The organism is Baekduia sp. (assembly GCF_035685985.1).
Taxonomy (GTDB): Bacteria; Actinomycetota; Thermoleophilia; order Solirubrobacterales; family Solirubrobacteraceae; genus Baekduia.
The window spans coordinates 54,580-110,449 of sequence record NZ_DASRZV010000022.1; the positions used below are offsets into that span (position 1 = coordinate 54,580).

The following is a 55,870-nucleotide window of genomic DNA, read 5'->3' on the forward strand; positions in this document are numbered from 1 at the left end:
GTGGAGGACGACGACCCCGCGCTGGCGATCGTCGGCGCGGTCGTCACCTACCTGCGCTTCCGCACCAACCAGGCCGACGACGACCCCGATCGGCTCATCGAGCTGGCGGTCGACGCTGAGTACCACGGGTCTCCCCCGCCGCGCGTCGCGGCGTGGCTGGCCGCCGAGGCCTAGGACATGGACGACGACGTTCGCGCGATGCTCACGTCCACCAAGGCGTGGGCGGTCGTCGGCTGCTCGCCGGACCCGTCACGGGACTCGCACCGGATCGCGGCGCTGCTGCGGCGGGAGGGCTTCACGGTCATCCCGGTCAACCCGCGCGAGACGTCGATCCTCGGCGAGCGCTGCTACCCGAGCGTCACCGACATCCCCGACGACGTCGACGTGGACGTCGTCGACGTCTTCCGCCGCGCCGACCAGGCCGGCGTCCACGTCGACGAGGCGATCGCCCGGCCGGGCGTCAAGGGCGTCTGGCTGCAGCTGGGCGTGATCGACGAGGCGGCCGCGGAGCGGGCGCGCAAGGCCGGGCTGCACGTCGCGATGGACCGCTGCCCGGCGATCGAGCTGCCGCGGCTGCGGGCGGCGACGAGCTGAGGACGCGGGCGCGCCGACGGCGCGTCAGCTGTCGACCTTGGCCACGGCGCGCTCCAGCTCGCCGGCCGAGAACGCGCCCTCGAAGCGCGTCGAGATCACGCCGTTGCGGTCGATGACGAACGTCCACGGCTCGGTCTGCAGCTTGTAGGTCTTGAGCTGCGACCGCAGGCCCTTGTTGACCTCGTTGTCCTGGTAGACCTCTTGGTGGATGAACGACACCTTGTCGCCGACCTTGGCGGACACCTCGTCGACCACGTCCACCACCGGGCCGCACACGCGCGACTGGCAGAGCTGCGGCGTCGCGAACGTCAGCACGACCGGCTTCTTGCCGACGACGTCGGCGAAGTCGTCCTTGAGCAGGTTCGCGGCCGGAGGCAGGCGCGTGTCGATCTTGGCCAGGTTGCCCGAGACGTCGGCCGGCGTCAGCGTGTGGATCACCGGCGCCTTGTCGCCCACGCCCGGCGGCGTGACCTTCTGCACGCCGACCTCGACGCCGATCGGCGACGTCGCGACCATCCGGCCGTCCAGCCGCGCGATCGCGAGCATCGCGTACTTGCCGTTCTTCTTGAACGGCACGTCGGCGACGTAGACGGCCCGCGCGCTGTTGGGGTCGGTCGCGGTCTGCTTGCTCTCGAACTGCGGCGAGACCTTCAGCGACTCGCTGCGCGCCGGGAACGGCCCGCGCGCCGAGGCGCCGGACGTCGACCCGACGTAGAGCGCCACCTGCGCGCCGGTCAGCTGCTTGCCGGCGGTGTCGAAGAGCGCGAAGCCGACGCGGTTGCTGCCCTTCTCCAGCAGCGACACGCTCGGCGCGAGCACCGGCCCGGACGGCAGGTTCCCGATCACGTCGGGCAGCGTCTTGCCCGCGGTCGGCGGGAACTCCTCGGCCTTGGCGGTCGCCGGCTGGGCGGGCGCCGCGGCGTTGCCGGCTCCTCCGTCGCCTCCCCCGCCGCACGCGGCGACGACCAGCGAGCAGGCGGACAGCAGCAGGACCGGGAACAGGCGAGAGCGACGCATGGGCAGCGGGAAAGGCTAGTGGCCTGATTGGATACCGCGCGCCGGTGACGTGTTAAGCGGAGATGGAGGAGACGACGTGAGCGAGCGGCGGCGTGCGGCGATCGTGACGGGCGCATCGAGCGGGATCGGCCTGGCGGTCGCCGACATGCTCGGCGAGGAGGGCTTCGGGCTGACCGTCGCCGCCCGGCGGCCGGAGAAGCTGGAGCGGGCCGCGGCGGGCCTGCGGGACAAGGGCTACGAGGTCGAGCTCGTGGCCGGCGCGCTCGGCGACGAGGACGGCGTCAAGGCCGTCGTCGACGCCCACCGCGCCCGCTTCGGCCGGCTGGACGTCCTGGTCAACAACGCCGGCGTCGGCATCGGCGCGTCGGTCGCGGACATCGAGACCAAGCGCCTGGACATGCAGCTCGGCGTCAACCTGCGCTCGATCATCCTGTTCTACCGCGAGACGGTGGACCTGCTGCGGGCGGCGGCGGCCGAGACCGGCACGGCCCAGGTCGTCAACACCGCGTCGATCGCCGCCAAGCGCGGCCAGGCGTGGCTGTCGGTCTACAGCGCGACCAAGGGCGCGGTCGTCAACTTCACCGAGGCCATGCACAAGGAGCTGTCGCCCGAGGGCATCAAGTCGACCGCGCTCTGCCCCGGGTGGGTCGACACGCCGATGACCGAGTTCGTCAAGGAGTCGGTCCCCGCCGAGGAGATGATCACGCCCCAGGACATCGCCGAGGCGGTCCGGCTGTTGTTGAAGGTCTCGCCCGCGTGCATCATCCCGGAGATCCAGTTCATCCGGCCCGGGGAGTGAGCGCGGGGCGCTAGCGCTCGACGAGGTGGCGGCGGCGCTCGACCTGCGCGAGCGCGCCTTCCGCGGCGGCGTCGTCGCGCCGCTCGCGCAGCCAGCCGAGGCCGACGCGCCGGGCCTCGGCCTCCTTGCGCCGGCGGGCGATGCGCTGGTGGTCGGCGATCGCGCCGCCGAGGTCGGCCTCGTGGAGGATCGAGTCGGTCAGCTGCGACTCGAGGATCGCCAGCTCGCGCGCGGTCGCGCGGCGGGCGCGCTTGCCGCCCGCGAAGCGGTCCCAGGCGTGCGCGAAGGAGACGAACGAGGTGCGCCCGCCGTGGCGGTGGGCGGCGAGCATCGGGCAGACGCCGCCGCTGCGGTCGCTGTAGGCGCCGACGATGATGTCGTTGGCGCGGATGCCCTGGAGCATCGCCTCGCGCGTGCGCAGCGGGAGGCAGTCGATCGCGAGCCGGAGGTCGTTCAGCGGCGTGTCGCGGCGTCCTCGCATAGGGTCCCCGACAGCGTACGCCGCCGGGCTCGCCGTGGGAAGGCGGGTTCCTCCTCCTGAAAGGTTCGTTGCAACATGAAGCTGGGTGTCCACATCGGCTACTGGGGCCTCGGCCTGACGAGCGCCGATCAGCTGTCGATCGTCCAGGAGGCCGAGCGGCTCGGCTACGACAGCGTCTGGACCGCCGAGGCCTACGGCTCCGACGCGGCGACGATCCTCGCCTGGCTGGCCGGGCAGACGACGACGATCAAGCTCGGCTCGGGGATCTTCCAGATGCCGGGCCGCAGCGCGACGATGACCGCGATGACCGCGGCGACGATCGACCAGCTGTCCGACGGCCGGATGCTGCTGGGGATCGGGTCGTCCGGGCCGCAGGTGTCGGAGGGCTGGCACGGCGTGCGGTTCGGCAAGCAGATCCAGCGCACGCGCGAGTACATCGAGGTCGTCCGGATGGCGCTGGCGCGCGAGCGGGTGGTCTACGACGGCCAGGCGATCACGCTGCCGCTGCCCGACGGGCCGGGCAAGGCGCTGAAGCTGACGATCGCGCCGGTGCAGGAGCGGATGCCGATCTACCTGGCGGCGATCGGGCCGCGCAACACGGCGCTGGCCGGCGAGATCGCCGACGGCTGGATGCCGACGCTGCTGTCCCCCGAGCACCTGCCGATGTTGAAGGAGTCGCTGGAGGAGGGCGCGGCATCGGTGGGCCGGACGTTGGACTATGAGAACGGCTTCGACATCGCGCCGACCGTCAACGTGAACATCACCGAGGACGACGTGGCGGGCGCGCGCGACGCGATGCGCCCGTTCCTGGCGCTGTACGTCGGCGGCATGGGGTCGCGCGAGAAGAACTTCTACAACACGCTCGTGCGGCGGTACGGGTTCGAGGACGCGGCGCGCGAGGTCCAGGACCTGTACCTGGCGGGTCGCAAGGAAGAGGCGGGCGCCGCGCTGCCCGACGAGCTGATCGACCTGGTGTCCCTGGTCGGCCCGCGCGACCGGGTGCGCGAGCGGCTGCGCGCGTACGCGGACGCGGGCGTCGGGACGCTCGGCGTCTCCCCGATGGCGTGGACGCGCGACGAGCGGATCGCCCAGCTGCGCGCGGTGGCCGAGTTGATGGAGGAGATCTGAGGGTCCTCCTGGGCGCGTTCGGGGACGCGGGCCACGCGTTCCCGATCATCGCCCTCGGCCGGGCGCTGCGGGCGCGAGGCCATGATGTGGTGGTCGAGACGTGGACGCGGTGGCGCGAGGACGTCGAGCGCGAGGGGATGCGGTTCGCGCCCGCGCCGGAGTACCACGTGTTCCCCACGCGGGAGCGGCCGCTGAAGCCCTACGAGGCGGTGCGGCGGGCGACGGGCGTGACGCGGGAGCTGGTCGCGCGCGAGCGACCCGACGTCGTGGTGAGCGACATCCTGACGTTGGCCCCCGCGTTGGCCGCGGAGCTGGAGGGCGTGCCGTGGGCGACGCTGATCCCGCACGTGGACCCACGCGGCGACGCGGGGTTCCCGCCCTACTCGGTCGGCGCGCGGCTGCCGCGGACCGCGATCGGCCGCCGCTGGTGGCGCACGTTCGACCCGCTGGTCGGGCGCGGGCTGTCGCTCGGGCGCGACGAGCTGAACGAGACGCGGGCGCGGCTGGGCCTGCCGCCGCTCGACCACGTCCACGGCGGGATCTCGCGGTCGCTGGCGCTGGTCGCGACGTTCCCGCAGCTCGAGTACCCGCGCCGCGCGCCGCTGCCCAACACGCACGTGGTCGGGCCGCTGCAGTGGGAGCCGCCGTTCGGCGACGTCGAGCCGCCGCCCGGGACCGACCCCTTGGTGTTGGTCGCGCCCTCGACCGCGCAGGACCGCGACGGCCGCATGCTGCGCGCCGCGCTCGCGGGCCTGGCCGATCTCCCCGTGCGCGTGCTGGCGTCGACCAACCGCCGCGGCGAGACCGACGGCTTCGACGTCCCGGCCAACGCGCGCCTGGTCGACTGGGTGTCCTACTCGCGCGCGATGCCGCGGTGCGACCTCGTCGTCTGCCACGTCGGCCACGGGACGCTCATGCGCGCGCTGGCCGCCGGCGTCCCGGTCGTCGCCTGCCCCGCCGCGGGCGACATGAACGAGAACGCGGCGCGCGCGGACTGGGCGGGCGTCGGCGTCCGGCTCCCCCGCCGCCTCGTCACCCGGACCGGCCTGCGGCTGGCGGTGACGCGCGCGCTGGCGACGCCGTCGCTGGGCGCGCGAGCGCGGGAGCTGGCCGCCTGGGCGGCCACGCACGACCCGGGCAGGCGGGCGGTCGAGCTGGTCGAGCGGCTGGCGGCCGCCGGCTGATCGCGCCGGGCTCGCCGCGCGTTCGCCACCTTCGGCGGCCGTTCCGGCACACCGGCGCACGTAGCGTCTTCGCCCATGCCCACCGCACCCGCTACACATCCCGTGCTCTTTCGTGTACCATCCAAAATCGTGGAGCGCCTCAACATCACCCTTGACGACGACCAGGCCGAGAAGCTCGCCCGCCTCGCCGAGCGCATGCACATGCAGCCCGGGTCCCTCGCGCGCTCCCTGCTGTCCACCGCGATCGACGAGGCCGATCCGGACGCGCGCAACGTCGTCGCGGTGCTCGACAGCATCGATGGCGCCTGGGACCGCATCCAGCTCGGCGCCGCGCAGGCGCGCTCGGGCCAGACGATCCCGCTCGACGCCCTGTAGGCCCGCATGGCCACCGTCGAACTGGCCCTCGCCGCCGTCGAGGACCTCGACGCGCTCGTCCGCAGCCATTCGCTCCCGGCCGACACGCGTGCCCGTGTGGCACGTTCGCTGCGGTCGCTGGAGCGCTTCCCGCTCTTGGGCCCGGAGCTGACCGGTCGTCTCGCCGGGCACCGCTTCCTGCTGGGCCCGTGGCGCTGGATGGTGATGGTCTACGTCTACCTGCCCGACGAGGATCGCGTGGTCGTCGAGTCCATCCAGGACGCCCGCGCCTCGCGCCTTGCGCGCTGACCGTGCGTCCTGCCCGCTCGCGACCGGCTCGCCGCGCGCGAGCAGGCGCGCAAAGCGCGTGGTCTCGTGTGCGAACGGCCATGCTGAAGTGGAGAGCGGCCTGGCCGATCTTCCCGTAAGATCGGAAGCGTCCGCCGCGGCGGACCAGCCGTGCCCGATCCGGGGTAGCTCAATGGCAGAGCATTCGACTGTTAATCGAAGGGTTGTGGGTTCGAGTCCCACCCCCGGAGCTGAGTGACCGAAGCCCGCCCACCGAGGCGGGCTTCGTCGTCGGTGAGGTCAGGAGGCGGAGGCCTGCTCGTCGATGGCCTGCGCGATGAGGGCGTCGCGGCGGGTCGCGAGCTGGTCGCGGCGCTGGCGCAGGGCGGCGACGCCGCCGGTGCCGGAGGCGAGGGCCTCGGCGATCTGGCCGGTGAGGCGCAGGACCTCGATGTTGGCGAGCTGGCCCTGGAGCGCCGCGCGCGACGGCGCGAGGTCGGCGGCCTTGGTCACGAGCTTGGCGACCGAGCGGCTGAGCATCGCGTCGTCCTCGGGCAGGCCGTCCTGCGGCGCGCGCAGGTGGTCGCGCACGTGGACGAGGACGCGGCGCATCGCGTCGCTGCTGAAGCTGTCGAGGTCGAGGCCGGCCAGGACCTCGGCGGCCACGTCGGGCGTCGCGATGCATTGGGCCAGGAAGTCGCCCTCGGCCTGCGCCAGCGGGCTGACGCGCGGCGTGAGCACCGCGGAGGACGACCCGAACCGCTCGTCGTCACGAAAGCCGCCGCCCCCGCCGCCGCCGAAGCCGCCACCGCCGCCGTTCCGGCGACCGCCGTTCTGTCCGCCGCCGCCCGGCCCCCCGCCACGCGGCGGCGCCGGCGCCGCCGCCCGCTCCCCGGCCACCGGCAGCCACGACGACACCAGCGCCTCGTCCAGCCCGACCTGCCCGGCCACGTGCGCCAGCAGCTCCTGGCGCAGCGCGCTGGGCGGCAGCGTGGCGAAGACCGGCCGCAGCGCGGCGATCGCCGCGTCCTTGCCCTCGGCGTGCGACAGGTCGGCGCGGTCCAGCTCGCGCTCGACCTGGAAGCGCACGAACGGCACCGACCGCCCGACCATCTCCCGCGCCGCGTCGGCGCCCTCCTGCTGGACCACGTCGGCCGGGTCCAGCCCGTCGGGCATCGGCACCACGCGCAGGTTGAGCTTCGACTTCGCCGCCACGCGCGAGGCCTTCATCATGGCCTCCTGCCCCGCGCTGTCGGCGTCCAAGGCCAACAACACGGTCTTGCCGAGCTTGGCCAGCTCCCCGACCTGGCGCTCGGTCAGCGACGTGCCCATGATGCAGACCGCGTTCTCGATCCCCGCCTGGTGCAGCGCCAGGACGTCCATGTAGCCCTCGGTGGCGATCACCTCGTCGGCCTTGGTCGCCGCCGAGCGCGCCAGGTGCGACCCGTAGACGATGTCGCCCTTGTGGAAGATGTCGCCGTCGGGCGAGTTGAGGTACTTGGGTTGCTGGTCCTTGCCCAGCGCCCGCGCGCCGAAGCCCAGCACGCGCCCGCGCTGGTCGCACAGCGGGAACGTGATCCGCCGGCGAAAGCGGTCGTAGAGCCGCCCCTCGCCCTTGCTGCGCAGCCCGAGCCCGGCGTCGAACAGCTCGCGCGCCCCGTAGCCCTGCCGGCGCGACGCCATGAACAGCTTGTCCCACGCGCTGGGCGCGTAGCCGACGCGGAACGTCCGCAGCGTCTCCTCCGTGAAGCCGCGGTCGCGCAGGTAGGCGCGCGCGGGCTCGGCCTCGGCCGACTCCCACAGGAAGCGCTCGTAGAACGACGCCGCGCGGTCCAGCAGCTCCATCAGCCGCTCGCGCGCCCGGCGCCGCTCGGCCGCCGCCGGGTCCTCGTCGGCGACCGTCAGCTCGATCCCGTAGCGCTGCGCCAGCGACTCCAGCGCGCCGACGAAGTCCAGCCCCTCGGTCTCCTGGACGAACCGGAACGCGTCGCCGCCCGCCCCGCACCCGAAGCAGTAGTACATGCCCTTGTCGGGCGTGACGTGGAACGACGGCGTGCGCTCGTCGTGGAACGGGCACAGGCCCTTGTACTCGCCCGGCCCGGAGCGACGCAGCTCGGTGCGCGTCGAGATCAGGTCGACGAGGTCGACCGCGTCGCGAACCTTGTCCTTGTCGGTGTCCTCGTAGCGCGGCATCGGGCGGAGGCCCTAGCTTAGGCCTCCGCCCGCGCGCGGGCTCAGTTGACGTCGAGCCGGAACGAGGTCAGGAAGCGCCACGTCCGGACCGTCGAGCTGAACGCGCTGAACGAGCTCTCCCCCGGCCAGCCGTGCTGGGCGTCGAGGACGCGGTCGTGCACGACCATGCGGTCGTCGGGGCACGTCCAGCGCAGCTCCTGCACGTCGCCCGCCGGCGCCGAGCGCCGCGCGGCGCCGGTGCAGTGGTCGCGGGCCAGCCAGGCGCGCAGCCAGTTGCCGACCGCGTCGGCGTGGTCGGCGCGCTTGCCGTTGTAGGGCACGACCTGGTCCTTGACGCCGTGGATCTCCAGGATCGGCAGCGGCCGCATCGGGTGGCAGTCGGGCAGCGTCGAGTAGCCGCCCGCGACCGGCGCGGCGGCGGCCAGCAGGTCGGCGGCGTCGCAGGCCATGCGCGCGGTCATGCCGCCGCCGTTGGAGACGCCGGTCATGCCGACGCGGTGCTTGTCGGCGCAGGACACCTTGGTGAGCGTCGTGATGACCTTGCGCAGGTAGGCGACGTCGTCGGGCTTGCCGGGCACGCTGCCCGACACGTTCCAGAACGGGCGCGAGCCGGTGGCGGTCGGGTAGGCCACCAGGAAGCCCTTCTGGTCGGCCAGGTGCGAGTAGCCGGTGTAGTTGGCGATGTCGGACGCGGTCTGCCCGGCCCCGGGCATCACGATGATCAACGGGCGGCCGGGCTTCTGGGCCCCGGGCGGCACGTGCAGCGCGACCGGTGGATGGGCGCTGTCGACGACGATCCGGTGGGTGCCGGGTCCGGGCCCGACGCAGCCGGGCACGGACGCCGCGGAGGCCGTCGAGCCGCTCTTGCGGGTGTCGGCGCGGCTGTGGACGAACGCGCCGCCGGCGACGAGGAGGGCGAGCAGCGCGGTGGACGCCGCCCAGAGAGAACGCTTCATGCGGTGAGGAACAGGTGTCGGGTCAACATGTAGGTCATGGCGGTCGCGACGGGCAACGCGGAGATCTCCGCGGCGATGCGGGCGACCGCCAGCAGGTCCGCCAGGGCGGCGGCCCCGCCTGCGCTGATCGCAGCGCCGAGGGCCTGGATCGCCACGTAGCGCACGACGACCGAGGTGCCGTGCACGCCGGTGGCATGAAACGTCCAGGCGCGATTCAGACGGTAGCCGTTGGCGGCGCCCGCGGCGAAGCCCGAGGCGGCGGCTATCGGAATGGGAACACCCGCGCGTGTCAGCAGGATGTCCACGATCAGCGTCACGAGCGTGTTGGAGACGCCGACGACGCCGAAGCGGACGATCCTCATCAGCTCGATCCTGGTCACCGGACGAGCTCCGTCTCGAGGTCGTGGTTCTGCAGCCCGGTGACGGTCCGCGTCGGGTAGTAGTTCACGGCGTGCAGCACCTTGGGCAGCTGCGGCGCGGCGCCGACGGCCAGCCAGACGGTCAGCAGCACGACCACCGGCATGATCCGCGCGCGCGGCACGAGCGCCAGGAACGGCAGCGACCAGGCCAGGTACCACGGCATCACCCACGCGACGGTGAGCAGCGCGGCCAGCAGGGTCAGCCCGATGACCGCGGGCGCCAGGCGCCGCCGGTAGGCGACCGCGACGATCCCGGCGAGCGTCACGACGGCCAGCAGGTCGCGGGCGGCCGCGCGCACGCCGGCGTCCGCCCCGCCGTGGCCCGCCCCCAAGCCCCCGAGGTTCGGCAGCGACAGCGGCGTGACCAGCCGGTCCTGGATCGACAGCGCGGGCAGCGCGCCGCCGAAGACGAGCGTGATCACCGCCAGCGTCGCGGCGCCCGCGGCGGCGGCGCCCGCGAACGCGGCGGGGCGATCGCGCGCGCCGAGGACGATCAGCGGCACGACGACCGCGAACGACGGCTTCAGGCCCGCGGCGGCGACGACGAGCGCGCCGGCGATCGCGTCGCCCTTCGGCGTGCTCTCGCGCCGCGTGATCAGGACCGTCGCGCCCAGCAGCGCGACGATCGACGGCCCGTCGTTGTGCAGGCCGCCGATCCCGTAGATCAACGTGACCGGGCACAGCCCGACGCAGGCGATCGCGCGCTGCGGCGAGCGGTCGTAGCGCCGGGCCAGCGACGCCGTGAGCGCGAGCGTGCCGAGGGCGCAACCGAGCACGACGGCCTTCCAGACCACGAGCGCGGCCTGGGCCGAGATCAGGCCCAGCGGCGCCGAGGCGAGCGTGAACAGCGGGCCGTACGGGCTCGGCAGGTGGTGCCAGTTCGACAGCGCGTAGGCCACGTCGCGGTGGGCGCTCGTGGCCGGGACGTGGGTGTAGGGGTTGCTGCCGTCCAGCGCCATGCGCCCGTAGACGACGTAGTTGAAGACGTCGGTCAGCGGCTGCGGCGGCCCGAGGACGATCAGCGCCTGCGCCGCGCCGACCGCCCCGAAGACGACCTTGTAGGGCAGCGCGTCGGCGGCCGCCCACGCGATCAGCCACGCGAGGCCGAGCACGCCGAGCCCGACCGCGATCCCGGTCTGCAGGTGGATGACGTGGATCGAGGTCTCGCTGTCGAGGATCCCCCGCAGCGGCCCGAGCAGCCACGGCGCGTGCGTGCGCAGCGTCGGCGGCGAGAGCACCGACGGCCGGGCGGCCGCGGCCAGCGCGAACCACGCGGTGGTCGCCAGCGCCAGCGCCAGGCCCACCGAGGCGACGACCGCCAACGGGCGGGGCCGCGCGGTCAGGATCCCCCGACGGCGGCGTGCGGCGGCGGGTGCGACGGCCTCAACCGCCATGCCCCACCCCCAGCCGGTAGACCACGCCGCCGTACGGCTGGCCCGCCGCGCGGCTGACGTCCGTCCCGTGCGCGCGGATCCACCGCGCGTCGGGCGAGCAGGCGTCGGAGGCCACCACCACGCGACAGGAGCCTCCCGACACGGCGTAGCGCACCTCGCCGCGCGCCACGGCGCGGGCGAGCGCCGACGGCGGCACCAGCGTCTGGCCGCGGTCGGCGTCGAGGATCAGCTGCGGCTCGCCGGAGCGGGTGATCAGCGCGGCGGCCTTGGTCACCGCGACGTCGGCGGCCTCGTAGCGCGCGCCCGCCTGGTGGGCGCGCAGGTAGTCGTCCAGCGAGGCCAGCCGGGCGGGCGGCATCGCGCCGAGCGTCCCGGAGTCCTCGACGTGGTCGCCGACCGCCGCGGCCGCCACGCCCGCCGACGCGGCGAGCACCACGACGGTCGCGATCAGCACGCCGCGACCGCCGAGCCGCGCGGCGGCGATCCCGATCACGCCCGCGATCGCCCCGACGAAGGCCTCCGCGTAGCGCGGCCGGAAGCCGGCCTGGACGCTGAAGAGCACGGTCCCGACCAGCAGCCACGCGCCGAGCGCCAGGAGGCCCGGGCTCAGCCCCGGCCCGAAGCGGTCCCGCCGCCGCGCGAGCAGGACCAGCACCAGGCCCCAGGCCAGGGCCAGCTCCAGCCCGAGGCGGCCGAGCATCCCGTCCTGGCCCGACAGCAGCCGCAGCGGGCCGGGCGGCGCCGGGACCGTGCCGTGCCCAACGGCCCCGGACGCCGTCGGCAGCGCGGCTCCGGTCAAGCGCTGCCACCCGTCGTAGACGAACGTCGCCGACCACGCCGAGCCGTCGCTGGACCCGAAGGCCCACGGCCGCTGCGACGCCGGGACCGCCAGCGTCAGCGTGACCAGCCATGCCAACCCGACCGCGACGAACGCCGCGCCCGCACCCCCGAGCGCGAGCACGCGGCGCCGCCACGGCACGTCGTGCGCGCCCGCCAGCCACAGCACGGCCAGCGGGATGAACCCCAACAACGCCTCGAACAGCTTCACCTCGAACGCGAGCCCCATCAGCGCGCCGCCGATGACCACCCGCGACGGCCTGCCGTCCCGCGCGCCGCGCGCGGTCACCGCCAGCGCGCCGAGGATCAGCGCGCTCATCACGCCGTCCATCGTGTCGCTGCGCGCGGTGATGACGTCGATCGGCAGGACGGCCAGCGCGGCCGCCGCGATCAGCGCCGCCCGCGGCCCCGCGAGCGTCCGGACCAGGTCATACAACAACAGCACCGCGACCACGCCGCCGATCACGCTCGGCAAAAGCAGGCCGACGGTGTTGAAGCCCACCACCTTGGTCGACGCCACCTGCAGCCACAGGTCGACCGGCGGCTTGTCGACCGACACCTGCCCGCTCGGGTCGATCGCCCCGGTCAGGAACGCGTGCCACGATCCGCCCATGGTCCGGACGGCCGCGTCGTAGAACGGGTCCAGCGGCGTCGCCCCGAGCGCCACGGCGCGCAGGGCGGCCGCCACGACGAGCACGCCGCCGAGCGCGACCCGGCCGGGCGTCACGGCCGCCGGGAGACGACGGGGCCGGAGAACGCCCGTTCCAGGGACCCGGATCGCGCCCGCGGTGCTCACGACAGCGCCGCGCGCGCCGCCGGCGTCCCAGCCGGCGACGCGTCGCGGGCCGCCTGCTCGCGCAGCCGCCGCCTGAGCGCGCGTCGTTCCCCGAACGCGCGCAGGATCACCCGCGGGTCGCCGCCCGTGGGCGACCCGGCGGTACGGGGACGGTGGGTGACGCCGACCTCGGCGAGCCGCCAGCTCGCCAGTCGCGCGCGCACGAGCAACTCGGTGGAGATCATCGCCCCGTCGCTCTCCAGCGGCAGCTCGCGGACGGCGTCGCCGCGCACGAGCTTGAACGCGCAGTCGACGTCGCGCACCCCGACGCCGAACGACGCGCGCATCAGCCGGTTCCACGCGGCGGCCGACAGGCGCCGGAACGCCGGGTCAGCGCGCGCGATGCGGTAGCCGACCACGAGGTCGGCACCGCCCGCGCGCGCCCCGGCGGCAACGAGGCGCGGCAGTTCGTTCAGGTCGAACTGCCGGTCACCGTCGGTCAACAGCACCCAGTCACCGGTCGACGCGTCGATCCCCGTCCGCACCGCGGCGCCGTAGCCGCGGTTGCGATCGTGGCGCACCAGCCGGACCTCCGGGAACGTCGCGGCCAGCATCGCGGCGATCGTGGCGGTCTGGTCGGTGGATCCGTCGTCGACGACGATGACCTCGTGCCGCAAGGCTGAGGCGCCCGCCGCGATCCGCGCGTCGTAGACGGCGGCCGCGACGTTCGGCGCCTCGTCGTAGCAAGGGAGGACGACCGACAGGGAGGGCAGGAGATGGGTCATGGCTTCCTCTACTCTCCACCGCCGCCTCAGCCGTGCCTGAGCGCAGTGTTGGGACCATGTTGGGAATCGGTGGACGACCGCCGGGCAAGAGGTAGCGTCCTGCGTCATGGACGCGCGGATCCTCCTCGTCGAAGACGATCGGGACCTCCGCACGACGATGGCCGCGGCGCTCGCCGCCGACGGCCACGCGGTCGACGAGGCGCCGGACGGGACCGACGCGCTGGGCCGCCTGGCCGAGCGCGAGTACGACGTGGTGCTGCTCGACGTCGGGCTCGGCGCGCCGCCCGACGGCGTCGAGGTCTGCCGCCGGCTGCGCGGCGCCGACACCGACGTCTACATCATGATGCTGACCGCGCGCGACGCCGAGGCCGACGTCGTCCTGGCCCTGGAGGCGGGCGCCGACGACTACGTCACCAAGCCGGTCGGGATCGCCGAACTGCGCAGCCGCGCGCGGGCGGCGCTGCGCCGGGTTCGGCGCGCCCCCGACGGCGTCGCGGGCGCGAGCGGCGGCGCGGCGCGCGACGGCGTCCTGCGCCACGACTCGCTCGTCCTGGATCCCGCGGCGCGCACGGCCCGCGTCGGCGACGAGCCGCTGCACCTGACGCCGTCGGAGCTGGCGGTGCTGGAGGCGCTGATGACCGCGGGCGGCGCGGTCCTCTCGCGCCCGCAGCTGGTGCTGGCGATCTACGGCGACGACGCCTTCCGCGACCCACGGGCGGTCGACTTCCACGTCCACCACCTGCGCGACAAGCTGGCGGCGGCGGGCGGCCGCGCCGAGTGGGTGGTGACCGTGCGCGCCGCGGGCTACCGGCTGGATCGGTGAGACCGCGACGCCTCGGCATCCGCGGCCGGGTCCTGGCCTCGCTGCTGCTGGCCAGCGTCGCGACGCTCGCGACCGCCGTGCTGGTGACGCTGCCGCTGCTGGAGAGCCGGCTGGAGGCCGACCGGCTGGCGGACCTGCGCGGGCTGGCGCGGACCGCGCGCCCGGCGCTGCAGTCGGTCTCCCCCGCGCACCTGAAGGCCGGGTCGCCGGAGCTGACCGGGATCGTCGACCGCCTCCAGGACCGCACCAGCGGCCGGGTGCTGCTGTACGACGCGCGGGGCCGGACGCTGGCCGACACCTCGCCGCGCCAGGTGACGCCGGACATCGCGCTCGCCGTCGAGGGGCGGCTGCGCGCGCGCCCGGGCAACGACGAGACCACCTCGGGCACCGCGCACGGCCTGGCCTACGCGGTGGCCGCGACGCGCGTGGGCGGCGAGCGGCTGACGCTGGTGATCGCCAAGCGCCTGGACGACACGCGCGCCGCGTCGCAGGTGCTGCGCCGGGCGCTGCCGTGGGCGGGGCTGGTGGCGGTCGTGGTCGCGGTGGCGCTGGGCCTGCTCCTGAGCCGCGGGTTGTTGTCGCGGTTGACGCAACTCCATGCGGATGCCCGCGCGCTGCACGAGGAGGGCCTGGACCATCACGTGGCGGTGTCGGGCGGCGACGAGATCGCCGACGTCGCGGGCGCGCTGGAGGAGATGCGCGCGCGGCTGGCCGACGAGGAGGCGTCCCGCAAGGCGTTCCTGTCGACGGCCAGCCACGAGCTGCGCACGCCGCTGGCCACGTTGCAGGCGACGCTGGAGCTGCTGCGCGAGGGCGCGGTGGACGGGCGCCTGGACGCCTCGGCGACCGCGGCCCAGGCCGACGTCGCGCTGCGCCAGACCTATCGGCTGACCGCGCTGGCGACCGACCTGCTGGACCTGAGCCGGATCGACGGCGCGGCCCCGCTGCGCCGCGAGCCGCTCGAGCTGCTGGAGCTGACCTCGGGCGTGGCGCGCGAGTTCGGCGCGCGGATGAACGGCCGCAAGCTCGACGTCGACGGCGACGAGGTGATCGTCGCCGCCGACCCGCTGGCGACCGCGCGGATCGTCCGGATCCTGCTGGAGAACGCCCGCGCGCACGGCGCGGGCGACATCCACGTGATGGTCATGCCCGACGGCAGCCGGGCGCGGGTGACCGTCCGCGACGAGGGGACGGGCGTCTCGCCGGGCGAGATGGAGCGGCTGTTCGTGCGCTTCGCCCGCGGCGAGTCGGCGCGGGACCGCCCGGGCGCGGGCCTGGGCCTGCCGATCGCGCGCGGCCTGGCGCACGGCATGGAGGGCGAGGTCACGCACGTCGGCGGATCGGCGTTCGTCGTCACGTTGCCCCGCTGGATCCCAACGGATCCCTGAGCGCGGCCTTAAGCCCGTGCGGTGCGCTGCGGCCAGCATGGTTCGCCGCGTCGTCGCCCTCGTCACCGTCCTCAGCGTCCTCGCCGTGGTGACCGGGTGCGGCGTGGCGGCCTCGCCCGGCACCCGGGCCGGGCAGCAGGGCGGCGCGGCGGCGATCGCGACCACCTCCACGACCGCCGCCGCGTGCGCGCGCACGGACGCCTCGGAGCTGCGGGTGATCGCCCGGCGGCTCTACACGGAGTCCGCCGGCGGCGCCAACGTCGTGTCGGCGCAGCGGCGGCTGGCGCGCTCCGGGCGCCTGGCCGCGGCGGTCGCCGCCGGCTCGCCCGCGCGCACCGAGGCGGCGCTGAAGCCCCTGCTGCGCAGCCAGATCACGCGCATCGCGATCTGGACGCCCGAGGGCCGCACGCTCGCGCGGGACGGGACCACCGACGCGCCCGCGCCGGTCTCCGGGACGATCACCGACGCGCTCGGCCTGCCGGTCGGCCACTACCTGCTGTCGGTGAGCAGCGACGCCGCGCTGGCCGGCGAGCTGGCGGTGGTCACGGGCGCCCGCGCGCGGGTCGGCAGCGCGACGGCCGACGACGGCCCGAGCGCGTCGTCGGCCTCCACCACCCCGGTCGTGCTCCCCGAGACCGCCTACCCGGACGGCCCGTTGAACGTCTCGCTCACGGTCCCGCCGGCGATGCTGCGCACGTGCGGCGCGACCGCCGCCGCGACCCGCATGGCCGTCGTCGCCGCCGTGGGACGGCGCGTGCTCTACGGCGAGAGCGACGGCAGCGAGGCCCACCGCGTGCTGCACCACGTCGCCACCGACCGCGGCTTCGAGGCGGCGGTCGCCCATCGCGACCCGGTCGCGCTGCGCGCCGCGATCGTCCGCTTCTTCCGCACGCCGTGGATGCACGTCGTGCGGATCCGGGCCACCGACGCGCAGGGACACCTGATCGGCGACGTCGGCGGGCCCTACGTCCTCTCCCCGATCAGCGGCCCGGTGGTCGACGCCCACGGCCGTCAGGTCGGGACCGTCACGCTCTCGGTCCAGGACGACAGCGGCTACGTCAAGCTCCTGGACCGCTTCACCGGCGCCGAGGTGCAGCTGGTGCGCGACGGCCAGACGATCCCGCAGAGCAACCTGCTGCCCGTCGACCCCAGCGCGCGCACGACGCTGACCGCGACGGCCTTCCCGTCCGGCCCGCTGCAGGTCGTCCTCGAGCTGGCTCAGGCCTAGACCACGCTGTCGGGCACGGTCAGCGACTCGAAGACCCGGACCGCGTAGCGGTCGGTCATGCCCGCAAGGTAGTCGACGACGCGCTGGCCGAGGTCGGCGTCGGGCGCGCCGCCGTGGTCGGGCAGGCGCGACGGGTCCGAGAGGTAGTGGTCGAAGAGCGTCCGCAGGAGGCGGTCGATCTTGGCGTGCTCGGCGCGCTGGCGAACGCCGAGGTAGACGCGGTCGAACATGAACGTGCGCAGCTCGTCCATGGCGGCGGCGGCCTGCTCGCCCTGGACGATCGCGTCCGCCGGACGGGAGTGCTCGACGAGGTCGTGCACGAGCGCGTCGATGCGGTGCGAGCCGGTGTCGCCGAGGATCGCGATCGGCTCGCGTGGCAGGTCGGCCTCGCGCAGGATCCCGGCGCGGACGGCGTCGTCGATGTCGTGGTTGATGTAGGCCACGCGGTCGACGATGCGCACGATCGCGGCCTCGAGCGTCCGCGGCGCGGGCGAGCGGCCGGAGTGGCTGAGGATCCCGTCGCGCACGTCGGTGGTCAGGTTCAGCCCGCGGCCGTCCTTCTCCAGGACGTCGACGACGCGCAGCGAGTGCTCCCAGTGCCGGAAGCCGCGGCCGGATCCGAAGCGGTCCTTCATGCACGCGTCCAGCACGGCCTCGCCGATGTGCCCGAACGGCGCGTGCCCGAGGTCGTGGCCCAACCCGATGGCCTCGGTCAGGTCCTCGTTGAGCGCCAGCGCGCGGGCGACCGTGCGGGAGACCTGCGTGACCTCCAGCGTGTGGGTCAGCCGCGTGCGGTAGTGGTCGCCCTCGGGCGAGACGAAGACCTGGGTCTTGTGCTTGAGGCGGCGGAACGCCTTGGAGTGCGTGATCCGGTCGCGGTCGCGCTGCAGCGGCGAGCGCAGGCCGCAGTCGGTCTCGGGCACGCGGCGACGGGCCGGGTAGGAGCGGGCGGCCAGTGGCGACAGGTGCTGCTCCTCCCACGACCGCTGGCGTGCGGCGAAGGCCTCGGCAACCTCGCCCGGTGCGGCAACGACGTCCATCATCTGGCTCCGATCTTCGGAAGCGATCCCGCCCATCCTGCCTGCGGGGGCGAACACTGCACTCCACCGTTGTAGCGTCGTGACGATGCTCGCCCTGGTCGCCGCCGCGCACGCCCCGCACGTCGAGCTCGCCGAGGTCCCCGACCTCGCGCCGCCGCTGCCCGACGAGGCGCTGGTCGACGTCCGCGCGTTCAGCCTCAACCGCGGCGAGGTCCGCGCGCTGGCCGAGGCCGAGCCGGGCCGGCCGCACGGCTGGGACGTCGCCGGCGTCGTCGCCCGCGCCGCGGCCGACGGCAGCGGCCCGCCGGAGGGCACCCGCGTCGTCGGCCTGAAGCACCCGCCGGGCGGCTGGGCGCAGCGGGCCGCGATCCGGACCGAGCTGCTCGCGCCGCTGCCCGACGCGGTGAGCTTCGAGCAGGCCGCCACGCTGCCGGTCGCCGGGCTGACCGCGCTGCGCGCCCTGGAGGTCGCGGGCTACGTGCTGGGCAAGCACGTCGCGATCACCGGCGCCTCGGGCGGCGTCGGGCGCTTCGCGATCCAGCTCGCCCACGACGGCGGCGCGCACGTCACCGCGGTCGCCCGCCGCCAGGAGGGGCTGGAGGAGCTGGGCGCCCACGCGGTCGTCGACCGGCTCGACCCCGAGGGCGACGGCCCGCTGTACGACGCGATCCTCGACGGCGTCGGCGGGCCGGTCCTGGGCGACGCGATCCAGCGCCTGGCGCCCGGTGGCGTCGCGGTCTCCTACGCGAGCACGATCCCCGAGCCGGTCCGGTACCCGACCCGCTCGCTCTTCGGCCGGGCGCCGCGGGCGAGCGTCCGCGGCCTGTTCCTCTTCGACGAGCTGGCGCACACGCGCACCGGCGCCGCCGACCTGCGCCGCCTGGCCGAGCGCATCGCGATCGGCCGCCTCGACGTCACGCCCGACCTCCTCGCCTCCTGGCGCGAGGCGCCGCGCGCCGTCCAGGCCCTGCTCGACGGCGAGGTGCGCGGCAAGGCCGTGTTGACGGTGGACTAGTGTCGTGACACTAGTCGGGCTCGTCGACGCCCCGCGCGCGGCGCCGCATCGCCCGGAACGCGTAGGGGTCCTCATGGGTGCGCTGCTCGGTCCACGGGTCGCCGTCGTTGTGGTAGCCGTTGCGCTCCCAGAAGCCCGGCTCGTCGTGGTCCATCAGCTCGATCGACTGCACCCACTTGGCCGACTTCCACAGGTAGCGCGACGGCACCAGCAGCCGCGCCGGGCCGCCGTGCTCGCGCTGAAGCGGCGCGCCGCCGGCGTGGGTGGCGATCAGCACGTCCTCGTCGCGCAGCGCGGAGAGCGGCAGGTTGGTGGAGTAGCCGCCGTAGCAGTGGATCAACGCGTGCGTGGCGGACGGCCGCGGCGCCGCGCGCTCCAGCAGCGGCGCCACGCGGAAGCCCGACAGCTCCTGGTCGAAGCGCGACCAGCGCGTCACGCAGTGCAGGTCGCTGACCTGCGACACGCGCTCCAGCTCCGCCAGCTCCTCCCAGCGCAGGGCGTAGGGGTGGTCGACCTCGCCGTAGAAGGCCAGCGACCAGCGCGCGGTGTCGACCTCCGGCGTCGGACCGACGGTCAGCACCGGCCACTTGACCGTCGGCGACTGGCCCGGCGGCAGGCGGTCGGGGTCGAGGCCGAGCTTGATCGCGCGCTTGCGGCCGCGCTCGCCGAACAGCTTGGAGGTCAGGTTCGCCATGAGAGATCCGGGTCGACGTCCCGGATCGCCGCCTGTGCCGCCGCGACCCGGGCCACCGGGACACGGTAGGGCGAGCAGGACACGTAGTCGATCCCGCTGTGATGGAAGAAGTCGATCGAGTCCGGGTCGCCGCCGTGCTCGCCGCAGACCCCGAGCTTCAGCTCGTTCTTGACCTTCCGCCCCAGCCACGCGCCCATCCGCACGAGCTGGCCGACGCCCGGGATGTCCAGGGTCTCGAACGGCGAGCGGTCGAAGACCTTCATCTCGATGTAGCGTGCGAGGATCCGGCCCTCGATGTCGTCGCGCGAGAACCCCAGCGCGGTCTGCGTCAGGTCGTTGGTGCCGAAGGAGTAGAAGTCGGTCTCGTTGGCGATCGAGTCCGCCCGCAGGCACGCGCGCGGCAGCTCCATCATCGTGCCGATCGAGTAGTCCGCGCCGCGCTGGAGCCCGCGCTCGGCGGCCAGGCCCTCGATCTGCTCGCGCAGCAGCTGCAGCTCGCGGCGGTAGTCGACCAAGGGCACCATGATCTCGGCGTGCACGGCGACCCCGCGCTCGCGCGCCGCGGTCAGCGCCGCGAAGATCGCCTCGACCTGCATCGCGTAGATCGCCGGGTAGAGGATCCCGAGGCGCACGCCGCGCAGGCCGAGCATCGGGTTGACCTCCTGCAGCGAGACCGCGCGGTCCCGGGCGCGGCCGGGCTCCATGGTCTCGGGGTCGGGGAGGAACTCGTGCAGCGGCGGGTCCAGGAGCCGGATCGTCACCGGCAGCCCGTCCATCGCCTCGAAGATCCCCTCGAAGTCGCCCTGCTGCAAGGGGAGCAGCGCGCCGAGGCAGCGGCGGCGCTCCTCGTCGTCCTCGGCCAGGATCACCTGCACCATCTTCTCGTGGCGGTCCTCGCCGAAGAACATGTGCTCGGTCCGGCACAGGCCGATGCCCTGCGCGCCGAACTCGCGCGCCTTGGCGGCGTCGGCGGGCGTGTCGGCGTTGGTGCGGACGTCGAGCGTGCGCAGCTCGTCGGCCCATTCCAGGATCGTGGTGAACGCGTCGCCCATCACCGGGTCGATCAGCGTCACGTCCTCGGTGGTGACGGTTCCGGTGGTGCCGTCGATGGCGATGAGGTCGCCGGCGTGCAGCGTGGTGTCGCCGACGCGCATCGTCCCGGCCGCGAGGTCGACGTCCAGCGCGCCGGCGCCGGTGACCGCCGGGACGCCCATGCCGCGCGCGACCAGCGCGGCGTGCGAGGCCTTGCCGCCCTCGGAGGTCAGGATCCCCTTGGCGGCGTGGAAGCCCGCGACGTCGTCGGCCTCGGTGAACGGGCGCACGAGGATCACGGCGCGCCCGTCGGCGGCCGCCTGCACGGCCTCGGCCGCGCGGAAGACGATCGCGCCCTTGGCCGCGCCCGGGGACGCCGCCACGCCCCGGGCGAGCACGTCGTAGGTGGCGTCGGGGTCGAAGGTCGGGTGCAGGAGCGCGTCGAGCTTCTCGGCGTCGATGGTCATGAGCGCCTGGGCCTGGTCGAGGAGCCCCTCGCCCACCGCGTCGACCGCGAAGCGCACCGCCGCCTGCGCGGGGCGCTTGGCGTTGCGGGTCTGCAACATGTACAGCTTGCCCTCTTCGACCGTGAACTCGGTGTCCTGCATGTCGCCGTAGTGCTGCTCGAGTTGGCGCAGGATCGAGAACAGCTGCTGGTGGACCTCCGGCTGCCAGTCCTTCAGCTCGCGGAGGTCGCGCGGCGTGCGGACGCCGGAGACGACGTCCTCGCCCTGGGCGTTGGGCAGGAAGTCGCCGGAGGGCTCGGGCTCGCCGGTGACCTCGTCGCGCGAGAACGCGACGCCCGATCCCGACGTGTCGCCCTTGTTGCCGAAGACCATCTGCTGGACGTTGACCGCCGTGCCCCAGTCGTCGGGGATGCGGTTGATGCGTCGGTACTGCACGGCGCGATCGCCCATCCAGGAGTCGAAGACCGCGCGCACGGCGCCGGCGAGCTGCTCCTGGGGGTCGGACGGGAAGTCGTAGAACCCCTTGAACGTGGAGGTCAGCTCGCGCAGCGCGGCGACGTCCAGCTCGGTGTCCTCCTCGACGCCCCGCGCGTTCTTGCAGGCCTTGATCGCGTCCTCGAACCGCTCGCCCGGGATCCCGACGACGACGTTGCCGTACATCTGCACGAAGCGCCGGTAGGAGTCCCAGGCGAAGCGCTCGTTGCCGGTCTTGTCGGCCAACCCCACGACCGACTCGTCGTTCATCCCGAGGTTGAGGACCGTGTCCATCATCCCCGGCATCGACTCGCGCGCGCCCGAGCGGACGGAGACCAGCAGCGGGTCGTCGGGGTCGCCGAGGGTCTTGCCGGCGTGCTCCTCGAGCTGGGCGAGCGCGGCCGCGACCTGGTCGTCCAGGCCTTCCGGGAACGCCTTGCCGGCGTTCATGTAGGCCACGCACGCCGCGGTGGTGATCGTGAAGCCCGCGGGCACGCGCTCGGGGCCGAGCACGCGCGTCATCTCGGCGACGTTGGCGCCCTTGCCGCCGAGCAGGTCGCGCATGTCGCGCGACCCTTCGCTGAACTCGTAGACCCACTTCTCGGCGTCAGCGCTCATGGCGCCGCAATCTATCCGTGCGAGGCGGCGCGCAAACGGACGTGCGCGTGGTGCTCGACGGTCTCGGCGATCGCGCGCTCGGCCTGGCGCAGCGCACGCTCGGAGCCCTGCGGCGCCTGCGCGAGCGGTTGGGCGAGCGCGGCGGTCAGGAACTCGTGGGTCTCGGCGGCCAGCGGGAAGCCGCCGCCCTCGCACGACGCGCAGACCACGCCGCCCGCGGCGCCGGAGAAGCCGACGAGGTGGTCGCGCTCGCCGCAGGACGCGCACGCGGCGAGGTAGGGCGCGAAGCCGCCGGCGACCAGGAGCTTGAGGCGGAACGCGAGCTGGTTGGCGTGGCCGGCGTGGGCGGCGTCGGCGTCCAGCAGCGCCAGCTCGTTGCAGAGCAGGTGGAAGACCGGCTCGGAGGGCTCGGCCTCGCCGAAGAGGCGGTTGACGGCGTCGCAGGCGCGGGCGGCGGCGTCGATCGCCGCGCCGTTGGAGCGCAGCTTGGAGTAGGGCGCGAGCGTCTGGGCGCTCGTCACCGTCAGCAGGTCGCTGCGGCCCTCGTGGAGGACCAGCTCGACGCGGCAGAACGGCTCCAGCCGGCCGCCGAAGCGCGAGCGCGTCTTGCGCACGCCCTTGGCGATCCCGGACAGGCGGCCGCGCTGCGGCGTGTAGAGGTGCAGGATCCGGTCGGCCTCGCCGTAGCGGATCGACCGCAGCACGACGGCCTCGGTCTTCAGCGCGCCGGCCACGGGAGAACCCTCGCTATACTTGGTGAAGTAATGGCCGCTGTCACCGTCTACACCACCGATCCCTGCTCGTTCTGCGTTCGCGTGAAGCAGCTCTTGGCCGCCCGCGACATCGCGTACGACGAGATCAACCTCGCCAAGGACCCGCAGGGTCGCGCCGAGCTGCTCGAGCGCACCGGCATGATGAGCTTCCCGCAGGTCATCGTCGGCGAGGAGCTGGTCGGCGGGTTCCAGGAGACGCTGGCGGCCGACCGGTCCGGCAAGCTGGCGGAGCTGCTGCAGGCCGCGGCCTGATCTTGGCCGCGGCGGCCGAGCCGCTCAAGGCCGCCGCCTGACCCGCGGCCGGGGCTGGCAGGACTCGCACACGTAGGTCCCCCGCCCGGCCGCGACGAGCTTGATCACGGTCGTGCCACAGGTGTGGCACGGCTCACCCCGGCGCAGGTGCACCAGGAAGTCGTTCTGGAACGCGCCGGAGACGCCGTCCGGGTGGCGGAAGTCGTCGATCGTCGAGCCGCCGGCGTCGATGCCCGCCGCCAGGACGAGCTTCACCGCGTCGGCCAGCGCCGCGCACTGCGTGAGCGTCAGCTGCCCGGCCGGGCGCAGCGGATGGATCCCCGCGCGATGCAGCGCCTCGTCGGCGTAGATGTTCCCGACGCCCGCGACGTGGCGCTGGTCGAGCAGGAACGCCTTGACCGGCGCGCGGCGGTTCTTGGCCATCGCCCGCAGGGCGCGGCCGTCGAAGTCGTCCGACAGCGGCTCGACGCCGAGCTTGCCGTCGAAGAACGCGGCGAGCCCGTCCGGTCCCAGCGCCAGCTCGCCGGTGCCAAAGCGGCGCGGGTCGCAGAACCGCAGGACCTGGCCGTCGTCGAGCGTGAAGATCACCCGCTGATACGGCGTGTCGGGCGCCGGATCGAGCAGCAGGTTCCCGGTCATCCGCAGGTGGACGAGCAGGTACACGTCGTCGGTCAGCTCGAAGATGAAGTACTTGCCCCGGCGCCCGAGCCGCTCCACGCGGCGCCCCTCCACGGCGTCGACCACATCCTCCGGCGGCCGCGCCACCGTCCACCGCGCATCGAGGATCTCCACGCGCGCCAACGTCCGCCCCTCGACGTGAGGGGCGAGCTGGCGGCGGATCGTCTCGACCTCGGGAAGCTCGGGCATCGCTCTACCCCCTCAGGGTAGGGGCCGCCCCGGCGTCCCCCCGCCCCACCCGGCCCCAGCGGTCCGTGTCGTCTCCTGGTGATCTGTTCACCACGAGACGACACGCGCCCAGCGCGCCGGCCGGCGCCGCGCGCCCTACGCCTGCAGGAACGACGTCCCCGGCCGGTCCGGCACCTCGGCACCGGTGAGCCAGAGGTGGACGGTCGCGCCGACGTCGGACATCGGGCCGTCGTGGCGGTGGGCGTCGGGCTGGGGCTCCGTGACCGCGAGGAGGGGGACGTGCTCGCGGGTATGGTCGGTGTGGGCGGAGAGCGGGTCGACGCCGTGGTCGGCGGTGAGCACCAGCAGGTCGCCGGGCCGCAGCAGGGAGCGCCAGGCGCCGACGGCGTCGTCGATCTCCTTCAGGGCCTCCGCGAAGCCCGCGGTGTCGTGGCGGTGGCCGTAGAGCTGGTCGGTCTCCACCAAGTTGGTGAACACCAACCCCGTCTCGAGCGAGCGGATCAGCTCGGTCGTCGCGGCGAGGGCCTGCTCGTTGGTCTTGCCCTTGTGGGCCTCGTCGATCCCGTGGCCGGCGAACAGGTCATACACCTTGCCAACGGCGTGGACCGGGACGCCGGCGTCGTGCAGCTCGTCGAGGTACGTGCGCGACGGCGGGTCGACGGAGAAGTCCTTCCGGCCCGTGGTCCGGGTGAACGCCCCGGGCTCCCCCGTGAACGGCCGGGCGATGACGCGCCCGACCGCGTGCTCGCCGGTCATGACCTCGCGCGCCGCGGCGCACACCGCGTGCAGCGCGGGCTCGTCCAGGACGCGGTCGTGCGCCGCGATCTGCAGGACGCTGTCGGCCGACGTGTAGAGGATCAGCTCGCCGGTCTTCAGGTGGTGCTCGCCGTAGTCGTCGATGACCTCGGTCCCGGAGTACGGCTTGTTGCAGCAGAACTCGTGGCCGGTCGCCGAGCGCAGCGCCGCCAGCACGTCCTCCGGGAACCCGTCCGGGTAGGTCGGCAGCGGCCGCGGCGTGATCGCCCCCATCAGCTCCCAGTGGCCGGTCGTGGAGTCCTTGCCCGGCCCCATCGGATGCAGCCGCCCGTGGACGACGGGCGCCGCGGCGGCCGGGACGCCGAGGATCTCGGTGACGTTGCCCAGCCCCAGCTCGCCGAGGTTGGGCAGCGTCAGCCCGTCGACCGCCTCGGCGACGTGGGGCAGCGTGCTCGCGCCCGCGTCCCCGTAGTCGGCGGAGTCGGGCAGCTCGCCCACCCCGCAGGCATCGAGGACGACGACGAAGGCGCGGCGCGTCGGAAGGCTCACTCAGGAGACGATACGTGCAGCGACCGCAGCAGCGGCCGGAACACCTTCGCGTCGACGGCCCGGAAGCTGTCGGCGTTCGCGTAGGCGTCGATCACGTACTCGGCCCCGTGCGCGTAGATGTGCGTCGAGCGCACGGTGCGCGGCAGGCCCGCGATGTGCTCCTTGGCGCGGATCTGCACGGCGGGCGCGCCCGCGACCTCGGTGGCCGCGGTCTTGATCTGCTCGAACGTGACGTCGCGCCGCTTGGACGCCGAGACGAGCGCATCGCGCGCGGCCTGCAGCTGGAGCTTGGTCTTCGGCAGCGTCTGGGTGCGTGGGTAGCGCCAGACCGCGACCGTCGCCTGCCCCGCCTGCGCGGTCGCGACCAGGTTGCCCCGGCCGGCGTTGACCGACCAGTCGGCGGGCGGCGTGAACGACACGCCCTGCTTCGGGAACGCGCCGGAGTCCGCGGCGGCGGAGCCGGTGGTCGCCGTCTCGTCCGACGAGCTGCCGCACGCCGAGAGGGCGACGGCGGAGACGGCCACAGCGGTCAGGGCACGCACACGCATGGACCCGGGATCGTGTCACGACCCCCGGTCGGCCTGGACGTTCGGCCGAGGTCCGTCCGCTCAGGCGGCGATGCCGCCTCCGGCGCGCGGATGTGCGTTGAAGTACACGTCCTTCAGGCGCTCCGCACTCAGGTGCGTGTAGATCTGCGTCGTGGCGATGTCGGCGTGGCCGAGCATCTCCTGCACGGCGCGCAGGTCGCAGCCGCCGGCCAGCAGGTGGGTGGCGAAGGTGTGGCGCAGCGTGTGCGGGCTCATGCGGTCCTCCAGGCCGACCGAGCGGGCGTGGCGCTGGACGATCTTGTAGAGGCCCTGGCGCGTGAGCTGCGTGCCGCGGCGGTTGACGAACAGGTGGCGGTCGTCGGAGGTCGCGGTCAGCAGCGGGCGGCCGCGCTCCAGGTAGACGCGCACGGCGGTGACCGCCTCGCGGCCGACCGGGACGAGCCGCTCCTTGGAGCCCTTGCCCCGCGCGCGCAGGACGCCGGCGGTCAGGTCGACGTCGGTGACCTCCAGGTCGGTGGCCTCCGAGGCGCGCAGGCCGCAGGCGTACATCAACTCCAGGAGCGCGCGGTCGCGCAGCGCGCCCGGGTCGGTGCCCTTGGGCGCGCGCAGGAGGCGGTCGACGTCGCCGCGCGACAGGACCTTCGGCAGCTTCTGGGACTTGCGCGGCGCGCGCAGGTCGGCGGTCGGGTCGTGCTCGATGACGTTCTCCCGGCGCAGATGGCGGTAGAACGAGCGCAGGCACGCGGCCTTGCGCTGCAGCGTCGCGGGCCGCGCGGCCGGCCGGCCGTCGCCGCCCTGGGCGAGCGTGTCGAGGAAGCCGGCGAGGTCGGAGTGCTGGGCCTCCAGGACGTCGACCCGCGCCGAGCGCAGGTAGGCGCCGAACTGCAGCAGGTCGCTGCGGTAGGCCTCCAGCGTGTTGCGCGACAGCCCGCGCTCGAACTCCAGGTACGCGAGGAAGTCGAGCACGTGGTGCTCGAGCGCGCGTGCGTCAACGGGTGCCGGTGCGACCGCCATGACCCGTGGTTCGGGGCCGACCGGCTCCCTCCTCGGCGTGCAAGGCCTACTGCAGGAAGCCCGCCAGATCGGTGGAGCCGGGCAGCCCCTGGACCTTCTTGTCGGCCTTGGACGCGACCCGGTACTCGATCGCGCCGGGCGAGATGCGCAGCGTCCGCGCCTTGGCGGTCAGCACGTAGTGCGCGGTGCGACCGTGCTTGACGAGGTCGAACGATCCGGTGCACTTGCCCCGGTCGCCGACCTTGGGCACGGCGACGCAGCGCACGTCGATGCGCTTGGCCGTGGCGCCCTTGCCTTCGATGCGGGCGACGTCGCGGATGCCCTTCTTGAAGGCCTGCAGGGCCTGCGGGTTCTTGACGGCGGCACCGGCGGGCGCGGCGACGGCCGCCGTGAGCGTCGGGGCCACGATCGAGGCCGCGGCGACGAGCGGGAGGAGCTTCTTCGGGGAGTGGGTCATGTCCATGGAACGAACCGGACGGCGAAAGGTCACATCCCGACGTCCGGCAACCGGTCGGTCTGGACGTGGCCGTCCTTGAAGCGCGCCGTGATCTTGACCGACCCGGTCGGGAAGCTGCCGTCGTAGACGGCGATGATCGCGCGCGTCGGCCCCGACGGGATCAGCGTGCGGACGTCGCGGGGTGTCTCCAGCGTCACCGCCACCACGCCCGGCGCGGCCTGGCCGGTGAACGTCATCAGCCCCCTCTGCGTCCGCCGCGCGATCCGGCCGGTGCCGCCGGTGTCCCCGCCCTCCTCGGCGGTGTCTCCCCCGCCCCCGCTCCAGCCGAGCAGGACCGGGTGGTCCTTGAACAGGGACGGGCCGCGAACCCCGCAGGTGCCGCCACCGGTGTTCGCGTTCTCGGTGAGGATGTCGCGCGCGTAGTCGACGCCGCCGACGCGCCCGCCGACCACCCGGCCGCCGCCGCCCTGGCACCACGTCCCGTCGCGGCCCTGGGAGACCGTCATCGCGAACGGCAGCCCGCCGTTGGGGTCGGGGGCGCGGGCGGCGAGGACCGGCCGGCCGCTCGCGCCGCCGCCGATGCCGGGCGCGTGGTGCAGGCCGCCGCCGAGGCGGTGCCCGCGGCCATCGGCGTAGGTCGCCGTGCCGGTGATCTCGCGCTGGTCGGTCTCCGGCCCGACCGCGATGATGTAGGCGTTGTTCGGCGTGCGGTTGGGGACGACCGCGCGCCCCGCGACCTTCAGCGTCACCCTGCGCGCGCCGCGCCCCGCCACGCCCCACGCGACGGTGGACTTCGCGCGCGCCGCGGGCGCGTGCGGATCGGTGATCGGCGAGAGCGTGTCGAGCGTCGGCATCCCGTTCATGTCCGCCTTGCGCGAGCCGCAGGTGGCGACCGAGCCGCCCTGGGCGCCGATCCGCAACGGCCGGAACGTCCCGTCGGCGGTCAGCCACCCGAACCGGCCGGCGTGGATCCGGCCGACCTGGGCGCAGAGCGGGTGGCCGATCACGGGGTCGACGCCGGGGCGCCGCGATCCCGGCCGGACGACGCGCGCGGCGCGGAAGACGCGGACGGCCCAGTCGGGGCCGCCGAGCGGGTCGGCGGCGCGGGCCTCGATCCGGACGGGGCCCTCGGGGCGCAGGTCGACGTCGCCCTCCGGGGCGGCGGCGGGCGCGACGTGGGCGACGGTGTCGACGCCGGGGACGACCTGGGCCGGTGGGCCGGCGGCAGCGGCGCCGCGCGCGATGCCGACCTTGGTCGTCGGGATCGCGATCGCAGCGACCACGCCGCCGAGCAGGCCGGCGATCACCGCGGCGAGGGCGAGCGGGCGCAGGCGCATCTAGCCGTTCCCCCGGGAGATTCGAGGCGTCGGGATCGCGTCGTGGGCGATGCGGGCGCTGCCGTGCACGGTCTCGGCCCTTCCGTTCTTGTAGGTGATGGTCGTCGCGACGGACGCCGGGTCGACGGTCGGCCTCAACACCACCAGGAACGTCCGGCTCGGCGAGATCGCGACCGGGCGGCCGTCGACGGCGACGGTCCGGACGTCCTCCCCGATCCCGCCCCAGACCGCGGTGCGCGGCGCGGTCCGGTGCCAGTCGCCGGAGAACGGGGTGTCGGTGTCGTCCTTCAGCCCGGGCCGCAGCGTGCGGGCGGCGACGTAGAACCCCTTGCGGTGAAGGCCGGAGCCGAGGTCGCCGCAGGCCGCGGGGCTGCGTGGGGCGTCGCGGGTCGGGCGGGCGTAGCCGAACGACGCGCACGAGCGGCCGTCGTTGGCGAACATGAAGGCCTGCAGGCGCCAGGCCGGCCCGCCGAGCGGGTCGGGCGTGACCGACGCGCCGCGCCCGAAGTCGTGCACCTCGCGCTTGCCGTTCTTGTAGATGACGGTCGCCCGGACCGCGCGGTCCTCCGGGTAGCCGCGCAGCGCGATCACGAACATGCCGTCGACCAGCCGGACGCGGCGGGGGCCGCCGGGCCGCGTGTCGACCTCGACGCGCGCGATCGCCCGCCGGTCCCCGACGCCCGAGACGACCGTGCGGACGTCGGCGCGCTCGGCGGCGTCGAAGACGCGCGCGCCGATCAGCGAGACGCCGCCGTCGTGGACCGTGCCGCAGGAGTCGCTGACGCCCTCGGCGATCGGGCGGAAGCGGCCGTCGAGCCCGACCAGGCCGAACGCGCCGTCGGCCGGGTCGACCTGGCCGACCGTCGAGCACAGCAGGCCGGTCTCGCTCTGGGCGACGCGGATCGTCCACGGCAGCAGGCCGGGCTGGGGGTCGGCGGCGCGGATCGACGACACGCGCGAGGTGCCGGGCGCCGGCGTCTGCTCGGGCGGCACCGCGTCGGGCGCCGGGATCACGCTGCCGCGCAGCGCCAGCAGGGTGCCCGCCGCGGCGGTCCCGGCGAGCAGCACGAGCAGCGCGGCGGCCAGCAGCAGCGAGCGCAGCGGCGGACGGCGGTGGCGCGGCCACGCGGACCGCGCCCGGCCGCCCATCGCCGCCGACGACGACGGCGCACGCGCCGTCCGCGCCGCGCGGCGGCGCGCCGCCTCGATCAGGTCCTGCTCCAGCCCCGCGATGAAGTCGGTCATCGCTCCTCTCCCATTCGCGCCCGCAGGACGGCCAGCCCGCGCGAGACGCGCTGGCGCACGACCGCGTCGGACACCTTCAGCTCGGCGGCGATGTCGCCGTAGTCGCGCTCGTGGACGATCCGCGCGAGCACCGCCTCGCGCTGCTCGGGCGGCAGGTCGGCGACGAGGGTCTCGGCGTCCAGCCCGCGCTGCACGTCGACCAGCTCCTCGATGCGCTCCAGGTCGCGGTCGGTCAGCGCGCGCGGCGGCATGCCCAGCGCGCGGCGCGCGCGGTCCTCGACCTGGCCGCGGCGGATCGCGTCGATCAGCCGCGAGCCGGCCATCGTCAGCAGCCACGCGCGGGCGGGCCCGCGGCGCTCGTCGAAGCGGTCGGCCCGCTCCAGCGCCGTGGCGAAGACCTCGGCGCAGAGGTCCGCGGCCAGCTCCGGCTGGCGAGTCCGCGCGAGCAGGTAGGCGAGCACCGCCTTGACGTGCCGGCGGTAGAAGACGCCGAACGCCTCGGGCTCACGCGGCACGGCCCGCAGCAGCGCCGCGTCTGTCGGTTCTTCGGAGGCCACCACCCCTGAGTACGGATGGGGCCCCACCGTTGTGACGAAGACGTCTAGGAAACGCGCCGCAGGCGCTCGTAGAGCAGCAGCCCGAGCACGGTCTTGCTGTCGTGCGTCGCGGCCAGCGCGCCGTCGAGATCGGCCAGCGGCCACCGGACGACCTCGATCCGCTCGTCCTCGCCGGAGTCGTGCTCGCCGTCGGCCTCGCTGAGCCCCTCGGCCAGGAACACGTGCACGACCTCGTCGGTGAAGCCGACCGACGAGCGGTAGACCTTCAGCGGCTTCCAGTCGGCGGCCCGCAGGCCGATCTCCTCGGCCAGCTCGCGCTGGGCGGTCGCCAGCGGCGCCTCGCCGTCGACGTCCAGGCGCCCGGCCGGGACCTCCAGCGAGTCGGGGTCCCCGACGGCCTCGCGCGGCTGGCGGACGAGCCAGACGTGCTCGTCGTCGACCGCCACGATCGCCACCGCGCCGGTCGTGCGGACGATCTCGCGGTCGGCGGTCTTGCCGTCGGCGTACCGGTAGGTCTCGTCGGTCAGCGTGACGATCCGGCCCTCGTGGATCGTGCGGGTGGCGACGCGCTCGAAGTCGCGGGGCTCGTGGCTCATGCCGGCGCGACCTCCTCCAGCAGGGCGTAGGTGATGTCGAGCATCGCCTCCAGGGCTACCACGGACACGCGCTCCGTAGGCTCGTGGTTGCGCTCGGTGCCGTTGGCCAGGCAGACCGTGTGGAAGCCGTGGGCCTCGAACGCGTTGCCGTCGCTCGCGCCGCCGGAGACGATGTGCCGCGGCGCGTACCCGCAGGCGGCCAGCGCGCGCTCGGCGGCGGCGACCGCGGGCGAGGCCGACCGGTGGCGGTAGCCGTCGAAGAGCCGCTGCACGGTGATGTCCAGGTCGCACTCGCAGTCGGGGTCGTTGGCCGCGTCGTGGCAGCGGTCGACCATCTCGGCGACGGTCGACTCGGCGACCGCCGGGTCCAGCGAGCGCGTCTCGGCGAGGATCGCGCAGCGCTCGGCGACCACGTTGGTGGCGTCCGCCAGCCCACCCTCGACGTGCCCGACGTTGGCGGTCGTCCGCTCGTCGAGGCGGCCGAGGCGCATCGAGGCGATCGCGCGCGCGGCGGCGACGATCGCGCTGCGGCCGTCCTCGGGGCGGATGCCCGCGTGCGCGGCGCGGCCGCGGAACTCGGCGATCAGCCGGTAGTAGGTCGGCGACGCCATGACGATCTCGCCGATCGGCGTGGCGTGGTCGTAGACGTAGCCGAACGGCGAGCGCAGCCGCGAGACGTCGAAGCGCTTGGCGCCGGCCAGCGCGGTCTCCTCGGCGACCGTGAGCAGCAGCTCGAACGGCGTGCCGCCCTCGCGCGCCACGCGCTCGGCGGCCACGAGCATCACCGCGAGCGCCGCCTTGTTGTCGGCTCCGAGGATCGCCTCGTGGGCGTTCTCCCAGCCCTCGTCGACCAGCACGGGCTCGATCGGGGTGTCGCCGTGCGGGACCGTGTCCATGTGGCCGCAGAGCAGGACCGCGGGGTCGCCGGCCCCGACGCGCGCCAGGACGTTGCCCGCGTCGTCGACCTCGGACGCGATGCCGGCCGCGTCCAGCAGCGCGATCACGCGCGCCCGCACCGCCGCCTCCGTGCCCGAGACCGACGGGATCGCGCACAGCTCGGCGAACAGCGCGTTCAGCCGCTCGCGCTCGGCCGCCGTGGAGCGGCGCTCGGCGGCCGCGTCCGGGCCGTCCGTCACCGCGTCTCGGCCGCGGCGGCCTCGGCCGACCGCGACGCGCGGACCTCGCCCTCCGGGTGCTGCTCCTCGGCGCGACGCAGCGCGTGGCGCACGAACTCGCGGAACAGCGGCGCCGGGCGCTCGGGCCGCGACTTGAACTCCGGGTGGAACTGCGAGGCCACGAAGAACGGGTGGTCGTGCAGCTCGATCATCTCGACCAGCCGCTCGTCCGGCGACGTGCCGGAGACCACGAGGCCCGCCGACTCCAGCCGCTTGCGCAGCGAGATCGACACCTCGTAGCGGTGACGGTGGCGCTCGTAGATGACGGCGTCGCCGTAGATCTCGCGCGCGGCCGTGTTCGGGTGGACCTTCACCGGGTCGGCGCCCAGGCGCATCGTGCCGCCGAGGTCGCTGACCTCCTTCTGCTCGGGCAGGAGGTCGATGACCGGCCACTCGGTCTCGATGTCGAACTCGGTCGAGTTGGCGCCCGGCATCCCCGCGACGTGGCGCGCGAACTCCGCGACCGCGATCTGCATGCCCAGGCAGACGCCCAGGTACGGGATCTTGCGCTCGCGGGCCACGCGCGCGGCGCGGATCTTGCCCTCGACGCCACGGCCGCCGAAGCCGCCGGGGACGAAGATGCCGTCGGCGTCGGCGAGGCGGCGCACGGCCTCGTCGTCGCTGTCGAGCGTCTCGGAGTCGACCCAGTCGATGTCGACCTTGCACTCGTGCGCGAAGCCGGAGTGGTTGAGCGCCTCCGAGCACGACTTGTAGGCGTCCTCCAAGGCCACGTACTTGCCGACCAGCGCGATCCTGACCGTCTGCTCGGCGCGCTCGGCCCGCTCCATCAGCTCGGCCCAGTCGCCCAGCTGCGCCGGCGGCGCGTCCTCGATGCCGAAGTACTCGCAGATGGCGTCGTCGACCTTCTGGTCGGCGTACCAGAGCGGCACCTTGTAGATGTTGTCGACGTCGATCGCCGAGACCACCGACTCGACCGGCAGCGACGCGAACAGCGCGATCTTCTTGCGGATGTCGAGGTCCAGCTCGTTCTCGGCGCGGCACATCAGCATGTCCGGCTGGATGCCGATGCGGCGCAGCTCGTTGACCGAGTGCTGGGTGGGCTTGGTCTTCAGCTCGCCCGCGTGGCCGATGTACGGCACGAGCGTCAAGTGGATGTACATCGTGTTCCGGCGGCCCGCGTCGACCGGGAACTGGCGGATGGCCTCCAGGAACGGCAGCGATTCGATGTCGCCCACCGTGCCGCCGATCTCCGTGATGACGAAGTCGACGTCGTTGGTCTCGCCGATGAGCTTGATGCGGTGCTTGATCTCGTCGGTGATGTGCGGGACGACCTGGACGGTGCCGCCGAGGTAGTCGCCGCGGCGCTCGCGCCGGATGACCGAGTTGTAGATGCCGCCCGCGGTGACGTTCGACGCGCGCGAGGCGTTGGCGTCCGTGTAGCGCTCGTAGTGCCCGAGGTCCAGGTCGGTCTCCGCCCCGTCCTCGGTGACGAACACCTCGCCGTGCTGGTACGGCGACATCGTGCCCGGGTCGACGTTGATGTAGGGGTCGAACTTCTGGAGGCCGACCGTGAACCCCTTCGAGACGAGGAGACGACCGATCGAGGCGGCGGCGATCCCCTTGCCGAGCGAGGAGACCACACCACCCGTCACGAAGATGTAGCGGGTCTTGCGGTGGGCATCAGGCACGGGCATGGAGGGTAGCCGGAAAGGCGGACGGCGTAATGTGAGACGCCCGACCAGAGACTGATGAGCATGGACAAGATCGCAAAGACCGAGGATCAGTGGCGCGAGGAGCTGTCCCCCGCGCAGTACGCGGTGCTCCGGCAGCAGGCCACCGAGCCGCCCTTCACCGGGCAGTACGTCGACACCGAGACGCCCGGCGTCTACAAGTGCGCGGGCTGCGGCGCCGAGCTGTTCCGCTCCGATGACAAGTTCCACTCCGGCTCCGGCTGGCCGTCCTTCACGGACCCGGCGGTGGCCGACGTCGTCGAGCTGCGCCCCGACACCTCGCACGGCATGGTCCGCACCGAGGCCGTCTGCGCCAAGTGCGGCGGCCACCTGGGCCACGTCTTCGACGACGGCCCCGTGGACAAGGGCGGAATGCGCTACTGCATCAACAGCTGCGCGCTGCGGCTGGACTCCGCGGACGCCTAGTCGCGCGCCCCTCGCGGCGCCGGGTCACGCAACGGCCCGGCGCTCGAGGCCGGATGGCGCCCTGAACTTCGCCATCCGGCCGCGACCGACGGGCCGTCCACAAACCGACCTATTCCCACCTAAGTACGTTCTGTCACCGTTTCTGTGACGGAGACGTCCGAACTCCCCGTGGGAGGTCCGCGTACGGTCTGTTTAACGGGCCCGGGGCGAAAACGTCACGCGAATGAGGCGAGAGCCGGCGTAGGCTCCGCCCATGGAGCACTGGGACCTTCGCGCGCTCGCCGCCGAGCCTCGCCGCCCAGAGGTGCTGCACTCCGCCCGTGGCGAGGCGCGTTCGATCCTCATCCTGCTGCCCGCGGGCGAGGAGCTTCAGGACCATCAGGTGCACGAGCGCGCCTACGTGACGGTCGTCGAGGGCGAGGTCGACCTGGCGGGCACCGTCGGCGGCCCCGGGCTGACCGCGATGTTCGACCCGGGCGAGCGCCACGCGGTTCGGGCGGTGACCGACGCGCGCCTGCTGCTGATCCTCGCGCCCTGGCCGGGACCCGGCCATCCCGGCGCGCGCGACGCGGCCGGCTGAGCGCCCCCGCTCGGGGCACCCGTCAGAGCCCTGACGAGACGGGTCACGGGTCCACCACGTGCTGCCGATTGGACCACCGCTCCCCAGGCCAAGTTGTACGCCTGTGTGACCAAGAGCTTCAAGACGCTCAACCTGACGACGGCCTCGGCCAAGTGCGCGAAGGGCGAGACCAAGGTGTCGTGGAACGTCGAGGGGCCCAAGGGCGCCACGGGCGAGAAGGGCAAGGACGGCAAGAACGGGAAGAACGGCGCCAACGGCAAGGACGGCGCCACCGGCAAGGACGGAGCCACCGGCCCGGCCGGCGCCAAGGGCGACAAGGGCGACGCCGGGGCCCAGGGCGACGCCGGCGCGACCGGGGCCACGGGCGCGACCGGCGCGACGGGAGCCACGGGCGCGACCGGCGCCGACGGCACGCCCGCCGACCTCTCCACCTACCAGCAGCGCGTCACCGGCGTCTGCGCGGCCGGCACGTTCATGTCGGCGGTCGGCGTCGACGGCACCACGACCTGCGCCGGCCCGGCGCTCCCGCTCGCGCTCTCCTCGGCCGGCGCGACCACCGACGGCCTCTCGGTCCTGCTGTCCAGCACCACCAACGGGCACGCCGCGATCGCCGCCGAGCAGGACGGCACCGGCCCGGCGATCACCGCGAAGGCCACCAACGCCAACGGCATCGGCGTGGTCGTCGGCCGCAACGACGGGCCCGGCGGCTCCGGCCTGCGCGGCTTCACGACCGCCGGCAACGCCGCCTACGGCGGCTACGGCGTGCTCGGCCAGGCCGGCATCTCGGGCGGCATCGGCGTCGGCGTGCGCGGCGAGCAGGTCAACCCCGCCAGCTCCTCCAACGCCGTCGAGGCCGTGACCAACGGCGCCGGCAGCGCGCTCTACGCCCAGGGCACGCAGGCCGCCACGTTCGCCGGCGCGGTCACGATCAACGGCAGCCTGACGGTCACCGGCACGAAGTCCGGCTTCCACATCGACGACCCGCGCTCCCCCACGACCCGGACGCTGACCCACACGCCGCTGGAGACCGACGCGCTGATGGTCCGGTACACCGGCAACGTCCGCACCGACGGCCACGGCCGCGCGACCGTGAAGCTGCCGAGCTACGCCGGCGCGCTGGCCGGCGACTGGCGCTACCAGCTGACGCCGATCGGGACCTTCGACGAGGTCATCGTCGCGCGCGAGGTCAAGGACGACACCTTCACGATCCGCTCGCGCCACGCCGGGACCAAGGTGTCGTGGACGGTCACCGGCGTGCGCCACGACCCGCAGGCGCGGGCCGACGGGATCACGCCGGTCCAGGCCAAGCAGGGCGCCGACCGCGGCCGCTACCTCGACCCCTCGCTCTACGGCAAGCCCGCCGCCGACGGGCCGCGCGGCACGGCCAAGGCCGCCCGCGCGTCGGCCCGCACCGCGTCGGCCGCGCCGCGCCTGGCCTCGGCGCGCCCGTAGGCGCGCACGCGTCGCGCCGACCCCGCGTCAGGGACGCTCCCGGTGCGCGGCGTCGGCGTACCGCGGTGGGCACCCGGCGCCGACCGCGGCGGGGCGCAGCTCGTAGTGCCAGGACTCGTTGTCGTAGATCTGGCAGAGCCCGTAGGCGGCGCCGTGGGCCGAGAGCCACGCCGTGGCCGGGCCGGGCCGCAGGTCGACCGCGTCGCCGGACACGTGCGCGGACGTGCCGGGGGTCGCGACCCAGCGGGACGCCTCCTCCGTCGAGCCGTACTTCTCGACCGCCTGCTGGAAGAGGTGCTGCTGGTAGGCCTTCGAGCGCCAGCCGCTGTCGACCAGGAACGTGACGCCGTCGTGGGCGGCGTCGGCTCCGGCGCGGCGCAGCGCCGCGCGGAGCTTCGGATCGAGCCGGGCCACGCCCGCGACCCGGTCGTCGAAGACCGTCGTGCCGTCGGGGACGGCGCCCTCGGCGACGCCGAGCGCCCCGTGGTGGCGGGCGCGGGAGACGTGGTCGATCAGCGCGCTCGCCGGGGACGAGGAGGACCGCCAGTGCCCGCCGGCCAGCGCGACGGCGAGCGCCGCGAGCGCCAGGACCAGGACGGTGACGCGGAGCCGGCGGACCCGGATCGGCCGCCCCGCGCGAACGGGTTCGTCGTACATCACGCGGCCATTGAAGGCCGCGGCGCGTTGCCGGCCCGTATGGCCTTTTCGATATGCCGACGATATGCCGCGCCTCTAGCATCGACGCATGCGCGTGCTGCTCGTCGAGGACGAGCCCCTGATGGCGGAGGCGATCCGCGACGGCCTGCGCCTCGAGGCGATCGCGGCCGACGTCGCCGGCGACGGCCACGCCGCGCTGGCGCTGCTGAGCGTCAACACCTATGACATCGCGGTGCTCGACCGGGACGTCCCCGGGCCCTCCGGCGACGAGATCGCCGCGCGCATCGTCGCCTCCGGCAGCGGCATGCCGATCCTCATGCTGACGGCGGCCGACCGCCTCGACGACAAGGCCTCCGGCTTCGAGCTCGGCGCCGACGACTACCTCACCAAGCCGTTCGCGCTCCAGGAGCTGGTCCTGCGGCTGCGCGCGCTGGACCGCCGCCGCGCGCACCACCGGCCGCCGGTGCGCGAGATCGCCGGCCTGCGCGTGGACCCGTTCCGCCGCGAGGTCTACCGCGACGGCCGCTACGTCGCGCTGACGCGCAAGCAGTTCGCGGTCCTCGAGGTGCTCGTCGCCGCCGAGGGCGGGGTCGTCAGCTCCGAGGAGCTGCTGGCGCGCGCGTGGGACGAGCACGCCGACCCGTTCACCAACGCGGTGCGGATCACGGTGTCGGGGCTGCGCAAGCGGCTCGGCGAGCCGTGGATCGTCGCGACCGTGGCGGGCGCCGGGTACCGGATCGACACGGCGCCCGACGACGGGCGCGGGTCGGGAGGCGCGCGTGGATAGGGCGCCGGGGCTGAGCGTCCGCCTCAAGCTCACGCTCAGCTACGCGGGGTTCCTGATGGTCGCGGGCGGCCTGCTGCTCGCGGTCGTGTGGGTGTTCCTGCTGCGGTACGTCCCCAACCGCCCGATCATGATGTCGCCGGGTCCGTTCGTCCCCAGCCGGTCCGACCTCCAGGCGGCGTTCGTGCCGAAGGCCGCGATCGCGCTCGGGTGCCTGCTGGCCTTCGGCCTGGTCGGCGGCTGGTTCCTGGCGGGCCGGATGCTCGCGCCGCTGAGCCGCATCACCGCCGCCACGCGCGTCGCCGCGTCCGGATCGCTCGGCCACCGGGTCCATCTGGAGGGCCGCGCGGACGAGTTCCGCGAGCTGGCCGACGCGTTCGACGCGATGCTCGCGCGGCTGGAGGCGCACGTCGCCGAGCAGCAGCGCTTCGCCGCCAACGCCTCGCACGAGCTGCGCACGCCGCTGGCGGTGACGCAGACCCTGCTCGACGTGGCGCGCAAGGACCCCGCGCGCGACAACGGCGAGCTGGTCGAGCGCCTCCACGCGGTCAACGCCCGCGCGATCGACCTGACCGAGGCGCTGCTGCTGCTCAGCCGCGCCGACCGGCGGTCGTTCGCGCGCGAGCACGTCGACCTGTCGCTCGTCGCCGAGGAGGCCGCCGAGACGCTCCTGCCCTTCGCCGAGGAGCGCGGCCTGACGATCGCGACCGCCGGCGACATGGCCACCACCATCGGCTCGCCCGCGCTGCTCCTGCAGCTCGCGACCAACCTGGTGCACAACGCGATCGTCCACAACCTGCCCGACTCGGGGACCGTCTGGGTCGCGACCCGCGCCGACGCCCACCGCGTCGCCCTCACCGTCGAGAACACCGGCGCGCCGCTGACGCCGCAGGCCGTCTCCACGCTGGCCGAGCCCTTCCAGCGCGGCGCCCGCCGCACCCACGGCGACCACGTCGGCGCCGGCCTCGGGCTGGCGATCGTCAACAGCATCACCACGGCCCACGACGGCACGCTGACCCTCGCGCCACGCGCGGGCGGCGGCCTGCGCGTGACGGTGGCGCTGCCGGCGGCGCGCGCCTAGCGGCCGGGCCTCACACGTGTTGCGCCGCCGCGAAGCCCGAGGCCCAGGCCCACTGGAAGTTGAAGCCGCCCAGGTGGCCGGTGACGTCCAGGACCTCGCCGATGAAGTACAGGCCCGGGCTCTTGCGCGACTCCATGGTCTTGGAGGACACGTCGCGGGTGTCGACGCCGCCGAGCGTGACCTCCGCGGTGCGGTAGCCCTCGGTCCCGGCGGGCACGACCGGCCAGGCGCTGAGCCGGTCGGCGATCGCGCGCAGCTCCGCCGGGGTGTGCTGCTTCATCGGCTTGGAGACGAACCAGCGCTCGGCCAGGAGGGCCGCCATCCTCTTGGTGAAGACGTCGGCCAGCACGGTCTTGAGCTCGCTGTTGGGACGCTCGGACCGCTGCCGCTGCAGCCACTCCAGCGCATCGTGGTCGGGCAGGAGGTTGATCCGCACCGCGTCGCCGGGGTGCCAGAACGAGGAGATCTGCAGGATCGCCGGGCCGCTGAGGCCGCGGTGGGTGAACAGGATGTTCTCGCGGAAGCTCTGGCCGTTGCAGCTGACCACCGAGGGCACCGACGTGCCGGTCAGCTCGGTGCACAGCTCCTTGAGCTGGTCGGTGATCGTCAGCGGCACGAGGCCGGCGCGGGTCGTCAACACCTCGTGGCCGAACTGCCGGGCGATCTCGTAGCCGAAGCCGGTGGCGCCGAGTGTCGGGATCGACAGGCCGCCGGTGGCGACCACCAGCGACGTCGAGGTGACCGGCCCGAGGTCGGTGCTGAGCAGGTACCCCGTGTCGGTCTTCTCGATCTCGCGCACCGCGGTCCCGACGTGCAGCTCGACGCCGACCTGCCGGCACTCCTCCAGGAGCATGTTGAGGATGTCCTTGGACTTGTTGTCGCAGAACAGCTGGCCGAGCTTCTTCTCGTGGTAGGGCACGCCGTGCCGGCCGACCATCGCGACGAAGTCCCACGGCGTGTAGCGGGCCAGCGCCGACTTGCAGAAGTGCGGGTTCTTGGACGAGAAGTTCGCCGGGTCCGCGTACATGTTGGTGAAGTTGCAGCGGCCCCCACCCGACATCAGGATCTTCTTGCCCGCCTTGTTGGAGTGGTCGAGCAGCAGCACCTTCCGCCCGCGGGCGGCGGCGGTCATGGCGCACATCAGGCCGGCGGCCCCGGCGCCGATGATCACCACGTCGGGAGAGCGGACGACATCCTCGGACACGGGGCCACAAGGTAGAGGGGCGCGGCGGCGGCCGCCGCCCTGACGCGGGGCGACGCGCCCTAGGTCGGCACGGCGCTCACCAGCCGCGCCGAGACGACGATGCGCTGGGCGGCGCTGAAGAGCGGGTTGCAGGCCGAGAGCACGACCCGGTCGTAACCGACGTCGCGCGTGATCCACGTCGCGTTCGGGCTGACGATGCGGTGCTCGTCGACGCGGTAGGTGAACGTGCCGTAGGGCATGCGCAGGACGATGGCGTCGCCGCCGCGCAGGCGGTCGATGTGGCGGAACGGCGCGAGGTACGTCGTGCGGTGGCCGGCGATCGCGATCGTGCCCGGCATGCCCGGCAGCGGCGAGCCGTCGTAGAAGCCCGGCCCCTTGCGCAGCGCCGCCGTGTCGGAGCCCTTCACGAGGACCATGTTGATGTGCATGCGCGCGATCGCGATGCGGCCCACCGCCCCGCCGTACGGGACGCGTCGGTCCAGCGCGCGGGCGTAGGCCGCCAGCCGGTCCTGGACGTTGGGCAGCGCGGCGGCCGCCGCGCGCTCCCGCGGCGTCGGGCCCTCCCGCACCAGCCGGTTGAGGTCGCCCGCGAGCTCGTGCTGCTCGATCGTCCCCACGATCGCGGTGATGGGCTCCTGCCACACCACCGTCAGCACCGCGTCGAGCGCCAGCAGCGCGCCGACGACCATCGCCACGGCCGCCAGCCGCGACAGACGCGACCGTCGGCGTGCTCCGGAAGCTGGTGCGTGCACGGCCATGGCGACCCCGCGTCTTCCCGATCCTGACCGCCCGCTCCCATCGGATCCGGGACGCGGTCAGCACGCTGCCCGCACAGTCCGTCACGGACGTGAGAACGTGACCACCGGGGACCGGAGTGTCCCCGGACCGAGGTCAGCAATAGGGCTTGCGCGGCGTTGGGGGACGCCTCGGCGCTGATCTCTACTGTTGCTAAGGCCTCCTTTGTACTGACGCAGACACCGTGTTCAAGATGCCGGTTTGGGGCCGGAGGACACCAAGGCAGCCTGCCCTTCGACAAACCTCCCCAACTCCAACGGAGGGCAACATGAAGGCGAAGTCCCACACGCTTCACGCGACCACGACTTCCGCCGTGGTCGCCGGCCTCGTCGGCATCATGGCACCCGTCGCCGCCGCCGATCAGCCGCCCAACCACGTCCCACCGCAGGCGGCCGACCAGATGCAGGCCTCGGGCAACGCGGGCGGCCAGGCTGCTGTCCACCCCGCCGCGGGCAGTGGCGAAGCTACCGACGCCGGCGTCATGGGCGGGGCCGGCAGCCGTGGCACGGAGGCGCAGGCCACGGACAACGCGAACGCCGGCTGGTCGGGGCAGGGCTCCGGCCAAGGCCAGGCGGCCGGTTCCGGATCCGCCGAGGGCGGCGGCTCGGGCCAGGGCAGCGGGTCGGCTCAGGGCAGCGGCTCGGCTCAGGGCAGCGGCTGGGGCCAGGGCAGCGGGTCGGGCTCGGGCAGTGGCTCGGCTCAGGGCAGCGGCTGGGGCCAGGGCAGCGGGTCGGGCTCGGGCAGCGGCTCAGGCCAGGGCAGCGGCTCGGCCCCGGGCAGCGGCTGGGGCCAGGGCTCCGGCTCCGGCTCGGCCCCGGGCAGCGGCTCGGGCCAGGGCTCCGGCAACGGCAAGACCCCCTGCGGCAGCGGCCAGACCGGCGGCTCCGGCGGCACGACCACCGGCACCGGCGGCTCGGGCAGCAGCACGGGCTCCGGCGGCACCAGCACGGGCACCAGCGGGTCCGGCAGCACCACCGGCTCCGGCGGCACCACCACCGGCACGGGCGGCTCGGGCAGCAGCACGGGCTCCGGCGGCACCAGCACGGGCACGGGCGGCTCCGGCACCACCACCGGCACCGGCGGCACGACCACCGGCACCGGCGGCTCCGGCACCAGCACCGGCACGACCACCACGACCACCACGACCACCACCCCGCCGAGCACGGGCGCCGTTTCGCCGACCACGGCCACCGGCACGACGACCACGCCGGCCGCCACGACCACGCCCACGACGGCCCCGGTCAGCACGACGAGCACGCCGTCGACCACCACGACCACGCCGAGCACCCCGAAGAAGACCAGCCCGACGGTCGCCGGCGTGACCGCGTCCGGCACCACCGCCAAGGCCAAGACCACCCCGGTCGCCACGGTCAGCTCGACCAAGCCCGTCGCGACCACGAGCACCGTCGCCAAGGGCCAGCTGCCCTTCACCGGCGCCGAGCCGTGGGCGGTCGCCCTGGCCGGCCTCGCGCTGCTGGGCGGCGGCTTCGTCGCGCGGCGCCGTCTGCACGGCCACTCCTGATCCCCGACACCATCCCCGACGAAAGCCCCGGCGCCACCGCCGGGGCTTTCTCGGTCCCCGAGGCCCGCGAGCTGAGCAGGATCCGGTGCCGGAAGCTCACCTCAGCTTGTATCCGACGCCGCGCACGGTCTCGATGACCTCGGCGGCTCCCGCCTCCCGGAGCTTGCGGCGCAGGCGCGCCAGGTAGGCGTCCAGGGTGTTGTCGTGGACGATCGCGCCGTCGGGCCACGCGGCGGCGACCAGGCCGGCGCGCCGTACGACCTCGCCGGGGTGGGCCGCCAGCCGCGCGAGCAGGCGGAACTCGGTGGGCGTCAGCGAGATCTGCCGGTCCTGGTGGACGATCGCGTGCGTCGCCGCGTCGAGGCGGACGCCGGAGTCGGCCAGCGTCGCGGGCTCCTCGGCGGCGGGCACGCGCCGGACGAGCGCGTGGATCCGGACGAGCAGCTCGGCCAGCGCGAAGGGCTTGACGAGGTAGTCGTCGCCGCCGGCGTGGAAGCCGCTGAGGCGATCCGGGAGCGTGTCGCGCGCGGTGAGGAACAGGACCGGCGCGCCGACGCCTCGGGCCCGCAGGGCCTGGCAGACGTCGCGGCCGTCGGCGTCCGGGAGGCCGATGTCGAGCACCAGCACATCCGGCGGCGCGGCGCAGAAGGCCGCGACGGCGTCCGAGCCGTTGGCGGTGGTGCGGACCGCGAAGCCCTCCTCGCGCAGGGCGTCGCGGACGACGCGGCGCAGCTCCGCGTCGTCCTCGCAGATGCCCGCGGTGAGCGGTGGCGTCATGGACCGCCGCGGGCCGACCGCTAGGCCGGAGCCTGCTCCGGGTCGGCGGTCAGGCGCGCCGGGTCGGTCTGGTCGTGCTTGGTGATCGAGAGGAAGGCCACCAGGATGAGGATGCAGGCGAGGAAGATGTAGGACGTGCCCGTGGTGCCGAGCCCGAGCCCGCCGTACTTGTCGCTCTTCTGCGACATGAAGTCGCCGACCGAGGCGCCGAGCGGCCGGGTCAGGATGTAGGCCAACCAGAACGAGAGCACCGCGTTGAGCTTCAGCACGTAGTGCGCGAACGCGACGACGGCGATCGCGGCGCCGAAGATCGCGATCGAGACGCCGTAGCCGAGGTCGGCCTTCTCGGCGAGCAGGTCGCCGGCCGCGGTGCCCAGCGCGAACGTGAACAGGATCGCCAGCCAGTAGAACGCCTCGCGCCGAACCGTCACGATCGTGTGGATCGACAGCGTCCGCTCGAACGCCCACCAGATCGCGAACACCGCCGCCAGGACCGCGGCGGCGATCGGCGTCGTCGTGGTCAAGGGCACGTTGTAGCCGTCGCTCAAGTTGTCGGTGATCAGCGTGCCGAACACGCTGATGACGACCACGACCGCCCAGTAGGCGACCGGCACGTACCGCCGCACACGGAACTGCACCAACAACAGCACCACCAGCAGCGCGCCGGTGACGTACGTGGTGTTCGTCAGGCCGAACCCGAGGTTCTCGTTCAGGTAGTCGGCAGCGGTCTCGCCGACCGTCGTGCACATGATCTTGATGACCCAGAAGAACAGCGTGACCTCGGGGACCTTGTTCAGCAGATCACGGCCCCATGTGCGAGCGCCGGCCGGTGCGGTGGTCGTCATGGCGCAACCGTCGCGGCCGCCACCTTGCGTTCTCCTGAACGCCGGTCGCGGGGCGGGCGACGCGCACCGTGCGGGCGACGCGGGCGATCGTCCATCGTCACGACGACCTCGGCGCCGCGGAAGCGGCGCGACGGGTGCAGAACGATGACGCGGCGGTTGACGCAGGCCTTGCCGAGCAGCGCCTGCCGCCATGCCGACGACGTCCTCGTGGCGCCGCCGGCCGGCCGGCGGCGACGATCAAGGCCAAGCTCACCCGGCGCGGCCGCCCCGCGCCGGCCCGCTTCGGCCTGGCTATCGCAGCCTGCGGGTGACCGCCACGACACCGCCGGGGGCGCGCACGGTGAGCGTCAGCGTCTTGCCCCGGTAGCGGCTCAGGCGTCGGGCGAGGCGCTTGGAGGCCTTCAGCCTGAGCTTGACCGTTCCGGCGTCCTTGGCCTTCGTCGTCGCCCGGGCCAGCGCGGTTGCGCCAACCTTCGCGATGGCGGTGACGGTGCCCTGGCGTTTGACGGTCACGGCGAGCGTCAGGCCCTTGGCGAACGCTGACGCCTTGACGGTCTTGGGCACCGTCACGGTGGGCTTCGACGGCGACGGCGACGGCGACGACGGCGACGTGCGAGCCGGCGACGTGCCCGTCGCGGGCGACGCGATCGGCGTGGCCAGGGTCGTCGCGCCGAGCGAGGGATAGGAGCCCGTCGCCGAGATCACGGTCGGCGCGCCGCCCAGCGGGCAGGGGCTGGTGGTGATCGGCGCGAGAGCGGCCGTGACCAGGCCGCGGTCGTCGACCCATGCCAGCCACCGGCCGTCCTGGGAGACGCTCACCGCGTGGACGCCGCCGACGGCCGGCACGTCGCAGCTCGGGCCCGGGAGCGGCGCGCCGACGCCGTTGGCCGCGAACAGGCCCAGAGCGTACGGGCTGTTGTTGTCGAGCTGGTAGATGACCGCGGCGACGCTGCCGTTGGCGGCGACGTCCACCGACCACGCCCCCGTGGCATGGAACCACGGCGTGAAGGTGGTGCTGAACGGCGCCTGGCCGCCCGCCGCCTCGACGACGACGTTGTCGTCGTTCGTCCCCGCGTTGCCGTTGACGCCGACCCAGCGCGAGCCCACCAGCGAGGAGCCGATCAGGCTCGGCACGTCGAAGGGCTCGCCGCTGGAGTTGGAGGTGTTGGTGGCCCAGGTGCCCTGGTACAGCGTGGACGTCGGGTAGCCGTACACCATGTCCGAGTAGGTGTAGATCATCTGCTGGCCGCCGGGGCCCAGGTCGAGCTGCACCGGGACCGCGAGGCTGCCGTTGTTGTAGGCCCCGTGGTAGCCCAGCGTGCTCTGCGCGGCGACCGCGCCGTCCGGGCTCCAGACCCGGGTCGGGGCGGCCGCGCCCGTCCCGCCCGACACTCGGGCGACGGCGACGATCCAGCCGTCGTCGGACTGCGCCTGCTCGGTCCACGCGCGGCTCTCGCCGGGGGCGACGACCGGCGCGGGCCCCGAGATCGCGCGCTTCTGGGCGCCGTCGAGGGTCGACACCCACACCTGCCCCTGGTCGACGTAGGACAGCTGGGTCGCCTCGGCCGCGGCGGCAGGGGGCAGCAACAAGGCAAGGGCTATGACAAGCGTGCGCACCGCCCCGACGTTAGGCCGCGCGCCCGCGCCGCGCATCGGCGATATCACTGGTCTCATGGCAGCGGCGAGCCGTCCGCCTGGACGCCGGTCCCGTGGGCGGGGCCGAGGTCTCACACGGGCGACGAAGGGCCGGAGGAGCGCGGTGGACCGGCGCGGGGCATGGCGGCGGACGATGGAAAACGGAGCGCCGTGGCGCATCGGCGAGCTCACCGGCGTGAGGCCGCGGGCGTCTCGCCGCGCTGCGGCGCGAAGCGCGCGGCCAGCTCCGAGCGCGAGCGCACGCCGACCTTGCGGTAGATGTGCCGCAGGTGGTGCTCGACCGTACGCGGCGAGAGGAACAGCGCGGCGGCGACCTCGACGTTGGTGGCGCCGCCGGCCACCAACGCGCAGACCTCACGCTCGCGCGCGGTCAGGCCCGCGACCGCCCCGGGGTCGCCGACCGCGACCGGAGGTCCGGCGCCCGCCGCCGCCAGCTCGGCGCCGGCGCGGTCGGCCCAGCGCACGGCGCCCTGGCCGGCGAACGCGGCGTGCGCCTCGGCCAACAGCGCCAGCGCCTCGGTGCGACGGCGGGCGCGGCGCAGGCGCTCGCCGAAGATCAGCTTGGTGCGGGCCTCCTCGAACGCGAAGCTCACCCGCGCGTGCGCGGCGGTCGCAGCCGCGAGATGCCCGTCGATCGCGTCGTCGCCATCCAACAGGGCCGCGTAGCGCGCGGTCGCGGCCGTGGCCCAGGCGCCACCGGTGAGGGCCGCGCCGTCGCGCAGCTCATCCAGCGTCCGCGCGGCGTCCTCGATGCGTCCGGCTCGCGCGTAGGCCTCGGTCAGGTCGCTCTCGTTGAACATGTAGCCGGGATCGTGGGCGCCGTAGCGCAGCCGGTGCTCGCGCCCGCGCTCGAGGTGCGCGATCGCCTCCGGCAGGCGCCCCTGGGACAGGGCGAGCATGCCGAGCGCCTGCTCGGCCACCGCGCGGTGCGAGTAGATCCCCAGCCGCTCGCAGATCGCGCGCGCCTGCTGCGCGTTGGCGACGCAGACGTCGTCCTCGCCCAGGTACGCGGCGACGAACGCGCGCGTGTTGAGCGTCAGCGCCTGCAGGAAGTCGCCGATCGCCTCCTCGCCCAGCCCGGCGGCCTCCCGCGCCAGCTCGCGCGCGCCGTGGAAATCCCCACGACGGCAGTGGACGCTGGCCAGCACGACCAGCGGGAAGGCCAGCGGTGTCACCGCGCCGCGCTCACGAAGCGTCTGCACGACCGGTGCGATCAGGCGGACGGCCGCGTCCTGCTCCTCGATCCAGTGCAGGCACATGCCCGCCAGCGCGATCACCTGGTGGCCGGGCGCCGCCGGGTCGAGGGCGACGATCTCGTCCAGCCGCCCGCCCAGGACCGCGCGGGCGACGTCGTGCTCGCCGGCGACCGCGCGCGCCGAGGCCTCCATCATCGCCGGCACGAGGTCGGAGCCTTGCCCGCCCGCCCCCGCCAGCTCGCGTGCGCGTGCGGCGATGCGCGCGATCAGGCCGGTGGGCCCGGAACCCATCACCGCGATCGTGGCCTGCGTGAGCAGCGCCGCGGCGCGGCCGGGATCGGTGGCGGCGACGCGGTCGGCCTCGGCCTCCAGCAGGGCGTGCGCCTCGGCCGGCTGCCCAGCCTGCGCGGTGGCGGCGCCGACGAGCAACTGCGTGTCGGCGCGTGCGGCCGAGTCCGGTGCCGGTGGCAGGTCGGACGCCAGCGCCAGCGCCGTCTGCGGGTGACCGGCCACCAGCGCGAGATGGCCCGCCGCGAGCGCCCTGGCACGGCCGCGGACGGGATCCGGGCTGAGCGCGGCGGCGCGCCGCAGGCCGTGCAGCGCGGTGCCGGGCGCGCCGCGTGCCGCGGCGTCGTAGGCCGATCGTTCCAGCGTGGCAGCCAGCGCCTCGTCGGGACGGTCGGCCGCCACGGCGAGGTGCCACGCCCGCGCGTCGCCGGGGAGGACGGCGGCCAACGCCCGGTGGGCGGCACGTCGGTCGCTGGGCGCCGCGGCGTGGTAGACGGCGGCGCGCGCCTCCGGGTGCGCGAAGCGCACGACGCGTTGGTCGACGGAGACCAGGCCGTCGTCCTCGGCTGGGCCGAAGGCCGCCAGCCCGGTCGAACCGGCCAGCGCGGCCGCCAGCGGCCCGGTCGCCCCATCGGTGCTGGCGGCGGCCATCAGCAGCGCCGCGCGGGTGGCGCGTGGCAGGCGAGAGAGCCGCAAGGCGTAGGCGTCGGTGATGCGCTCCCCGGCGGACGGCAGGTCGGGGAGCGCCTCGCGGCCCGCGCGCTGGGCGGCGGTGAGCTCGGTCGGGCCCTCGACGAGGGCCAGGGGGTTGCCGCCGAGCGCCTCGACCAGCGCCTCGGCGACCACGGGCGCCACGCCCGACCGGCGGGTGAGGTCCAACGCGTCGCCACGGCGCAGCTCGCCGAGCGTCAGCGTCGGCAGCTCCGGCCAGCCGTCGAGCGGCTCGCCGCGCAGCGACCGCACGGCCAGCACGGCGATCCCGGTGCGCTGCGCCCGTCGCGCCAGGAACGCGACGGCCTCCCGCGACGAGGCGTCCAGCCACTGGACGTCGTCGACCGCCACCACGATCGGGGCCAACTCGCCCGCGAGCGCGACGAGCGCGTGGAGGACCATGCCGCGATCGAGGCCGTTCGGCTCATCCAGCGCCAGCGCGGCACGGAGCGCCCGCCGTTGGGCCTGCGGGAGCGCGTCGACCGCGTCCAGGACCGGCTCCAGCAGCTCGCGCAGGCCGGCGAACGGCAGCGCGATCTCGCTCTGGACACCGGTCGTGTGCAGCAGGCGCTCGGCGCCGGCGACGGCCGCGGCCAGCAGCGCGCTCTTGCCGACGCCGGGCCGCCCCGCGACGACGAGCGCTCCCGCGCCGCCGTCGACGAGCCCCCGCAGCCTCACCAGCTCGGCATCGCGCCCGATCAGCTCCATCGAAGCGCGAACGCTACCGCCGCGCCGCGCCTGGCTCCCGGTCGCCCCTTCCTGACGACGACTATCGCGACCCGTGGCCAGTCGTTGGCCGCCAGGGTGCTAGGCGCGCGGGTCCCCCGACCGTCGCTCGACTGGGTGGAGTACGGCCCGCTGACGGTCGACAGCGTCATCCCGTCGAGCGTTCCCTGCTCCGGCCAGGTGGTCGCTCCCGACACGCCGCTGCCGGCGATCGCGCCGGTCGTGCAGTCGCGGCCCGCTCCGCAACGCGGTGACGGTGACCACCCGCGACAAGACGGGCAAGCGCCACCTGGCGACGCTGGTCCTCGTTGGCGAACGATTCGGCGCGCAGCGCTGAAGCACGCGGGTCGGCTACCGCCCCTCCGCCTGCTCCACGTTCGACCGATGAGGCCCGGTGAGCATTCCACGCGCGGTCCCAGGCGCCGAGGCGAGGCGCGTGGCGGCGACCGCTCTGAAGCTCGCGCTGGTCGCCGTCTCCGAGAGATGTGCGGGTCCTACGCCATGCGAGGCTGGGTCTCGCGTAAGGCTGCCACGAACTCCTCGACGCGGATCGGCTTGGAGATGTAGCCGTGCATGCCGGCGGCGGCGCAACGTTCACGGTCGCCGTCCATCGCGTTGGCCGTCATCGCGACGATGCGGGGCAGCCGCTCGGTGGGCGTCCGCTCGACGATGACGCGGGTCGCGTCGAGGCCGTCCATCTCGGGCATCTGCACGTCCATCAGGACGAGGTCGTAGGCCTGACGCGCGACGGCCTCGACGGCCTCGCGACCGTTGCCGGCGGTGTCGGCCCCGTACCCCATGCGAGACAGCAGGCTGAGGGCGAGCTTCTGGTTGACCATGTTGTCGTCCACGAGCAGGATGCGCAGTGGGTGTCGCGTCGCGTACCCGGGATCGAGGTCGTGGTCGCCCGCGCGCGGGGCGGCCGTGCCGGGCGCGGGCTGGTCGACCGCGCCGCGGGTGCGGATCGTGACGTCGAAGGTGCTGCCCTCGCCCGGGACACCGGTGCTGCGCGCGCGGATCGTTCCGCCCATCGCCTCGGCCAGGCGCCTGGAGATGGCCAACCCCAGCCCGGTGCCGCCGTACCGGCGGCTGATCGACGCGTCGGCCTGGCTGAACGACTCGAAGAGGCGGTCTGCACGGTCGGGAGGGATCCCGATCCCGGTGTCGCTCACGGCGATCGGCAGATCGAAGCCGTCGGCGTCCGCGTTCACGGGGGCGCCGACGAGCACGGTGACGGCGCCCGCCTCGGTGAACTTCACCGCGTTGCCGAGCAGGTTCAGCAGGATCTGCCGCAGGCGGCTGCCGTCGCCGACGAGCACCGCGGGCACCGCGTCGTCGACCTGGGCGGAGAGCTGCAAGCCCTTCTCCGCGGCGTTCGCGCCGATCAGGCTGATGGCCCCTTCGACGCATTCGCGGAGGTCGAACGGCGCCTCCTCCAGCTCCATGCGCCCGGCTTCGATCTTGGAGAAGTCCAGGATGTCGTTGAGGATCGTCAGGAGCGCCTCGCTGCTCGTGCGCACGATCGACGCGTATTCGCGCTGCTCCTCGTCGAGGTCGCTGCGCAGGAGCAGGCCGCTCATCCCGATGATGGCGTTCATGGGCGTCCGCACCTCATGGCTCATCGAGGCCAGGAAGACGCTCTTGGCGCTGTTCGCCGCGTCCGCCACCTCGCGCGCCTCGCGCATCGCGGCGTAGAGCCGGGCATTGTCGAGCGCGATGAGCGCCAGCTGCGCGAAGCGCTGCAGCCGATCGACCTCCGCGGCGTCGAACGAGCGGTCGTCTCCCGAGTCGCGAGCGACGCCGAGCGTCCCGAACGTCTCCTCACCAGAGGTCAACGGCACGCCGACGATCGCGTGCACCGACCCTCGGGGGAACGTGGGGTCGCGTCCCTCCCAGGTGTCGTAGTCATCCACCACGATCGGCTCCCCCGAGGCCCAGACCCGCCCGGCGACGCCCTCGCCGATCGCCATCTGCGTCCCGATCTCCTCCTCGAACAGGCCCATGGCCACGCGGCTCTCGATCGCCTCCTCGCCGGGACGGCGCAGGTAGAGGTAGCCGTGTCGCGTCCCGAGCAGCTCCGCTGCGCGGACGAGCACCTCGTGCAGGAGGTCGTTGACGTCGAGCCGATGCATGACCCCGAGCGACGTCTCGTGCAGCGCCTCGAGCTCCGCGTTCTGCACGTGCAGCTCCTCCGTGCGCTCCGCCACGCGCCGCTCGAGCCCGGCGACGTTCTCGTTGAGCTGCGCCGTCATCGCGTTGAACGCGCGCGCGAGCGTGCCGATCTCGTCGTCCGAGGCCACCGGCGCGGTGCGGGTGAGGTCGCCGGCCGTGACCGCGGTCGCCGAGTCGGTGATGGCGAGGATCGGTCGCGCGATCCGCCGCGAGACGAGGTAGATCGCGATCCCCGTGAGGCCGACGGCGATCAGGCCGATGATCGCGATGTTCAGCGCCAGCTGGCGCGCGGGCGCGAAGGCCGCGTGCTGGCTCATCTCGACGACGATCGCGGCGTCGCGGTCGGGCAGCCAGCGATAGACCCCGATCACCGGCACGCCCGCGTAGTTCGCGTACAGCGCCTGTCCCGACCGCCTCGCGAGAGCGCGGTCGATGCCGGTCGAGCGCACGCCGCGCGCATGGCGACCGGAGTTGAGGATCTGATGGACGAAGCGGTGATCGCGTCCGACGAGGTACGCCGCGCCGGCCGATCCGAGCCCGTGGGCCGGGAGCACGATCCGGTCGATGCGGGCGAGGTTGAGGTTCGCGGCGAGCACGCCGACTTCCTGGCCCAGGCCGCTGTCGGTGAACAGCGGCGTGCTCACCGTGATCGTCGGGCCACCGGTGAGCGCCGACGCGTAGGGGTTCTGCACGCTCGTGTGGGACACGCCGTTGCGGTAGTACGGCAGCGCCGCCTGCGAGAGCCCTTCGTGGGCGCGAGCGGTCGACACGCGGATCCGGCCGTCGAGCCCGAGGACCATCAGCTCCTGCGCGTCTGACGTGTGACGGACGACCGCGTCGAGCGTCGTGGCCAGCTCGGCGTGTGCGCGCCGGCGGGCGGGACGCGACGCGTCGCGGCCGAGGAGGGTCTGCCCGGCGCGTCCCACCTGGGGAAGCGTGCCGATGAAGACCACGCTGCGCTGCTGCTCGGCGATCCAGCGCTCGAGCGCGTCGGTCTTGGCGTCGGCGATCGCGCCGAGTCGCGCGAAGACCGAGCGTTCCAGTGACGAGCGCGCGCGCTCGTACGAGACGAGGCAGACGACGGCGACCATCAGGACCGACAGCGCCAGGAACGAGCCGACGAGCCGGGCCATCAGGCTGCGGCCGGGACGCAGGCCCCGAAGGCCGCCGCGAGCGCGCTGTCGATCGTCTATTGCGACACCTGCTGGCCGATCGAGCCCATGTCGAACCCCTTCGCCGCGGCGGCGTAGTCCTTGCCGAAGTACTTCACCGAGAGCTTCGACATCGTCCCGTCGCTCAGGAGGCCGCTCACGATCGCGTCAACCCGGTCGATGAACGGCTTCACGGCCAGCCCCGAGCTCTTGTCGACGAAGCCCGTGAGCGGCATGGTGAAGGCCACGTCGTCGAGCGCTCGAAGCGGCCGGCCCTGCTTGATCGCCTCCTCGCCCACCGCCTCGGCGGTGAGGAACCCGTCAAGCTTGCCTACGCTCAGCGCCTTCAGCCCCGGAGGCTCGACCTCGAACTCGACGATCCTCGGGGCGTCGACCTTCTTGGCGAGCTCGGTGCCCGGAATGGCGAGCACGCCCTTGAGGTAGAACTCGACGGTGCAGCCGGAGCACACGCCGATCCGCTTGCCGTCGAGGTCGCTCGGGACTCGGTACGGCGAGCCCTTCCGCACGAAGAACCGCTGCGGCTCGACGCGGTAGGGCTGCGTCATCCAGAGGTGCTTCATGCGGTCGGTGTTGATCGCACCCGACCCATACGCGATGTCCCAGCGGTCGGCCCAGTTGCCCGCGGTGATCTGCGTCCAGGTCGGCACCACGAAACATGGCTCGACGCCGAGCCGCCGGGCGACGAGCTTGCCGGTGTCGGCGTCGTAGCCGCTGATCTGGCTCGCGGTGAGCTGGTTCTCCGCGCATTTCGTGCTCGCCGCGCGCTTCGATCCCTTGACGGCGAACGACTGTGGCGGATAGAGCGGGTCGGTGGAGAGCACGAGCGTGCCGCGCGCCGCGATCTGCGCGAGCTTGTCGGTCGCCGGGTTGGCCGCCGGCCGGGCGACGGCGGGGTCGTCGTCCGATCCGCCGCACGAGGCCGATGCCAGCGCGGCGCCGCACGCCGCGACGGTCACGCCCATCCGCATGCTCCTTCGTCCGATCATGCTGTGCCCACCTCCTCTGTGTCGCCTGGTCCAGCGGTCATGCGCTCTCGATGCTCCAGAGCCGCACCGGTTCCCGCCTGCCTCGCACCGCGTGCTCGCCGAACGCCACCAGATCCGATGGCGGCTGGACGAGGGCGCGGCGCGTCGAGTCCGCGAGCAGCACCGAGTGCGGCGTGCCCTTGGTCATCGCCTCCAGCCGGGCGGCGGTGTTGGGCGTATCTCCGATGGCCGTGTACTCCAGGCGCCGCTCGGAGCCGACGTTGCCGGCCATGAACGGCCCGCTGCAGATCCCTATGCCGATCCGGAACCCCGTGCCGAGGCCCTGCTCGCGCATCCACGCGTTGAAGCGCGGCAGCTCGTCGAGCATGCTGCGCGCGGCGTCCAGGGCCCTGTCCGCGTGGTCGGCCATCGTGATCGGCGCCCCGAACGCCGCCATCATCCCGTCGCCGCGGAAGCCGAGATGGCTCCCGCCATGGTCGAGGACCACGTCGCTCATACGCCCGAGGAAGCGATTGAGCACCTCGAGCGCCGCCGACGGCGGGTGGCGCTCGGCGTAGGCCGTGAAGTCGCGGATGTCGTTGAAGAGGATCGTGCCTTCGACCAGCGTCCCGCCCAGCCGGAGCCCGTCTCCGGTGAGCGTGACGACTTGATCGACGATGCCCTCGGGCACGAACCGGGCGAAGACGTCGCGGACGCGGTCGCGCTCGAGGTCGTGCAGGCGCTTGCGACTGAGGCCCGCGTTGATCCGGGCGCGCAGGAGCACCGGATCGAAGGGCTTGGGCAGGTAGTCCTCGGCTCCGAGCTCGATGCAGCGGACGACGCTGTCGATCTCGTCTACCGCGGAGATCATGATCACGGGCACGTGACGCCGGAGCGGATCGGCCTTGACCCGTTCCAGCACGGCGACCCCGTCCAGCTCCGGCATGACGATGTCCAGCAGCACGAGATCGCCGGTCTCCTCGACCAGCAGCTCGAGTGCCCGCGCCCCGTCTTCGGCCGTCCGCACGATGTGGCCCTGCGCTTCGAGGCTGCGCCGCAGCAGGGCGCGGTTGACCGGATCGTCGTCGACGACCAGGATCGAGTCGGCGGAGCCGTCCGCCCTCATGCCGCACCGGGGCGCACCGCCCGCAGCCCCGCGTCGACGTGAACCCACTCGGCCGCGATCGCGTCGACCTGGGCGAGGTCGGCCGTCCCGGGACCGGACCGCGCCTGGGCCTCGACCGCTCGGCAACGGTCGGCGAGGGCGACGGCACCGAATGTCGCCGCGTTGGCCTTCAGCGTGTGCGCCGCTCGCGCGGCCGCCTCGGCATCGCCGGACGCGACGGCGCTCCGCAGCTCTGCCAAACAGTCAGGGGCCGCGCAGAGGAACTCGTCGATGATCTCGCGGAGGGCGTGCGCGTCGTGGCCGAGGAGGTCTCGGAGCGCGGCGATCGCGTTGGGATCGAGTGCGAGCTGGGCGTGGTGCTGTGTCTGGTGAACCGAGTCTGAGCCCATTTTCCGTTCGGGGCGAGCCTAATGCATTAGATTCTCCGCATGTCGCGGATGCGCCAGGTTCCCGCCGTCATGGCGGCAACCGCTCGCAACCGCAGGCTCCTGCGGGTGGGCGCCGCGTACGCGGCGTTCATCGGTGTGGAGGCCGGAGCGTGGGTGGCGCTGTTGGTGTACGCCTACCAGCGTGGCGGCGCGTCGGCGGCCAGCGCGATCGCCCTCGTCCAGCTGATCCCGAGCGTCGCCTTGGCCCCGTGGGTCGGGTCGCTCGCCGACCGCCATCCCGCCGGCCGCGTGCTGTTCGGCGGCTACGTCGTCACGGCGCTCTCGGTGACCGCGATCGCCGTGACCGTCGCCGCGGACGGTCCCCGTGTCCTCGTGTATCTGCTCGCTCCGGTCCTCAACCTCACCCTGTGCGTCGCACGCCCCGCGCAGGCGACGCTCCTGCCGGCGATCGTGCGGTCACCCGAGGAGCTGGCAGCCTCCAATGCCGGCCAGGGCTGGCTGGAGAGCATCAGCAACCTTGTCGTCCCGCTCCTCGTCGGCCTCATGCTGGCGATCGACGGACCGGCGCTCGCGCTCGCGGGCATGGCGGCGCTGGCGACGCTGGCAGCGCTCCTCGTGGCAGGGATCCCCGGGGCGCCGCCGTTCGCCGGCGGCGATCCGGGGGACGCGGACGGCCTCGTCGCTGGGCTCCGCTCGATCGCGAGCCAGCCCGCCGCGCTGACCCTCGTCCTCGTGCTCGGGTCCCAGTACATCCTGTACGGCGCGCTCGACCTGATCTTCGTCGTCCTGGCCATGGACCTCGGGATGGGCTCGGGAGGCGCCGGCTACCTGACCGCGGCCATGGGCGCAGGCGGGGTGCTGGCGATCGTCGCCACCGCCGGGCTCGTCGGAACGCGCCGGCTGACGCCGGCGCTGATGGCCGGCGGCGCGCTGGCCATCAGCCCACTGATCGTCCTCGGGCTGCACGCCACGAGCATCAGCGCACTCACGTTGATCCTGATCTCCGGCTTGGGACGCAGCCTCTTCGACGTCAGCGGCCGCACCCTCCTGCAGCGCACCGTGAGGCCGACCCTCCTGGCCAGCGCGTTCGCCGCCCTGGAGGCCCTGCTGAACGCCGGCCTCGCCACCGGGTTCGTGCTCGCACCCGTCCTCATCGCGGTCGGCGGCGCCCCATTGGCCCTCATCGGCACCGGCGCCATCCTGCTCGCGATGCTCCTCGCGATGTCCCGGCGACTGCGCTCGCTCGACGCCTCGGCGAACGTCCCCGTCACCGAGATCCACCTGCTTCGATCGATCGACCTCTTCGCGGCGCTGCCCGCACCGACGCTCGAGACCCTCGCCCGGTCGCTCACGCGACTCCGCGTCGCGGCCGGGACCGTCGTCATGCGCCAGGGCGACATTGGTGAGCAGTACTATGTTATCGCGGGCGGCAAGTTGGACGTCCTTCGAGACGGCAAGCGGATCGTCACCCGCCCGCGCGGCGAGGGCGTCGGCGAGATCGCGCTGATCCAGGACACGCCGCGCACCGCCACGGTCAGCGCCCGCA

General features: G+C 73.8%; 53 protein-coding genes and 1 tRNA gene (2 of these 54 running past the window's edge). 20 read left to right on the forward strand and 34 right to left on the reverse strand.

The window, feature by feature from the left end:
• Positions 1-174 carry the end of a hypothetical protein gene (locus VFG42_RS11780; protein WP_324908570.1) on the forward strand. It extends 192 nt beyond the left edge of the window, so only the last 174 of its 366 coding nucleotides appear in the window; its start codon lies off the left edge, out of view; the stop codon is at positions 172-174.
• Between the two features lie 3 nt (positions 175-177).
• The gene (locus VFG42_RS11785) at positions 178-594 is read left to right on the forward strand and encodes a CoA-binding protein (RefSeq protein WP_324908572.1); all 417 of its coding nucleotides are present in this window, start codon (positions 178-180) and stop codon (positions 592-594) included.
• Between the two features lie 24 nt (positions 595-618).
• Here the strand turns inward: VFG42_RS11785 and VFG42_RS11790 are convergent, their stop codons facing one another.
• Entirely contained in the window at positions 619-1,611 is a 993-nt protein-coding gene (locus tag VFG42_RS11790; RefSeq protein ID WP_324908574.1) for a hypothetical protein, read from the reverse strand.
• A gap of 76 nt (positions 1,612-1,687) precedes the next feature.
• On the opposite strand from VFG42_RS11790, the gene VFG42_RS11795 reads away from it, so the two are divergent.
• Entirely contained in the window at positions 1,688-2,410 is a 723-nt protein-coding gene (locus tag VFG42_RS11795) for an SDR family oxidoreductase (RefSeq protein ID WP_324908576.1), read from the forward strand.
• A gap of 10 nt (positions 2,411-2,420) precedes the next feature.
• On the opposite strand, the gene VFG42_RS11800 is transcribed toward VFG42_RS11795, so the two are convergent.
• On the reverse strand, positions 2,421-2,891 hold the full coding sequence (locus VFG42_RS11800) for a hypothetical protein (RefSeq protein ID WP_324908579.1): 471 nt from the start codon (positions 2,889-2,891) through the stop codon (positions 2,421-2,423).
• A gap of 75 nt (positions 2,892-2,966) precedes the next feature.
• Between VFG42_RS11800 and VFG42_RS11805 the strand changes: the two genes are divergently transcribed.
• The 5 genes from VFG42_RS11805 (at position 2,967) to VFG42_RS11825 (ending at position 6,096) form a co-directional block, all read left to right on the forward strand.
• Positions 2,967-4,019: an LLM class F420-dependent oxidoreductase gene (locus tag VFG42_RS11805; RefSeq protein ID WP_324908580.1), complete on the forward strand. Its 1,053-nt coding sequence runs from the start codon at positions 2,967-2,969 to the stop codon at positions 4,017-4,019.
• An 89-nt stretch (positions 4,020-4,108) separates the two neighbouring features.
• Positions 4,109-5,203, forward strand: coding sequence for a glycosyltransferase (locus VFG42_RS11810; RefSeq protein WP_324908582.1), 1,095 nt, complete (start codon positions 4,109-4,111; stop codon positions 5,201-5,203).
• Between the two features lie 75 nt (positions 5,204-5,278).
• Entirely contained in the window at positions 5,279-5,578 is a 300-nt protein-coding gene (locus tag VFG42_RS11815) for a hypothetical protein (RefSeq protein WP_324908584.1), read from the forward strand.
• A 6-nt stretch (positions 5,579-5,584) separates the two neighbouring features.
• On the forward strand, positions 5,585-5,866 hold the full coding sequence (locus tag VFG42_RS11820) for a hypothetical protein (protein WP_324908586.1): 282 nt from the start codon (positions 5,585-5,587) through the stop codon (positions 5,864-5,866).
• Between the two features lie 158 nt (positions 5,867-6,024).
• Positions 6,025-6,096: transfer RNA gene (locus VFG42_RS11825), tRNA-Asn, on the forward strand.
• Positions 6,097-6,145: 49 nt separating this feature from the next.
• Here VFG42_RS11825 and dnaG read toward each other — a convergent pair.
• From dnaG to VFG42_RS11855, 6 genes are all read right to left on the reverse strand, one after another.
• Positions 6,146-8,038, reverse strand: a complete 1,893-nt coding sequence (gene dnaG, locus VFG42_RS11830) for a DNA primase (protein ID WP_324908588.1) — start codon at positions 8,036-8,038, stop codon at positions 6,146-6,148.
• Positions 8,039-8,079: 41 nt separating this feature from the next.
• Positions 8,080-8,994: an alpha/beta hydrolase family esterase gene (locus tag VFG42_RS11835; RefSeq protein WP_324908590.1), complete on the reverse strand. Its 915-nt coding sequence runs from the start codon at positions 8,992-8,994 to the stop codon at positions 8,080-8,082.
• The gene (locus VFG42_RS11840; protein ID WP_324908592.1) at positions 8,991-9,374 is read right to left on the reverse strand and encodes a GtrA family protein; all 384 of its coding nucleotides are present in this window, start codon (positions 9,372-9,374) and stop codon (positions 8,991-8,993) included. The genes VFG42_RS11835 and VFG42_RS11840 overlap by 4 nt, the downstream gene beginning before the upstream one ends.
• On the reverse strand, positions 9,371-10,807 hold the full coding sequence (locus VFG42_RS11845) for a glycosyltransferase 87 family protein (RefSeq protein WP_324908594.1): 1,437 nt from the start codon (positions 10,805-10,807) through the stop codon (positions 9,371-9,373). The genes VFG42_RS11840 and VFG42_RS11845 overlap by 4 nt, the downstream gene beginning before the upstream one ends.
• Positions 10,797-12,371: a glycosyltransferase family 39 protein gene (locus VFG42_RS11850; protein WP_324908596.1), complete on the reverse strand. Its 1,575-nt coding sequence runs from the start codon at positions 12,369-12,371 to the stop codon at positions 10,797-10,799. The genes VFG42_RS11845 and VFG42_RS11850 overlap by 11 nt, the downstream gene beginning before the upstream one ends.
• 65 nt (positions 12,372-12,436) lie before the next feature.
• Entirely contained in the window at positions 12,437-13,204 is a 768-nt protein-coding gene (locus VFG42_RS11855; RefSeq protein WP_324908598.1) for a glycosyltransferase family 2 protein, read from the reverse strand.
• 106 nt (positions 13,205-13,310) lie between these two features.
• On the opposite strand from VFG42_RS11855, the gene VFG42_RS11860 reads away from it, so the two are divergent.
• Genes VFG42_RS11860 through VFG42_RS11870 form a run of 3 tightly spaced genes read left to right on the forward strand, consistent with a single transcriptional unit; the run spans position 13,311 to position 16,643 of the window.
• Positions 13,311-14,027: a response regulator transcription factor gene (locus VFG42_RS11860; RefSeq protein WP_324908600.1), complete on the forward strand. Its 717-nt coding sequence runs from the start codon at positions 13,311-13,313 to the stop codon at positions 14,025-14,027.
• The gene (locus VFG42_RS11865; RefSeq protein WP_324908602.1) at positions 14,024-15,415 is read left to right on the forward strand and encodes a HAMP domain-containing sensor histidine kinase; all 1,392 of its coding nucleotides are present in this window, start codon (positions 14,024-14,026) and stop codon (positions 15,413-15,415) included. The genes VFG42_RS11860 and VFG42_RS11865 overlap by 4 nt, the downstream gene beginning before the upstream one ends.
• 37 nt (positions 15,416-15,452) lie before the next feature.
• The gene (locus VFG42_RS11870; RefSeq protein ID WP_324908604.1) at positions 15,453-16,643 is read left to right on the forward strand and encodes a hypothetical protein; all 1,191 of its coding nucleotides are present in this window, start codon (positions 15,453-15,455) and stop codon (positions 16,641-16,643) included.
• On the opposite strand, the gene VFG42_RS11875 is transcribed toward VFG42_RS11870, so the two are convergent.
• Complete coding sequence (locus tag VFG42_RS11875; protein ID WP_324908606.1) at positions 16,640-17,686, reverse strand: deoxyguanosinetriphosphate triphosphohydrolase; 1,047 nt, start codon at positions 17,684-17,686, stop codon at positions 16,640-16,642. The genes VFG42_RS11870 and VFG42_RS11875 overlap by 4 nt on opposite strands.
• Positions 17,687-17,768: 82 nt before the next feature.
• On the opposite strand from VFG42_RS11875, the gene VFG42_RS11880 reads away from it, so the two are divergent.
• The gene (locus tag VFG42_RS11880; RefSeq protein WP_324908608.1) at positions 17,769-18,698 is read left to right on the forward strand and encodes a zinc-binding dehydrogenase; all 930 of its coding nucleotides are present in this window, start codon (positions 17,769-17,771) and stop codon (positions 18,696-18,698) included.
• A 10-nt stretch (positions 18,699-18,708) separates the two neighbouring features.
• Here VFG42_RS11880 and VFG42_RS11885 read toward each other — a convergent pair whose 3' ends face one another.
• Genes VFG42_RS11885 through recO form a run of 3 tightly spaced genes read right to left on the reverse strand, consistent with a single transcriptional unit; the run spans position 18,709 to position 22,717 of the window.
• Positions 18,709-19,392, reverse strand: coding sequence for a sulfite oxidase-like oxidoreductase (locus VFG42_RS11885; RefSeq protein WP_324908610.1), 684 nt, complete (start codon positions 19,390-19,392; stop codon positions 18,709-18,711).
• A complete protein-coding gene (gene ppdK / locus VFG42_RS11890) occupies positions 19,380-21,983 on the reverse strand; it encodes a pyruvate, phosphate dikinase (protein WP_324908613.1) in 2,604 nt (867 codons plus the stop codon). Before ppdK ends, VFG42_RS11885 begins: the two co-directional genes overlap by 13 nt.
• 11 nt (positions 21,984-21,994) lie before the next feature.
• Positions 21,995-22,717 (reverse strand): DNA repair protein RecO, encoded by a 723-nt coding sequence (gene recO, locus VFG42_RS11895; protein WP_324908615.1) that lies wholly within the window; start codon positions 22,715-22,717, stop codon positions 21,995-21,997.
• Between the two features lie 30 nt (positions 22,718-22,747).
• Here recO and VFG42_RS11900 point away from each other — a divergent pair, with 30 nt between their 5' ends.
• Complete coding sequence (locus tag VFG42_RS11900) at positions 22,748-23,008, forward strand: glutaredoxin domain-containing protein (protein ID WP_324908617.1); 261 nt, start codon at positions 22,748-22,750, stop codon at positions 23,006-23,008.
• 24 nt (positions 23,009-23,032) lie between these two features.
• Here the strand turns inward: VFG42_RS11900 and mutM are convergent, their stop codons facing one another.
• The 11 genes from mutM to VFG42_RS11955 all read right to left on the reverse strand — a co-directional run bounded on the left by mutM (position 23,033) and on the right by VFG42_RS11955 (position 33,764).
• The gene (gene mutM, locus VFG42_RS11905) at positions 23,033-23,875 is read right to left on the reverse strand and encodes a bifunctional DNA-formamidopyrimidine glycosylase/DNA-(apurinic or apyrimidinic site) lyase (RefSeq protein ID WP_324908619.1); all 843 of its coding nucleotides are present in this window, start codon (positions 23,873-23,875) and stop codon (positions 23,033-23,035) included.
• A 135-nt stretch (positions 23,876-24,010) separates the two neighbouring features.
• A complete protein-coding gene (locus VFG42_RS11910) occupies positions 24,011-25,180 on the reverse strand; it encodes a phosphopentomutase (RefSeq protein ID WP_324908621.1) in 1,170 nt (389 codons plus the stop codon).
• The gene (locus VFG42_RS11915; protein ID WP_324908623.1) at positions 25,177-25,728 is read right to left on the reverse strand and encodes a hypothetical protein; all 552 of its coding nucleotides are present in this window, start codon (positions 25,726-25,728) and stop codon (positions 25,177-25,179) included. The genes VFG42_RS11910 and VFG42_RS11915 overlap by 4 nt, the downstream gene beginning before the upstream one ends.
• Before the next feature lie 60 nt (positions 25,729-25,788).
• On the reverse strand, positions 25,789-26,694 hold the full coding sequence (xerD, locus tag VFG42_RS11920; RefSeq protein WP_324908625.1) for a site-specific tyrosine recombinase XerD: 906 nt from the start codon (positions 26,692-26,694) through the stop codon (positions 25,789-25,791).
• A gap of 94 nt (positions 26,695-26,788) precedes the next feature.
• Entirely contained in the window at positions 26,789-27,199 is a 411-nt protein-coding gene (locus VFG42_RS11925; protein ID WP_324908627.1) for a hypothetical protein, read from the reverse strand.
• A 29-nt stretch (positions 27,200-27,228) separates the two neighbouring features.
• Positions 27,229-28,536 carry a hypothetical protein gene (locus VFG42_RS11930; protein ID WP_324908629.1) on the reverse strand — a complete coding sequence of 436 codons (1,308 nt, stop codon included), beginning with the start codon at positions 28,534-28,536 and terminating at the stop codon, positions 27,229-27,231.
• Entirely contained in the window at positions 28,537-29,781 is a 1,245-nt protein-coding gene (locus VFG42_RS11935) for a hypothetical protein (protein ID WP_324908631.1), read from the reverse strand.
• Positions 29,778-30,338, reverse strand: a complete 561-nt coding sequence (locus VFG42_RS11940; protein ID WP_324908633.1) for a sigma-70 family RNA polymerase sigma factor — start codon at positions 30,336-30,338, stop codon at positions 29,778-29,780. Before VFG42_RS11940 ends, VFG42_RS11935 begins: the two co-directional genes overlap by 4 nt.
• A gap of 44 nt (positions 30,339-30,382) precedes the next feature.
• A complete protein-coding gene (locus VFG42_RS11945) occupies positions 30,383-30,934 on the reverse strand; it encodes an NUDIX hydrolase (protein ID WP_324908635.1) in 552 nt (183 codons plus the stop codon).
• A complete protein-coding gene (locus VFG42_RS11950) occupies positions 30,931-32,070 on the reverse strand; it encodes a M20/M25/M40 family metallo-hydrolase (RefSeq protein WP_324908637.1) in 1,140 nt (379 codons plus the stop codon). The genes VFG42_RS11945 and VFG42_RS11950 overlap by 4 nt, the downstream gene beginning before the upstream one ends.
• Positions 32,067-33,764 carry a CTP synthase gene (locus VFG42_RS11955; RefSeq protein ID WP_414642379.1) on the reverse strand — a complete coding sequence of 566 codons (1,698 nt, stop codon included), beginning with the start codon at positions 33,762-33,764 and terminating at the stop codon, positions 32,067-32,069. The genes VFG42_RS11950 and VFG42_RS11955 overlap by 4 nt, the downstream gene beginning before the upstream one ends.
• 54 nt (positions 33,765-33,818) lie before the next feature.
• Here VFG42_RS11955 and msrB point away from each other — a divergent pair, with 54 nt between their 5' ends.
• The 3 genes from msrB (at position 33,819) to VFG42_RS11970 (ending at position 36,258) form a co-directional block, all read left to right on the forward strand.
• Positions 33,819-34,226, forward strand: a complete 408-nt coding sequence (msrB, locus tag VFG42_RS11960) for a peptide-methionine (R)-S-oxide reductase MsrB (RefSeq protein ID WP_349260412.1) — start codon at positions 33,819-33,821, stop codon at positions 34,224-34,226.
• Between the two features lie 253 nt (positions 34,227-34,479).
• Positions 34,480-34,806, forward strand: coding sequence for a hypothetical protein (locus VFG42_RS11965; RefSeq protein WP_324908643.1), 327 nt, complete (start codon positions 34,480-34,482; stop codon positions 34,804-34,806).
• A gap of 105 nt (positions 34,807-34,911) precedes the next feature.
• Positions 34,912-36,258, forward strand: coding sequence for a hypothetical protein (locus tag VFG42_RS11970; protein ID WP_324908645.1), 1,347 nt, complete (start codon positions 34,912-34,914; stop codon positions 36,256-36,258).
• 27 nt (positions 36,259-36,285) lie between these two features.
• On the opposite strand, the gene VFG42_RS11975 is transcribed toward VFG42_RS11970, so the two are convergent.
• On the reverse strand, positions 36,286-36,915 hold the full coding sequence (locus VFG42_RS11975; RefSeq protein ID WP_324908647.1) for a M15 family metallopeptidase: 630 nt from the start codon (positions 36,913-36,915) through the stop codon (positions 36,286-36,288).
• An 88-nt stretch (positions 36,916-37,003) separates the two neighbouring features.
• Between VFG42_RS11975 and VFG42_RS11980 the strand changes: the two genes are divergently transcribed.
• Both VFG42_RS11980 and VFG42_RS11985 read left to right on the forward strand, forming a co-directional pair.
• Positions 37,004-37,702 carry a response regulator transcription factor gene (locus VFG42_RS11980; protein WP_324908649.1) on the forward strand — a complete coding sequence of 233 codons (699 nt, stop codon included), beginning with the start codon at positions 37,004-37,006 and terminating at the stop codon, positions 37,700-37,702.
• Positions 37,695-38,780 carry a HAMP domain-containing sensor histidine kinase gene (locus tag VFG42_RS11985; protein ID WP_324908651.1) on the forward strand — a complete coding sequence of 362 codons (1,086 nt, stop codon included), beginning with the start codon at positions 37,695-37,697 and terminating at the stop codon, positions 38,778-38,780. Before VFG42_RS11980 ends, VFG42_RS11985 begins: the two co-directional genes overlap by 8 nt.
• Before the next feature lie 10 nt (positions 38,781-38,790).
• Here VFG42_RS11985 and VFG42_RS11990 read toward each other — a convergent pair whose 3' ends face one another.
• Positions 38,791-39,984 (reverse strand): NAD(P)/FAD-dependent oxidoreductase, encoded by a 1,194-nt coding sequence (locus VFG42_RS11990; RefSeq protein WP_324908653.1) that lies wholly within the window; start codon positions 39,982-39,984, stop codon positions 38,791-38,793.
• 59 nt (positions 39,985-40,043) lie between these two features.
• Positions 40,044-40,673, reverse strand: a complete 630-nt coding sequence (locus VFG42_RS11995) for a class E sortase (protein ID WP_324908704.1) — start codon at positions 40,671-40,673, stop codon at positions 40,044-40,046.
• A 443-nt stretch (positions 40,674-41,116) separates the two neighbouring features.
• Here VFG42_RS11995 and VFG42_RS12000 point away from each other — a divergent pair, with 443 nt between their 5' ends.
• Positions 41,117-42,301 (forward strand): hypothetical protein, encoded by a 1,185-nt coding sequence (locus tag VFG42_RS12000; protein ID WP_324908655.1) that lies wholly within the window; start codon positions 41,117-41,119, stop codon positions 42,299-42,301.
• A gap of 96 nt (positions 42,302-42,397) precedes the next feature.
• On the opposite strand, the gene VFG42_RS12005 is transcribed toward VFG42_RS12000, so the two are convergent.
• From VFG42_RS12005 to VFG42_RS12040, 8 genes are all read right to left on the reverse strand, one after another.
• Complete coding sequence (locus tag VFG42_RS12005) at positions 42,398-43,078, reverse strand: response regulator transcription factor (protein ID WP_324908657.1); 681 nt, start codon at positions 43,076-43,078, stop codon at positions 42,398-42,400.
• A gap of 20 nt (positions 43,079-43,098) precedes the next feature.
• Positions 43,099-43,923, reverse strand: a complete 825-nt coding sequence (locus VFG42_RS12010; protein ID WP_324908659.1) for a hypothetical protein — start codon at positions 43,921-43,923, stop codon at positions 43,099-43,101.
• A gap of 291 nt (positions 43,924-44,214) precedes the next feature.
• Positions 44,215-45,540, reverse strand: coding sequence for a hypothetical protein (locus VFG42_RS12015; protein ID WP_324908661.1), 1,326 nt, complete (start codon positions 45,538-45,540; stop codon positions 44,215-44,217).
• A gap of 206 nt (positions 45,541-45,746) precedes the next feature.
• The gene (locus VFG42_RS12020; RefSeq protein WP_324908663.1) at positions 45,747-48,482 is read right to left on the reverse strand and encodes an AAA family ATPase; all 2,736 of its coding nucleotides are present in this window, start codon (positions 48,480-48,482) and stop codon (positions 45,747-45,749) included.
• A gap of 512 nt (positions 48,483-48,994) precedes the next feature.
• Entirely contained in the window at positions 48,995-51,805 is a 2,811-nt protein-coding gene (locus VFG42_RS12025; protein ID WP_324908665.1) for an ATP-binding protein, read from the reverse strand.
• A 56-nt stretch (positions 51,806-51,861) separates the two neighbouring features.
• Entirely contained in the window at positions 51,862-52,806 is a 945-nt protein-coding gene (locus VFG42_RS12030) for a transporter substrate-binding domain-containing protein (RefSeq protein WP_324908667.1), read from the reverse strand.
• A gap of 61 nt (positions 52,807-52,867) precedes the next feature.
• On the reverse strand, positions 52,868-53,935 hold the full coding sequence (locus VFG42_RS12035) for an adenylate/guanylate cyclase domain-containing protein (RefSeq protein WP_324908669.1): 1,068 nt from the start codon (positions 53,933-53,935) through the stop codon (positions 52,868-52,870).
• Positions 53,932-54,324, reverse strand: coding sequence for an Hpt domain-containing protein (locus VFG42_RS12040; protein ID WP_324908671.1), 393 nt, complete (start codon positions 54,322-54,324; stop codon positions 53,932-53,934). Before VFG42_RS12040 ends, VFG42_RS12035 begins: the two co-directional genes overlap by 4 nt.
• 69 nt (positions 54,325-54,393) lie before the next feature.
• On the opposite strand from VFG42_RS12040, the gene VFG42_RS12045 reads away from it, so the two are divergent.
• On the forward strand, positions 54,394-55,870 hold the 5' portion of the coding sequence (locus tag VFG42_RS12045; RefSeq protein WP_324908673.1) for an MFS transporter. It continues 206 nt past the right edge of the window; 1,477 of the gene's 1,683 nt are visible here — the first part of the coding sequence; its start codon is at positions 54,394-54,396; its stop codon lies beyond the right edge, outside the window.

Coding starts and splice junctions, on each gene's coding strand:
- VFG42_RS11785 (WP_324908572.1), top strand. CDS start 178: ATGGACGACGACGTTCGCGCGATGCTCACGTCCACCAAGGCGTGGGCG.
- VFG42_RS11790 (WP_324908574.1), bottom strand. CDS start 1,611: ATGCGTCGCTCTCGCCTGTTCCCGGTCCTGCTGCTGTCCGCCTGCTCG.
- VFG42_RS11800 (WP_324908579.1), bottom strand. CDS start 2,891: ATGCGAGGACGCCGCGACACGCCGCTGAACGACCTCCGGCTCGCGATC.
- VFG42_RS11805 (WP_324908580.1), top strand. CDS start 2,967: ATGAAGCTGGGTGTCCACATCGGCTACTGGGGCCTCGGCCTGACGAGC.
- VFG42_RS11815 (WP_324908584.1), top strand. CDS start 5,279: ATGCCCACCGCACCCGCTACACATCCCGTGCTCTTTCGTGTACCATCC.
- VFG42_RS11820 (WP_324908586.1), top strand. CDS start 5,585: ATGGCCACCGTCGAACTGGCCCTCGCCGCCGTCGAGGACCTCGACGCG.
- dnaG (WP_324908588.1), bottom strand. CDS start 8,038: ATGCCGCGCTACGAGGACACCGACAAGGACAAGGTTCGCGACGCGGTC.
- VFG42_RS11835 (WP_324908590.1), bottom strand. CDS start 8,994: ATGAAGCGTTCTCTCTGGGCGGCGTCCACCGCGCTGCTCGCCCTCCTC.
- VFG42_RS11845 (WP_324908594.1), bottom strand. CDS start 10,807: ATGGCGGTTGAGGCCGTCGCACCCGCCGCCGCACGCCGCCGTCGGGGG.
- VFG42_RS11855 (WP_324908598.1), bottom strand. CDS start 13,204: ATGACCCATCTCCTGCCCTCCCTGTCGGTCGTCCTCCCTTGCTACGAC.
- VFG42_RS11860 (WP_324908600.1), top strand. CDS start 13,311: ATGGACGCGCGGATCCTCCTCGTCGAAGACGATCGGGACCTCCGCACG.
- VFG42_RS11870 (WP_324908604.1), top strand. CDS start 15,453: ATGGTTCGCCGCGTCGTCGCCCTCGTCACCGTCCTCAGCGTCCTCGCC.
- VFG42_RS11875 (WP_324908606.1), bottom strand. CDS start 17,686: ATGATGGACGTCGTTGCCGCACCGGGCGAGGTTGCCGAGGCCTTCGCC.
- VFG42_RS11880 (WP_324908608.1), top strand. CDS start 17,769: ATGCTCGCCCTGGTCGCCGCCGCGCACGCCCCGCACGTCGAGCTCGCC.
- VFG42_RS11885 (WP_324908610.1), bottom strand. CDS start 19,392: ATGGCGAACCTGACCTCCAAGCTGTTCGGCGAGCGCGGCCGCAAGCGC.
- ppdK (WP_324908613.1), bottom strand. CDS start 21,983: ATGAGCGCTGACGCCGAGAAGTGGGTCTACGAGTTCAGCGAAGGGTCG.
- VFG42_RS11900 (WP_324908617.1), top strand. CDS start 22,748: ATGGCCGCTGTCACCGTCTACACCACCGATCCCTGCTCGTTCTGCGTT.
- mutM (WP_324908619.1), bottom strand. CDS start 23,875: ATGCCCGAGCTTCCCGAGGTCGAGACGATCCGCCGCCAGCTCGCCCCT.
- VFG42_RS11915 (WP_324908623.1), bottom strand. CDS start 25,728: ATGCGTGTGCGTGCCCTGACCGCTGTGGCCGTCTCCGCCGTCGCCCTC.
- VFG42_RS11925 (WP_324908627.1), bottom strand. CDS start 27,199: ATGACCCACTCCCCGAAGAAGCTCCTCCCGCTCGTCGCCGCGGCCTCG.
- VFG42_RS11930 (WP_324908629.1), bottom strand. CDS start 28,536: ATGCGCCTGCGCCCGCTCGCCCTCGCCGCGGTGATCGCCGGCCTGCTC.
- VFG42_RS11935 (WP_324908631.1), bottom strand. CDS start 29,781: ATGACCGACTTCATCGCGGGGCTGGAGCAGGACCTGATCGAGGCGGCG.
- VFG42_RS11945 (WP_324908635.1), bottom strand. CDS start 30,934: ATGAGCCACGAGCCCCGCGACTTCGAGCGCGTCGCCACCCGCACGATC.
- VFG42_RS11955 (WP_414642379.1), bottom strand. CDS start 33,764: ATGCCCGTGCCTGATGCCCACCGCAAGACCCGCTACATCTTCGTGACG.
- msrB (WP_349260412.1), top strand. CDS start 33,819: ATGAGCATGGACAAGATCGCAAAGACCGAGGATCAGTGGCGCGAGGAG.
- VFG42_RS11965 (WP_324908643.1), top strand. CDS start 34,480: ATGGAGCACTGGGACCTTCGCGCGCTCGCCGCCGAGCCTCGCCGCCCA.
- VFG42_RS11975 (WP_324908647.1), bottom strand. CDS start 36,915: ATGTACGACGAACCCGTTCGCGCGGGGCGGCCGATCCGGGTCCGCCGG.
- VFG42_RS11980 (WP_324908649.1), top strand. CDS start 37,004: ATGCGCGTGCTGCTCGTCGAGGACGAGCCCCTGATGGCGGAGGCGATC.
- VFG42_RS11995 (WP_324908704.1), bottom strand. CDS start 40,673: ATGGTCGTCGGCGCGCTGCTGGCGCTCGACGCGGTGCTGACGGTGGTG.
- VFG42_RS12000 (WP_324908655.1), top strand. CDS start 41,117: ATGGCACCCGTCGCCGCCGCCGATCAGCCGCCCAACCACGTCCCACCG.
- VFG42_RS12005 (WP_324908657.1), bottom strand. CDS start 43,078: ATGACGCCACCGCTCACCGCGGGCATCTGCGAGGACGACGCGGAGCTG.
- VFG42_RS12010 (WP_324908659.1), bottom strand. CDS start 43,923: ATGACGACCACCGCACCGGCCGGCGCTCGCACATGGGGCCGTGATCTG.
- VFG42_RS12020 (WP_324908663.1), bottom strand. CDS start 48,482: ATGGAGCTGATCGGGCGCGATGCCGAGCTGGTGAGGCTGCGGGGGCTC.
- VFG42_RS12025 (WP_324908665.1), bottom strand. CDS start 51,805: ATGGCCCGGCTCGTCGGCTCGTTCCTGGCGCTGTCGGTCCTGATGGTC.
- VFG42_RS12030 (WP_324908667.1), bottom strand. CDS start 52,806: ATGGGCGTGACCGTCGCGGCGTGCGGCGCCGCGCTGGCATCGGCCTCG.
- VFG42_RS12035 (WP_324908669.1), bottom strand. CDS start 53,935: ATGAGGGCGGACGGCTCCGCCGACTCGATCCTGGTCGTCGACGACGAT.
- VFG42_RS12040 (WP_324908671.1), bottom strand. CDS start 54,324: ATGGGCTCAGACTCGGTTCACCAGACACAGCACCACGCCCAGCTCGCA.